Genomic DNA, 56771 nt, shown 5'->3' with positions numbered 1-56771 from the left:
GGAAGACCTGGCCGATGGAGCCCAGCTGGTAGACGAGGAAGATGAAGGACATCGTCAGGCCGGTGAGGGCCGAGTAGCCGAGGAACACCGCCTCGGCGACGCCGCCGGAGAGCCGGCGCGCGAGCCCGCTGAACAGCAGCACGGTGCCGATCTGCGCGGCGAAGATGCCCCAGCGCCACTCGAGCACGAAGCGCAGCATCGAGGCGTTGCTCGCGGTGTACAGGGCGACGAGGCCGGTGAGCGCGAGCCCCATGAACATCTGGCGGTACACGCGGGCCATGAAGGCGCGCTGCGACTCCTGGATGAGGATGCGGTCCACGCTGTCCGCCTGCGCGGCGCCGGGGAACTCGGGGGAGGGGGAGTAGCTCATGGAGGGTTCGGGTCCTTTCGACAGGTACGTGCGGAGGATTCTAACCGGCCCGGGCGCCCCGCGCTCTACAGCGCCTTCCAGGCGGTGAGCAGCTTCTGGGCGACCTCGGCGGTGAGCAGGGGGAGCACGCCGCCGCCGCCCACGATGTTCACGATCTCGGACGAGGAGCCGCGGCACACGCCGCCCCACGCGGGCTGCCGCTCGAGCCCCACCGAGGCGTACGAGGAGTAGTCCACGTACAGGTCCAGGGGGGTGTTGCCCTGCTCGCCGCACAGCAGGTGCGGCTCGGGGTGGGTGTCCACGATCTCCTGCACCACGAAGCCGCCGCCGGCGCGGTCCTCGGCCGCGCGCTCGCACAGCTGGGCCCACGAGAGGTGCTCGCCGTAGGCCGCGCGCACGCGCTCCTCGTACGAGGCCACGCCCACCGAGCGCCCGAGGAACACCGTGCGCCCGCCGTAGTCCCACGCGCGCTTGAGCACGTAGCGCGCCGGGTCCGCGGCCACGTGGGCCACCAGGTCCGCCACGCGCTCGCCGCCGGGCCCTCGCGCAGGGCCGCGCTCGAAGGGGCGGGTCCAGGGCACCGAGCCGCGGATGGCCTCGAGCTCCTCGGGCGAGAGCCCCGCTCCTTCCGCGAGCGCCCCGTCCTCGAGCGCCTTGGAGAGCAGCGCGAAGGTGGTCTTCACCTCCACCTGGGAAGCGGGCGGGTTGAGCAGCACGCAGCGGCGCCCGGGCACCTCGGCGAAGAGCCCCTTCACGTATGCGTTCGGCGTCTCCTCGAGCCGGCGCACGAAGAGGTGGCGGTAGACGAGCTGGTAGGTCTTGCCGCGCGCGCGCACCGCGTCGTCACCCGAGAGCTCGTCGGGGTGCACCACGTCCGCGTCCGCCCCGAACTCGCGGAAGCGCTCGGCGAGGTAGCGCTGCTCGGTGATCTGCGCGTCGTTGCGGCGGCACAGGAGCGCGATCGTCTCCGGGTGCGCGCCGTTGCGCTCGGCGGCGTACCCGTCGATGAGCGCGCGGTAGAGGGCGAGCGCGTTGCTGCCGTTGGCCGCGATGAGCGCGGGCAGGGCGCGCTCGGGGTAGCGGAAGTGGCGCCCCACCACCTCGAGGAAGGTGCGCGCCGCGATGTCCGAGTAGCCCTGCATCGCCGGGATGGTGGCGTTGACCTCGAGCGCGCGCGGGCCGCTTGCGTCTACGAAGAAGTCCACGCGCGTGGTGGCGAGCCGGGTGAGCGCGGGCCAGGTACCCTCCACGAGCCGGCGCTCCAGCGGACTCATCGCGCCTAGCAGCCGCTCGGACAGGGCGCCGCCGAGCATCGCGCGGGTCATCTTCACCGTCGCGGTCGCGAGGTGCCGTGACAGCTCGGCGCGGCGGCGGATCTCCGCGGCCTCGAGGATGACGGGCGTCGCGGTGACGGGGATCGCGCGCGTGCTGCCGTCCTTCTGCGTCACCGCGAGCCCGCGCGCGTGGGCCGTGCGCGCCAGCTCGGGGCCGAAGTGGCGCGCCTGGCGCCGCAGCACATCCATCAGTTCGTTCGCGACACTCTGGCTCACGGTCCGCAGGTCCTCGGGTAACGGAAGAAGGCGCGCCCCGGAGGGGGCCCGGGCCGCGCGCCGCCCGTCTTCTCGCACTCCGGGCGCCCGGGTGCCAGCCCGGATCGGCCAGTCAACGCCGCCCCCCACGCCCTGCTGGCAGGCCCGCCCCGGAGGTGGGAGGGTCCCTCCCAGGGGCGCTCCCACCGTGAGGGCCTCCGGGGGCACGCCATGGCGATGGTCAGCGGTGGGCAGCTCGTCGCGCGGATGCTGAAGGCAGAGGGCGTCCGGCACATCTTCACCCTCTCGGGCCTGCACGTGGCCCCCATCTACGCCGGCTGCGTGGAGGAGGGCATCCAGGTCATCGACACCCGGCACGAGCAGGCGGCCGCGCACGCGGCGGACGCCTACGCGCGCATCACCCGCGGGGTGGGGGTGGCGGTGGTGACGGCCGGGCCCGGCGTCACCGACGCGCTCACCGGGGTGGCCAACGCCCACGCGGCAAGCTCCCCGCTTCTCCTGCTCGGGGGAGCCGCGCCCATCTTCAACCAGAGCCGCGGCTCGCTGCAGGAGATGGAGCAGGTGGACCTCTTCCACCGCATCTCCAAGTGGTCGGACCGCGTGCCCACCCCGGAGCTCGTGCCCGCGTACCTCGCCAAGGCCTTCCGGGTGGCGCTCTCCGGGCGCCCGGGCCCCGTGTTCCTCGAGCTCGCCTGGGACGTGCTCTGCAACGCGGTGGACGAGGAGAGCACGCCCCTGCCGCGCCGCTACCGCACGGACGCGCGCCTGCCGCCGGACCCGCGCAAGGTGGACGAGGCGATGGCGCTGCTCGCCGCGGCCGAGCGCCCCGCCGTCATCGCCGGCTCCTCGGTGTACTGGGACGAGGCCTGGGAGCCGCTGCGCGCCTTCTGCGAGCGCGCCCAGCTGCCCGTGTTCCTCAACGGCGCGGGGCGCGGCTGCATGCCGCCGGACCATCCGCTCTTCTTCCAGCACACGCGCAAGGAGGCGCTGAGCGGCGCGGACCTCGTCTTCGTCATCGGCACGCCCTTCGACTTCCGCCTCAACTACGGCGCCGAGCCCACCTTCGGCGCGGCCTCGCGCATCGTGCAGGTGGACGTGGACCCGGTGGAGGTGGGGCGCAACCGCGCCGTGGACGTGGGCATCGTGGCCGACAGCCGCAGCGCGCTGGAGGCCTTCGCGCGCGCCGCTCCCGCCACCTCGCGCGAGCCCTTCCTCGCCGCCTTGCGCCAGAGCGAGCGCAAGCGTGCGCAGGCGCTCGAGGAGTGGACCCGCAGCGACAGCGTGCCCATCCACCACTACCGGCTCGCGCGCGAGCTCTCGGTCGTCGCGAATGCGGCCGGGCAGGACCCGGTGTTCGTCGCGGACGGCGGCAACTGGGTGGCCATGGCGGCGAAGGTCATCGAGCTCAGGCGCCCGGGGCGCTGGCTGGACCCGGGGCCCCTGGGCTGCCTCGGGGTGGGCGCCCCCTTTGCCATCGCGAGCAAGGTGCTGCACCCGGAGCGCACCTGCTGGGTGGTGCAGGGCGATGGCTCCTTCGGCCTCAACGGCATGGACTTCGACACGGCGCTGCGCTTCATGCTCCCGATGGTCTGCGTGGTGGGCAACGACGCAGCCTGGGGGCAGATCCGCATCCCGCAGGTGGGCATGTTCGGCGAGGAGAAGTCCCCCGGGACCCTGCTCGCACCCACCCGCTACGATCGCGTGGTGGAGGCGCTGGGCGGCCACGGCGAGCACGTGACCGAGCCTGCGCAGATCCGCCCGGCGCTCGAGCGCGCGCTCGCCAGCGGCACCGTGGCCTGCGTCAACGTGGCGCTGGACCCGGAGGCCCCCGTGAAGGCCGGCGCCATGGGCTACGCCGTCTAGGGCGGCCCTGCTTGCGCTCGGGGGGAGGGTCGTCTATAGGCCGCGCCGCACGCGGGGCGCAGGGCCGGACCGCGTGCCCGACGCTGCTGCGGCACGCCGGTATGTCAGTGGCCGTTGTGCCGTTCCGGGCGTCCTGGGAGCGAGCCTGCGTGCCCCTGGACTCTCACGGGGGGTTGGATCTGGGGCAGGTGCGACTCCTGTGCAGCACGGAGCTCCCAGGTCACAATGCCATGCGCATGACATCTCCCCAGCTCTGGGCCGCTCCGTCGGAAACAGCGGCGCCTCGCCCCTCGTTGTGCGCAGTGGAGGCCCGAGGGGCGGCGTGCGGTGTGGGGGGCCCCCTGGCCGACGGGCTTTCCCGTCCTTTCTCGACTGTGCGAGGCTGACCCCATGTTCGGGCCCTATTTCCCACCAGAGCCAGGTCTGTTCCTGGACGGGGCGTGGCCGGGTGCGCCCGCGACGGAGCTCCCGGTCCCCCCGCTGCGCGAGGGCATCGGCACGGCGCACCTCGCGGTGAGCACCGGCAGCGCCGAGGCGCAGCGCTACTTCGACCAGGGGCTGAACCTGCTGCACGCCTCGGAGCTGCCCGAGGCGCGGCGCGCCTTCGCCCACGCCGCGCGGCTGGACCCGCGGCTGGCCATGGCGCACTGGGGCCTCGCGCTCGCGCTGGGGCCGGGCCGCCGCCACGCGGCCGCCAAGGCCGAGGCGCTGAGCCACGCGCGCGCAGCGAGCGAGCACGCGAGCGACCTGGAGCAGCGCTTCATCGTCGCCGCCACCCACCTCGTCGACAAGGGCCCCTACAACGGGCGCAACGGCTTCGTGCGCGAGCTGGAGGCGCTCATCGAGTTCTACCCGGTCCAGGACGCCGAGGCGCGGCTCTTCCTCGCCGGCTTCCTGCTGGACGGCTACGAGCTGGACGGGCGCCCCGGCCTCGGCCAGCCCTACGCCCAGGCGCTGCTGCGCGAGCTGCTGCGCACGCACCCCGAGCACGTGGGCGTGCACCACGCCTGGGTGCATGCGGTGCTGGAGGGCCGCCGTCCGGAGCTCGCGCTCGAGAGCGCACGCAAGCTCGTGCAGCTCGCGCCCGGCTCGGGCCGCGTCCTGCAGTCCGCGGGAAGGCTGCTGCTGCGCGCCGGGGCCCACGCCGAGGCGGCGGAGGCGCTGCGCGCCGCGCTCGCCGCGGACGACGCGCTGCTCGCCCGCGAGGGGCTCTCCCCCCGCGCCGCCCCCGCCGCCTTCGACACCCTGCGCCTGCTGGTGCAGGCCTGCTCGGACGCGGGGGCCTACCGCGAGGCGCAGGCCTGGGGCGCCCGGCTGCGCGCGCGCGTGGAGGCGGCCGGCATGGACGCGGCTGGCTCCGTCTTCGTCGCCGGCACCCTGTCGGCGCTGCACCTGCGCTTCGGCTTCCTCAAGGCCGCGGCGGACGTGCCGCTCGCGGTGGACGACGAGGCGCCGCTCGCCGCCCGCGGCTTCCGCGACGGGCTGCGCGCGTACACCCACGGGCTGCTCGCGCTCGAGGCCGGGCGCAGCGAGGAGGCGCAGCGCTGCCGCGCCACGCTCGAGGCGCTGCACCCCACGCTCTCGGATGCGCCCAAGTCCGAGGAGGGGCTGTGCCCGCGCGACGTGGGCCGCGTGACGGACCTGGCCGGCGTGGAGCTGGAGGCGGCGATCGAGCTGCGCCGCGGCGACCTCGGCCGTGCGGAGGCCTGCGCGGTGCACGCGCTGCGCCGCGAGCGGCGGCTGCGGCGCGCCGAGCCCGCGGCCTTCTCGCGGCCCGCGCTCGAGGTGCTCACGCGCACGGCGCTGCGCGGGGCGCGCTGGGCGAAGGCGCGCGAGACGGCCGAGGCGCTGGTGCAGGAGCGCCCGGGCTGTGGCCACGCGCGCTTCCTCCTCGCGGACGTGCTCGCGCGCTCCGGCGCCGCGGACGAGGCCGCCGAGGCCTTCTCGGCCTTCCTCGCGCTCTGGGCTCATGCGGACGAGCCGCTGCCCGAGCTGCAGCGCGCGCGCGGCTTCCTCGAGGCGCGGGCCTCGGGCCGCGTGGCGGCCCCCGCGGTGACGCCGGCGCCGGTGACGCCGGCGCCGGTGACGCCAGCGCCGGTCACTCCGGCGATGGCACGCCCGCCCGTGCGCCCGTCCGTGGATGGGATGCCCATGAAGGCGGCGGTGACGGGGATGCGGCTCTCCCCGGCGGCGCTGCGGGGCAAGGCCGGGGCGGATGGCACGCCTGCGCCCGCTCCCGCGGACAGCGCGCCCGCGGACGCGCCAACGGACGCCAAGCCGCCCCGGCGCCGTGCCCGCGGCAGCACCCACTGAGCACTCGCGTCCAGGAGCCCCGATGTCCGTGCAGCGACTGCAGGTGGACCAGGCCGCGCTCCTCGTGGTGGACGTGCAGGAGCGGCTGTGCGCCGCGATGGAGCGCGACGCGCTGGACCGGCTCCTCGCCCGCACCGCCGCGGCGGTCGAGGGTGCGCGCGCGCTGGGCCTGCCGGTGCTCGTCACCGAGCAGTACCCCAAGGGCCTGGGGCCCACGCACTCGCTGCTGAAGCTGCGGCTCGGGGCCTTCACGCCGGTGGAGAAGCTGGACTTCAGCGCCGCGGTGCCGGACGTGCTGGGGGCGCTGGGGGCGCGCAAGCAGGTGCTCATCGCCGGGATGGAGACGCACGTGTGCGTCTTCCAGACGGCGCGCGCCCTGGCGGACGCGGGCTACGCGCCCCACCTGCTGGTGGACGCGGTCCTCTCGCGCACCGCGGAGGACCGCCAGGTGGGGCTCGAGCTGTGCCGCGAGGCGGGCGCGCGCCTGAGCACGGTGGAGGCGGCGCTCTTCGACCTGCTCGGTCGCGCCGGCTCCCCCGAGTTCAAGCGCGTGTCGGCCGCCGTGAAGTAGCTAGCGCGGCGCCCCCCTCAGTCCGGTGAGCGCGCGCACGCCCAGCGCGAGCAGCACCAGCGCGCCTGCGAACACCGTCTGCGAGCCACCGACCGGGAACTCGAAGAAGTAGGCGAAGAAGTAGCCGCCCACGCCCGCGAGCGCGCCGGCCAGGGTGGCCACCGCGAAGGTCCAGGGCAGGCGCAGGTCCAGCACCAGCGCCGCCACGGCCGAGAGCGTGGAGAAGGCGAAGACGGGCAGGGCGCCCAGCGCCTTCGCGGACACGCCCACCGTGATGCCGATGGAAATCATCAGCACCGCGTCCAGCATCCGCACGGGAAGGCCCTGCACCGCGGCGCCCGTGCGATCGAAGGACGAGAAGGTGAGGGCGCGAAACCACCACAGGTGCACGAGCAGCGTCACCACCGCCACGCACGCGACCATCACCAGGTCCACCCGGTCCACCACCACGCCGGTGCCGAAGAGGATGTTCTCGATGTCGTGCGCCTCCTGCGAGATGCGGTCGCCCACCAGCACGGCGGCGCCGCCGGCGAGCGCGTACGCGAGCCCCAGCAGGCTCTCGCGGCTGAGCCGCAGCCGCGCGGGGTCCATCATCAAGAGCAGCGTGGCGAGCAGGGAGAGCAGCGCCGCGCCCACCACGGGGTGCACGTGCATCCCCAGGTGGATCTCCGCGAAGAACGCGAGCGCCACGCCGAGGCCCGCGGACTGGGTCACCGCGGCGCTGACGAACACCATGCGCCGCAGCACCACGTAGACGCTGAGGAAGCCGAGCACCGCACCGGCCACCAGCGCGCAGAGGATGGCGTCGTGGAAGAGCTCGTACGCCTCGAGGAAGCGCCCGAGCGTGGGGGCGTCAGTGAGAGCCAGGGCCACGGTGGGTTCCCGAGTTGAGGTGGTTGCAGTAGTCGTCGCCGTACTGGCGGATGAAGGCCTCGTGGCAGAACACGGTGCGCGCGTCGCCCACCAGCACGGTGGGCCCCACGCGGTCCATGAACAGAACGGTGTCGGCGTACTCGCTCGCCACGCGCAGCTGGTGGCTCACCACCACCACCCCGATGCGGTGCCCGCGTGCAAGCCCGCTCAGGCGCTCCATCGTCTCGCGCTCGGCCACCGCGTCCATCGCGGCGGTGGGCTCGTCCAGCAGCACCAGCTCCGCCTCGGTGGCCAGCACGCGCGCGAGCAGGATGCGCTGCTTCTGTCCCTCGGACAGCTCGCGGTAGGGCCGGTGCGCGAAGGCGGTCGCCCCCGCGGTGGCGATCGCGCGCTCGGTGGCGGCGCGGTCCGCGCGCGTGGCGAAGGGGCGCAGGAAGCCCCAGCCGTTGAGGCGGCCCCACAGCACCACCTCCTGCGCGCGCAGGGGCAGCAGGCTGTCGATGGCCGAGGTCTGCGGCACGTACGCGCTGCGCAGGCCCGGCCCCTTCACCACCGCGCCGGACACCGGCGCCTGCATGCCCAGCAGCGTCTTGAACCAGGTGCTCTTGCCGCTGCCGTTGCGGCCCACCACCACCACGAAGGAGCCGCGGTTCACGTGCAGGTCGAACGCGGGCAGCAGCGCCTTGCCGTGGTAGCCCACCACCAGCCGCTCACAGGAGATGAGCGGCGTCTCCTCGAGCGGGGCCTGTGCTTCGGTGCTCAGCATGGGCTAGGTCCCCTTTCCCTGCAGGCCCTGCTCGAGCCGCTTCACCAGCTCCTCGATGCGCTGCACGTAGGTCTGTCCGCTGCGGAAGTCGGTGCCGCCCGGCAACACCACCAGCGGCGCGGGGATCTTCGTGGCGACCAGGCGCGAGGTGTTCGTGGGGTAGTACTCCTCCTGCACCAGCATCCGCGCCTTGCGCGAGCGCGCGAGCCCCAGCACCTCGGCCACGTGCGAGGGGTTGGGCGGGATGCCGGGCTTGGGCTCGAGGAAGGCCACCGTGTCGAAGCCCACCCAGTCCGCGAGGTAGGGGAGGCTCTTGTGGAAGGCGACGATCGGCGCGCCCTTGAGCGGGGCGAGCCGCTGCTCCCAGCCCTTGCGCGCCGCCTCGAGCTCCTGCGTGAAGCGCGCGAGGTTCGCCTGGAAGGCCTGCGCGTTCTTCGGGTCCAGCTGGCTCATGCGCGCCGCGATGCCGCGCGCCACCGGCACGGCCGCGCGCGGATCGTAGAGGTAGTGCGGGTTGCCGCCGGGGTGCACGTCCCCGTGGCTGCGGTCCTGCGGCACCGGCGGCACCTCGAGCAGCTTCACGAACTGCGAGCAGTCCAGGAAGCCCGTGCCACCGCTGAGGATCTTCTCGTTGCGCGCGCCGGTCTGCAGCGCCGGGAGCCAGCCCACCTCCAGCTGCAGCCCCACCGCGAGCAGCAGGTCCGCCTTGTTGAGATCCAACATCAGGCTGGGGCGCGCGTCCACGAAGTGCGGGTCCTGCGTGGAGACCGCGAGGCTCTGCACCGAGACCTTGTCACCGCCCACCGCCTTGGCGAGCGCGGCGAGGTCCGGCACCGTCGCCACCACCTTCAGGTCGGCGCGCGCAGGGAGGGAGAGGAGGCACAGCAGGGAGGCCAGGAAGGCCGGAAGAGAGAGGGACTTCATGAGGAGTCTCCAGGGCAAAGGGGTCAGAAGGTGTGGGCGCCGTGCGCGCCCACCACCACTTCGAAGGCGAGGAAGAGGGAGTAGTCGGGCGAGTCGCGCCAACCGGCGCGGTCGGTCGCGCCCTGCAGGCGCAGGCGCGAGAACTCGGTGGGGTAGTAGGTGACGTTGGTGGAGATGCGCTGACGCAGCTTCGTCCACTCGGGATCCAGCGGGTCCTCGACGACCTGGCCCGCCGCGTTCTTCGCCGCGGTGCCCAGCTCGTAGCGTCCCGCCACCGCCCAGCGCCGGTTGAAGTGCCAGGCCAGCTGCGAGTAGCCGTCGTAGTCGTGCAGCGAGTCGCCGACGAGGTCGCGGTGGCGGTAGAGCAGCTCGGTCTGCCAGGTGACCGTGGTCTGGTTACCCTGGGTCGTCGGGCGGTAGCGCAGGTAGAGATCCGTGCCGTACACCTGCGTGCGCGTGTGCGAGGCCACCGGGTTCGCCTCGGTGGGGTCACCCGCGGGGTTCGGGCCGTTCGCAGCGGAGAGGCCCCAGAGCAGCGAGAGATCGTCGCTCAGGGAGAAGAACTGCTTCACCGCGCCGGTGAACTGGAAGTCGTCGAAGCGCTGCACCGGGTGGTCCGCATCCCCGAGGAAGCTGCGCGCGGAGCCCTCGCCGTGCGCGTCCGTCACCGAGCCCACCACCTCGAGGTACCAGGGCAGGGGGCTGAGCCAGGACGCCTCGATGCCCAGGCCGCGGTTGCCTTCGCCGCCGAAGACGCGGCCGATGGCGAAGGGCTGGTCCACGAACTCCCAGGCGTGCGGGTGCGTCGCGTTGAGCCGACCGAACTTGGTGAGGAACTGGCCTGCGCGCACCTGGAGATTGGCAGGCAGCGCGAGCGTGGTCGCGTACGCCTCCTCGATCTCCACGCCGTCCTGGTGGAAGACGATGTTGGAGTCGAAGCGGAAGTAGGGGTCCACCACGCTGCCGACGGAGAGCTCCAGCTGCTGCAGGTTGAAGCCGCGCTGCGAGGGATCGTGGTCTCCCGTCTGCAGCGGCGCATCGCTGGTGAACGCCGCGCCGGCCACATCGAGGATGAGGCTGATGTCCAGCCCGTGGATGCCCACGCTCGGTGGCGCCTGGGTGCCTGCACTCTCGGGCTGCTGCTGCGACGGCTGCTGCTGCGCCCCTGGCGCGTCGCCGCTCTTGGCGTCCGCGCCGAGCGCCTGGTTGATCTCCGCCTGCTCCTCGGGGCTCAGGGGGGCCGGCTCACCCTGCGGCGGCGGCTCCTGCCCGGGGGGGGTGGCCTCTGCGGGAGGCGCCTGCTGCGGCGCGGGGCTCTGCTCGGGAGGTGACTGCTGGGCCTGGGCCCACGCCGGGACACTGCAGCACAACGCTGCGACCACGCCGGCGCACCGGCACGTCTGACTGAACACGGAAGGAGCTCCTCGGACACCGGACGCCGCCCGCCACGCGGGTGCGCCCGACTCAAGACCACTGCGACTCGACGACGCGCGCTACGCGCGTGCCGGAGGCGAGGCCTTGGGAGCGGTGTCGAGGGCCGAGAGGGGCGGGGCGGGGACGGTGCGCGGCGCAACGCCCGACGAGGAGAGAAGCGAGGGGCCGAGCACCCGCTCCACGCGGGCGCCCAGCACGGCGAGGTGCCGCGCCCCGCAGCCGGGCACGCTGCAGGCCTCGTGCAGGCGCGGCGCGGTGTCCAGCGCGGCCGGCGGGGCCTGGGTGAGCTGTGCCACCGCCTCGGCCGCGGGCGTCCACGCCGCCTGCGCAGGCCCAAAGCGCTGACCCTCCTCGAAGGTCTGGTGCGTGGCGCAGTAGAGGTGGGTGTGGTCCCCGTAGTGCACCCAGGTGGCCACCGGCTCCACGGCCCAGAGCGCCAGCAGCAGCAGCGCTGCGGTACGTCCGAGGCGGGGCAGGAGGGCGCGCATGGGTGGGGTAGGGCGAGTAGACGTAGCGACGGCGCCGGGGGCGTGTCAAGCGAAGGACGTGGCGAGCGTCTGCCCCATTCACCCGGTGCGCGCGCTCGCGCGCAGGGCGCGCTATGCATGGGGCCGTGACCGCCTCCCGCTCCCGCCGCTCCGCTGCGCGCCCCGCGCCTACCCGCCCCGACACTGCCGCCATGGCGCGCGCCGTGGAGGACTTCCTGCGCGCCGCGGGCCTGCCGATGCAGGACCCGAACCTCGCCGAGACCCCCACCCGCGTCGCCCAAGCCTGGGCGAGTGAATTCCTGGACGGCTACGCGCAGACGCCGGAGGAGGCGCTGGGGGAGAGCTTCCCCGCGCCCCCGGGCTCCGCGGGCGAGATGGTGGTGGTGAGCGACCTGCGCTTCCAGTCCATGTGTCCGCACCACCTGCTGCCCTTCGAGGGGCGCGCGCACGTGGCCTACGTGCCGGCCAAGCGCGTGGTGGGCTTCGGGCGCCTCTCCGCGCTCGTGGACTGCTTCGCGCACCGCCTCATCCTGCAGGAGGACCTCGCGCGCGAGGTGGCCGGCTCGCTCGCGCGCGTGCTGGGCAGCCCCTCCACCGCGTGCATCATCGAGGCGAAGCAGGCCTGCCTGCGCATCCGCGGAGACCTGCAGCGCGACGCCACCACCCACGCCGAGGCCTACGAGGGCGCGCTGCGCAAGGACGGCCCGCTGCGGCGCGAGCTGTGGGCGCGGCTCGGAGCGCGGCGGTGAGCAAGGTGGACCCGGCACGGCTCGTCGAGCTGCGGCGCACGCTCGTGGGGGTGCTCTCGCCCGGACAGGTGCGCGACGACGCCGAGGTGCGCCAGGCCTTCGCGAAGGACGAGTCGGACAGCGGTGAGTTCCCGCCGGATCTCGTCGTGTTCCCGGAGACGGCCGACCAGGTCTCGGCGGTGTTTCGCGCCTGTCAGGCGTCGGGCGTGCCCTTCACTCCGGTGGGCGCGCGCAGCGGCAAGAGCGGCGGCTGCCTCGCGCTGCACGGCGGGGTGTCGGTGAGCCTCGAGCGCATGAAGCGCATCCTGCGCATCTCGCCCGAGGATCTCACCGCGGTGGTGGAGCCGGGCGTGGTGACGGGCGACCTGATGAAGGCCGTGGAGGCGCAAGGGCTCTTCTACCCGCCCGACCCCAACTCCTGGGAGTGGTGCACGCTGGGCGGCAACGTGGCCGAGAACGCCGGGGGCCCGCGCGCGCTGAAGTACGGCGTCACGCGCGACTACGTCATCGGGCTGGAGTGGGTGCTGCCGGACGGCGAGCGCGTGCGCGTGGGCCGGCAGACCATCAAGGGCGTGGCGGGCTACGACCTGGTGGGGCTCTTCGTCGGCTCCGAGGGCACGCTGGGGGTGGCCACCGAGATCACCCTGCAGCTCATCCCGCTCCCGCGGCACGTGAAGACGGCGCTCGTGGTGTTCGACTCGGTGCTCGCGGCCGCGCGCGCGGTGTCCGCGGTGCTCGCCGCGGGCATCCTCCCGCGCACGCTGGAGCTCATCGACGAGGTGGCGCTGCGCGCGGTGGACGGGCGCGGCTTCGACTTCCCGAAGGGCGCGGGCTCCTCGCTCATCGTCGAGGTGGACGGCAGCGTGGAGGAGGGGCTCTACGCGGAGCTCGCCCAGCTCGCGGAGCTCTGCGAGGGCCTGGGCGCCCAGCAGGTGCTGGTGGCGCAGGACGAGTCGCAGCGCGAGCGGCTGTGGGGCGCTCGGCGCGCCATCTCGCCCGCGCTGCGCACGCTGGCGCGGGCGAAGGTCTCCGAGGACATCGTGGTGCCGCGCTCGCGCATCCCGGAGTTCATCGAGCGCTACAAGGCCATGGGCGCGGAGCTGGGCCTCACCGTGGCCAGCTACGGCCACGCGGGCGACGGCAACCTGCACGCCAACATCCTCTACGACGGTCCGCACGAGCGCGCGAAGGTGGAGCAGGCGATCGAGCGCATGCTGCGCCTCACCGTGGAGCTGGGGGGCACCATCACCGGCGAGCACGGCGTGGGCTACGCGAAGCGGGGCTACCTCGCGCTCGAGCAGTCCGAGCCGCTGCTGCGCCTGCAGGCTCGGCTCAAGGGCGTGCTGGACCCGAGCGGGCTGCTCAATCCCGGCAAGATCTTTCCGCCTTCCGCGGTTGGATAGGGCTGAAGTCGCAGGGCGCGCCCGGCCTCCCGCAGGCCGGCTCGGCACGGTGCGGCCCCGATCGTCTTGTGACACGGGTAAGGCGGTCGAATGGGGCATTCGAACGGAATGCGAAACCACTCCGCTCGTTAGGCGTCCTAGTCATGGCAGGGCGCGCCGCACCGATATGTCGGACGCGTCCGCTACGACTGAGGAAAGGGAGGACGCGTTTCATGGCATCCACGACAAAGTACGCGGCAGAGGGTCTGTCGCACTACCTGCGTCACCTCGGGGGCCGCCCGCAGCTGACGCGTGAGCAGGAGTACGATCTGGCGCGCCGCGCTCGCAAGGGCGAGGAGGCGGCCCGGCAGATCCTGGCCCAGTCCAACCTGGCCTTCGTGGTCGCGGTGGCGAAGAAGTTCGCCAATCGCGGCGCGCGGTTGGACGACCTCATCCAGGAGGGCAACGTCGGCCTGATGAAGGCCATCGAGCACTTCGATCCGAAGAAGAACGTGCGCTTCGCCACCTACGCCGTGTGGTGGATCCGCGCGTACATCACGCGCTACCTCAAGGACAACCGCAGCCAGGTGCGCGGCGGCGAGGCCGAGCGCGGCAGCATGAGCGACTTCTCGCTCGACGCCTCCATCGACGAGGACGGCGAGACCACGTTCCTCGACCGGCTCGAGGACAACGGCCCCTCGCCCCAGGACACGTACCTGGTGCGCGAGCAGAACACCGAGGTCCAGGAGGCGCTCGCCAAGGTGCGCAAGCGCATCGGCGACCTCGGCTGGGACATCCTCCAAGAGCGTCTCACGCAGGACAAGCCGCGCACGCTCGAGGAGCTGGGCCAGCGCTGGGGCGTCTCGCGCGAGCGCGTGCGCCAGGTGGAGCTGAAGACGAAGCACTTCCTCCAGCGCTACCTGGAGGCCTTCAACCAGGACGAGGAGAGCGGTCTGGAGCTGGCGTCGTCCGACGCCGCTTGAGGGACGCAGCCCGAGCGCTGCGCCCGCGCCTCTCCCCTTCCTCACTCCGTCCTCAGTCCTCTGCGGCACATCCCGGCACCCGGGGTGTGCCGCTTCATTTTTCTGCGCCAGAAGGACTGTTGCTGGCGCCGAATAGCGCGTGCTAGATCCGTCATAGACACCTGATTTCCCTGGCAGTTTGCCGCAGGGAGGGCAGGTTGGGCGCATGGGGACGCCGTCGGACGGGCACGCACCCCTCCGGCAGGCCTTCCTTCGAGCAGGCGGGGATCGAGGAGGAGCGCACATGAGGGCAGAGAGTCAGCTGAGCGCCCAGGCGAACAGCCGCGGGGCGCAGAACGTGGTGGAGCTGCTGCTCGAGCGCGCCGCCAGCGCGAGCACGCCGGGGGCGACCCACAAGGTCGGCGGGCGCTGGGAGGACGTCTCCTGGGCGCGCATCCTCGAGGACGTGAAGGCCGTGTCCGCGGGCCTGGTGCAGCTGGGCGTGAAGCCCGGAGACCGCGTCGCCATCTTCGCGAACACGAGCCTGCAGTGGCTGGTGTGCGACCTCGCGGTGTCCGCGGCGCAGGGCATCACCGTGCCCATCTACGCCTCGAACACCCCGGACGAGGTGCGCTACATCCTCAACGACTCCGGCGCGACCGTGCTCTTCGTGGACAACGACGAGCGCGACGCGAAGCAGGCGGGCCGCATCAGCCGCGTGCGCCAGCGCCTCGGCGAGTGCCCGGCGGTGCAGCGCGTGGTGCTCTTCGAGGGCGCGCTGCAGGGGAGCCAGGAGCTCGCGCTCGCGGACCTGGTGCAGCAGGGCGCCGCCGCGCACGCCGCGAGCCCGGGCGCCTTCGAGCAGCGCGTGGGGTCGGTGAAGTCGGACGACCCCTGCTGCTTCCTCTACACCTCGGGCACCACCGGTGACCCCAAGGGCGTCATCCTCACCCACGGCAACTGGACCTACGAGGCGCAGGGCGCGAAGGCCATCGGCCTGATGACCGCCACCGACTCGGTGATGCTCTTCCTGCCGCTCGCGCACTCCTTCGCGCAGGTGGTGAAGGCGGCGTGGCTCAGCCTCGGCTACCGGCTGATCTTCGCGGAGTCGGTGGACAAGCTGCTCGCGAACCTCGCCGAGACGCGCCCCACGGTGCTGCCCTCGGTGCCGCGCGTCTTCGAGAAGGTCTACAACAAGGTGCTCAGCGACGGCACCAGCCAGGCCGGCCTCAAGGGCAAGCTCGCGCGCTGGGCCTTCCGCCTCTTCGACGAGTACGTGGAGGCGCGCACCCAGGGCCGCGAGTACGCGAACCTGGGCTGGACGCTCGCGCAGAAGCTCGTCTTCCACGGGAAGATCCGCCCCGCGCTCGAGCAGAAGCTGGGCGGCCAGATGCGCGTGTTCGTCTCGGGCGGCGCGCCGCTCTCGCGCAAGATCGCCTACTTCTTCGACCTGCTCGGCTTCAAGGTGCTCGAGGGCTACGGCCTCACCGAGACGGCCGCCGGCACGACGGTGAACCGCATCGACCGCATCAAGATCGGCACCGTGGGCGCGCCCTTCCCGGGCACCGAGATCAAGATCGCCCCGGATGGCGAGATCCTCATCCGCGGCCCCGGCGTGATGAAGGGCTACTACAAGAAGCCGGAGGCCAGCGCCGAGGCGCTCGAGGCGGACGGCTGGTTCCACACCGGTGACATCGGCGAGCTGGATGCGGAGAACTTCCTGCGCATCACGGACCGCAAGAAGGACATCATCGTCACGGCCGGCGGCAAGAACGTGGCGCCGCAGAACCTCGAGAACACGCTCAAGACCTTCCCGCTCGTCTCGCAGGCGATGGTGGTGGGCGACAAGCGCAAGTACCTCGTCGTCCTCATCACCGTGAACGAGGAGGTCGCGCGCAAGCTGCTCGCGGACAAGGGCGTGAGCGTGCCGGCCTCCTACGCCGAGGTGGCCAAGCACCCCGAGGTGCAGGCCGCGGTGCAGGACGTGCTCAACCGCGTCAACGCGGAGCAGCCGCCCTACAACACCCTCAAGCGCTTCGCGGTGATGGAGGCGGACTTCAGCCAGGAGTCCGGCGAGATCACCCCGACCCTGAAGGTGAAGCGCAAGTTCTGCTCGCAGAAGTACGCGAAGACGATCGACGCGCTCTACGACAACGAGCGGGTGGAGTAGGGCGCACAGCACGAAGCCCGGGTCCCGCCGTTGAGCGGGGGCCCGGGCCTCGGGTGCTTCGGGTGCCGCGAGGGCGGACTAGCCCTGGCGCGTCTGCTGCTTCTCGCGCACGTCGCGCTCCACGCCCGCGGCCGTCGTACTGGAGAGGGCGTCCGGCGCGCGCTTCTGCTCGGGCTGCTCGTCCATGCCCTCGCCAAAGCCCCGCTTGAAGTTGCGGATGGCCTGGCCCAGCGACGAGCCGAGCTGCGGCAGGCGGCTGCCTCCGAAGAGGAGCATCAGCACTGCGAAGATCAGCAACATTTCCATCGGTTTCAGGCCCATCACAACATGCTCCTTCGAAGTGCCCGGGAGGGGGCTGCCTGGAAAAGGCGCGGCGAGCATACCGGGGGGACCCCCCGGCCGCCAGCGCGATGCGGCGCGAGGCCGCCTGCATGCCCGGCGCAGGGTCGCGGGCGGACTTATTGGTCCTGGAAGGGGAGGGTGAGGAACAGGGTGGTCCCGCCCGCGTCGCTCCAGGCGCCCACCTCGCCGCCGTGCAGCGCCACCTCGTGGCGCGCGAGCGAGAGGCGCAGCGGGTCCTCCAGCTTCTTCTCCTCGAAGGCGCGCGCCTCGCGCTCGAAGAGGCGCGCGGCGAAGGCCGCCTCCAGGGGCACGCCGTGGCGGCGCACCTCCACGCGCACGCCCGTCACGTCCCGCGCGCAGCGCACCTCGATGCGCTCGCCGGCCTGGGCGCGCGTGAGGTGGTGCGCGATGAAGGCCTCCACCGCGTGCTGCACCCGGCCCCCGTCCAGCGGCAGGTCGGGCAGCTCGGGCACCGGCGCGAGCGAGAGCTCCACCCCGGCCGCCGAGGCCTCCTCCTGCAGGGGCTTGAGCGCCTCGGCGAGCAGGGGAGCGAGCGGCTGCACCTCCCGCTCGAAGCTCAGCCCGCCGAGCTCCGCGCGGCTCGCATCGAAGAAGTTCTGCGCGAAGCCGAGTGCGCGGTCTGCGTTGCGCCGGATGGTCTCCAGCCCCCGCTGCACCCGGGGCTCGTGCGCGTAGCGGGGCCCCAGCAGCAGCCCGGCATAGGAGCGGATGTTCGCGAGCGCCCCGCGCAGGTCGTGCGAGGCGAGCGAGAGGTAGCGCACCCGGGCGAGCCGCCCGGCCTCCTCGGGGGCCGCCGGCAGCACCCAGAGCAGCCGGGAGCCGTCCTCGAGCAGCTCCTCGCCCGCGTACACCGCGCGCGCCGCGCTCACCCAGAGCGAGCCCTCGGAGCGGTGCAGCCCCGCGGCCTCCAGCAGCTGCGCGAGCCCCTGCACCTGCGAGGGGAGGGCGGAGAGGCCCAGCAGCGAGAGCAGGCGAGCGCTCACCGTGCGCGGCACGCCCTGCGGCGAGCACACGGCCACCCCGGGGCCTGCGCCCCCTGCGATGAGGCCGCCTGCGGCCCCGACCCCCTCACTCCACACGCGCGCCTCCTCTGGGGCTCACACCGACCCTTGGGGAAGGTGGGGAGGCCCTGTTGAGTTTGCAACGTGGGCAGAACATCCGGCGCCCGGGCACGATTTCTCACCCGCCAGTCGCCCTTCTCGGGGACAATTCGCATGCTGCACGCGGAGCAACTCTCACCTGGCCGCCTCGACCTCCTCATCGACTCCCTCAATGACACGTCCCAGCACGGTGCTCGTCGTCGACGATGACCCGGACATCCTCGAAGCGCTCTCCGAAATCCTGGAGGCCGAGGGCTTCGAGATCCGTCGCGCTCGCAATGGCAAGGAGGCGCTCGAGCGGCTGGAGCCGGATGCGCCCCAGCTCATCCTCCTGGACCTGATGATGCCGGTGATGGACGGCTGGGAGTTCGCGCAGCGCATGCGCCAGCGCCCGCCCGAGATCGCCCGCATCCCCATCATCGTGCTCAGCGCGGACCGCAACGTGGGCAGCAAGGCCACGGACCTCGGCGCGGTGGGCCACCTCGCCAAGCCCTTCGAGCTCAACGATCTGCTCGAGCTGGTGCGCCGCTCCCTCGAGCCGTCCGCCGTTCCCGCGCAGCGCTGACGCGCACGCGACTGCGTCAGCTGCGCCTTGATCTCCGCAGGGGCGGTGGTTACGGTCCGCCCCGTATTGACTCATCAGTCAACCGCTGCATGGAGGAACGCATGGCCGACCTGACCGCGAAGAGCATCCTCGAGACCGAGATCCCCAACGTCCTGAAGGCCAAGCCGGAGCTGGCCAAGGAGATCAACGCCATCGTCCACTTCAACGTGACGGGCGACCAGGGCGGGCAGTGGACGGTGGACCTCACCAAGCCTTCCGACTGGGTGAGCACCGGCCTCAACGGCGAGCCGAAGATGACGGTCACCGTGAGCGACCAGGACTTCGTGAAGCTGCGCCAGAAGCAGCTCAACCCGCAGATGGCCGCGATGCAGGGCAAGCTCAAGTTCAAGCCCATGGACATGGGCCTCGCGATGAAGCTGGGCAAGCTGCTCGCCTAGGCGAGCCTTCCCCGTCGCACCGCATGCGGCGCGCTCTCCGGCCCCGCCGGGGACCGCGCCGCGTGCGTTTCGTGAGCCCGCCGTCCCCGGAGCCGCCCCCACCATGTCCACCTCGTCGCCGCAGGGCCTGCCGCTGCAGGGGCTCAAGGTCCTGGATCTCACCCGGCTGCTGCCCGGGCCCTACGCCACGCTGGTGCTCGCGGACCTGGGCGCGCAGGTGGACAAGGTGGAGGACCCGCAGGGCGGCGACTACCTGCGCCACTCGCCGCCGCTGCAGGAGTCCGGTGAGAGCGCGCTCTTCTACGGCCTCAACCGCAACAAGCGCTCGCTCGCGCTGGACCTGAAGCGCCCCGAGGGCCGCGCCGTGCTCGAGGAGCTCGCGGGCCGCTACGACATCCTCGTGGAGAGCTTCCGGCCCGGGGTGATGGACAAGCTGGGCCTGGGCGCGGAGGCCCTGTGCGCGCGCCACCCGCGACTCATCTACTGCGCCATCAGCGGCTACGGCGCGAGCGGACCGGACCGGCTGCGCGCAGGGCACGACATCAACTACGCCGCTCGCGCCGGCGTGCTGGGCTACGGCGGCGAGGCGGGTGGGGCGCCCGCCTTCCCCGGCGTGCAGCTGGGGGACATCGGCGGCGGCAGCCTCTTCGCGCTGGTGGGCATCCTCGCAGCGCTGCACGAGCGCGAGCGCACGGGGCGCGGGCGCTTCGTGGACGTGTCCATGACGGACGGTGCGCTCGCCTTCCTCCACATGCACCTGGCCGGGCGGCTCGCGCTGGGCGCCGAGGGCCCGGCGCTGCGCCGCGGCGAGGAGGTGCTCAACGGAGGCTTCGCGGGCTACGGCCTCTACCGCACGCAGGACGGGCGCTACCTCTCCGTCGGCGCGCTCGAGCCCAAGTTCTTCACCGGCCTGCTCGAGACCCTGGGCTGTCCCGAGCTGCTCGCGGACGCGTACTCGGGCGGCGAGGCGGGCCAGCGCGTGAAGGGCGAGCTCGCGCGCCGCTTCGCCCTGCAGCCGCTCGCGCACTGGGTGGAGCGCTTCCGCCCGCTGGATCTCTGCGTGGAGCCCGTGCTCGAGGGCGACGAGGTGCTGCAGGATGCGCAGCTGCGCGCGCGCGGGCTCTTCGTGGAGGCGGAGGACCCGCAGCGCGGCAAGCAGGTCACGCACCTGCTCACCCCCTTGCGCCTGGGGGAGACGCCCCTGCGCCCGCCGCCCGGGCTCGGCCAGCACTCGCGCGAGATCCTGCGCGAGGCCGGAGTGTCCGACGAGCGCCTGCGCGCGCTCGGGCTCTAGCCCGGGGGGCCATTGCGCGGGCCCCGGGCCTGGTGTTGACTTGCGAGTCAACACCCCGAGCCGGAGGTCCGCGCCATGCTGAACCCCTTCACCGAGGAGCACGAGGCGTTTCGCAAGTCGGTGCGCGCCGTCGTGGAGAAGGAGCTCACCCCGTACGCGCTCGAGTGGGATCGCGCGGGCATCTTCCCGCGCGAGGTGTTCAAGAAGTTCGGCGAGCTGGGCTTCCTCGGCATCAACCACGATCCCAAGTACGGCGGCAGCGGGCTGGACTACTGGTACGTGACCGCCTTCTGCGAGGAGCTCAGCCGCAGCCGCAACGCGGGCGTGAACATGGCGCTGCTGGTGCAGAGCCAGATGGCCACGCCCATCATCAACGAGATCGGCTCGGACGAGCAGAAGCGCGAGTTCCTCGCGCCGGCGCTCGCCGGAGAGCGCATCGCGGCGCTGGGCGTGAGCGAGCCGGGCTGCGGCTCGGACGTGGCGAGCCTCAAGACCACCGCGCGCCGCGACGGCGACGACCTGGTCATCAACGGCTCGAAGATGTGGATCACCAACGGCACGCGCGCGGACTTCATCACGCTCGCGGTGCGCACCGGTGAGGCCGGCTACGGCGGCATCTCGCTGGTGACCTTCCCCACGGACGTGAAGGGCTTCTCGGTCTCCAAGAAGCTCGACAAGGTGGGCAACCTCTCCTCCGACACCGCCATCCTCTACTTCGAGGACTGCCGCATCCCGCGCCGCTACATCCTGGGCGAGGAGAACGAGGGCTTCTACCACGTGATGACGAACTTCCAGGGCGAGCGCCTGGTGGGGGCGCTCACCACGGTGGCCGGCATGGACCGCATGGTGGAGGACTCGCTGCGCTACGGCCAGGAGCGCGAGGCCTTCGGGCGCCCCCTGATCAAGTTCCAGGTGTGGCGCCACAAGTTCGTGGAGCACCTCACCGCGATCGAGGCGGCGCGCCGGCTCTGCTACTACGCGGTGGATCTCTTCGACCGCAAGCAGGACGCGGTGAAGGAGATCTCCATGGCGAAGCTCTTCGCCGGAGACCTCGCCCAGCGCGTGGCCTACGACTGCCAGCAGTTCTTCGGCGGCATGGGCTACATCGAGGAGACGCCGGTGGCGCGCGCCTGGCGAGACATCCGCCTCATCACCATCGGCGGCGGCACCTCCGAGGTGATGAAGGAGATCATCTCCAAGCTCTCCGGCTTCTGAAGGGGACGGCCGGCGGGGCGCCTCACTTCTTTCCGAACAGTGCCTCGGCGGCGCTCAGCAGCGCCGAGCGGCTCTCCTTCGCGTGGAGCCCGCCCTCGCCGATCTGGAACAGCTCGCAGAAGTTCGCGCGGTCCTTGTCGCGCGGCACCTCGGCGAGCGGCTCCTTGCACTCCTTGGCCACGCCGGGATCGAAGTGGCGGCAGTTGCGGCAGGAGCGGATCTCCTCGCCGCACTTGGGACACTCGTCGCTGCGGCCGACCTGGTTGCCGACGATGTCCAGCACCTGTCCACAGTGAGCGCATCCGGGCATGCGCCCTGTCTACCCGAAGCGGGGGGCCGCTGTCAGGGCAGGAGGCTGGGCGCGAGCGCGGTGGCGCGCTGCGGGTCGCGCGGCTGCTCGTCGGAGTCCCGGCCGCCGCTGCTGCCGCTGCCGCTGTTCTCGTGCAGCTCGCTCTCGGCGTCGATGAGCTGATCGTCCAGCCGCTTGAGGAGGTAGAGGGCGTAGGTCGCCACGGCCCCGAGCGCGCTCAGGAGCGTGGCGAGCATCTGGCCGCGCTGCCACAGGTTCGCGCGCTCGAGCGTGGCGCGGCGCGCGGCGAAGGTCTTGAGCTGCTGGTCCGCCATCTTCGAGTCGAAGCTCTGGCTGTACTCGGCCGCCTGGGCCTTGCCGCGCACCAGCAGCCAGTCGGCCTCGTCGCGCAGGACCTCGGCCCGGTAGAAGCAAGCGCCGGCGATGCCGGCGGAGGCGACCGAGAAGAGGGCGGCGGCAACGACGCTGCGGGCTTGCATGAGACCTCCGGATGCAGACCTCTGCGGGTGGGACCGTCACACACCCGCGACTGCTCCGCCTTTCCGGAAACAGTAGGCGATGGTAGGGACCAGCCCTGACATGGGCAAGCCCTACCGTCCGAAAGACCACTACTTCCAGAAGGCGAAGCAGGAGGGGTTCCGCGCCCGCTCCGCCTTCAAGATCGACGAGATCGCCAAGCGCTTCGGCATCCTCAAGAAGGGCGCCGCGGTCGTGGACATGGGGGCCGCGCCCGGAGGCTTCCTCCAGGTCATCGCGGACGCGGTGGGCCCCTCGGGGCGCGTCGTCGGCGTGGACCTCGCCGCCATCCGCCCCTTCAGCCAGGCCTACGTCACCACCGCCGTGCTGGACGTGCTCGCGGACGACTTCGACCAGAAGCTCGCCGCGCTCTACGACGGCCCGCTGGACGTGGTCGTCTCGGACCTCGCGCCGAAGACCAGCGGCATCCGCACCACCGACGAGGCGCGCTCCTTGCGGCTCGCCGGCAAGGCGCTGGACGTGGCGCTCGCGCGCGGCAAGCCCGGCTCGCACTTCATCGCCAAGCTCTTCATGGGCGGGGACTTCGAGGAGTTCCGCAACCTCGTGCGCAGCCACTACGAGGACGTGAAGATCGTCCGCCCCGAGGCGACCCGCGGCGCCAGCATGGAGGTCTACATCGTCGGGCTGCGCAAGCGGCCGCCGGCCAAAGCGCCCGCCGAATAGACCGAAAGGCGGGGCCTGCGCGTTTAAGCTCGCACCATGCCCCTCGCCTCGCGTCTGCTGACGCTGCTGCTGCTCGCCCTCTTCGTCCTGCCGCTCGCCGCCGCGGCCCAGGGGCGCCTGCCCTCCTGGAAGCAGATCGACGGCCTCATCGACGAGCAGAAGTTCGAGGAGGCCGCACGCGCCACCGAGGCCCGCCTCGCCGCGGCGCGCAAGGGCCCGGACGAGGCCGAGTGGACGCGGGCGCTCATCCAGACCGTGCAGCTGCGCATCGGGCTGCACGGCTACGAGACCGCCGTGCGCTTCCTGCGCGAGGAGCCCTGGCCCAAGGGCGCCGTGCACCGCGCCGCCCTGCAGCTCTTCTACGCCTCGAGCCTCGTGCAGTACGCGCAGGCGTACGGCTGGGAGATCCAGCAGCGCGAGCGCGTGGCCTCGAGCGGGCCGGTGGACCTGAAGTCCTGGACGCGCGAGCAGCTGGACACCGAAGCGCAGCGCGCCTTCTTCGAGGTGTGGAAGGGGCGCGAGGCGCTGGGCACCGAGCCCGTGACGGTGCTCGAGCGCTACGTGCGGCCCAACACCTATCCGCCCGGCATCCGCGGCACGCTGCGCGATGCCGTGACGTACCTCTGGGTGGCGCAGCTCGCCGACAGCTCCGCCTGGCGCCCCGAGCACGCGAGCGGCGTGCACCGGCTGTCCCTGCCCGCGCTGCTCGAGGGCACGCCGCAGGTGGACCTCGTGGACCCGGCGGTACACCCGCTGCTCAAGCTCGCCTCGCTGCTGGGTGACCTCGAGGCGTGGCACGCCGGTGCCGGGCGCAAGGAGGCGGCGCTGGAGGCTGCGCTCACCCGCGAGGCGCGCCTGCACGACAGCCTCACCGAGCAGGACGACCGCGCCGGCCTGCGCCGCCACCTCGAGGCGCGGCTCCTGAAGGACAAGGCGCTGCCCTGGAGCGCGATGGGACTGGGACAGCTCGCCCAGCAGGAGCGCGAGGCGGACCAGCCCGTGAGGGCGCGGGCCCACGCGCGCGAGGGGCTCGCGGCCTTCCCGAAGAGCGAGGGTGCGAAGCGCTGCGCCGCGCTGGTGCGAGAGCTCGAGGCCCCGGACTTCTCCCTCTCCACCATGGTGGTGGACGGCCAGGGCAAGCGCTCGGTGGAGGTCACGCACCGCAACCTCCCGGCGGTCTTCTTCCGCACCTACGCCTTCGACCTTGAGGCGCGGCTGCGCCAGGCGGACGACTACAACCTGCTGCCCTACGGTGAGGACCTGCAGCGGTTGATGGCCGCGAGCGCCCCTGCGGCGCAGTGGCGCCAGGCGCTGCCCAGCACGCCGGACCTGCGCTCGCACCGCACCTTCGTCGTCCCTCCGAAGCTCGGGCCCGGCATGTACCTGCTGGTGGCCTCCGCCCGCGAGGACTTCCGCGCAGCGCAGAACCCGGTCCTGGGGAGCTTCTTCACCGTGGGCCGCTGGGTGCTGGTGAGCCACGAGGAGCAGGGCGAGCGCATCGCGGTGCGGGTGCTCGAGGGCGAGACGGGCAAGCCCGCTCCCGGCGTGGAGGTGCGCCTGGTGGTTGCGGACTACCAGCGCCACCACCACGAGGCACAGTCGCAGAAGAGCGATGCGCAGGGCGAGCTCACCTTCCTCGCGGATGCCTCGCTGCGAAACCGCGGCCTCTTCCTCGTCGCGGGGCGCGGGCGCGAGGCCGAGCTGGATCCCGGCACGTACACCCTCTACGAGCGGGGCCTCCCAGGCACCACGACCCAGGCGCTCGTGTTCACCGACCGCAGCGTGTACCGGCCCCAGCAGCGGGTGCTCTGGAAGGCGGTGCTCTTCGAGGGCCGCGGCGACCAGGCGCGCTACCGCACCGTGGCGCAGCGCACGCTCACCGTGTCGCTGATGGACCCGAACAACCAGACGGTGGAGACGCGCACGGTCACCACCAATGCCTTCGGCTCGGCGGCAGGTGAGTTCACCGTGCCCACGGGGCGTCTGCTGGGGGCCTGGCGCGTGCAGACCAGCGTGGGCGGCGCCGCGCCCGTGCGCGTGGAGGAGTACAAGCGGCCCACCTTCGAGGTGACGCTCGCCGCGCCCACCGAGCCGCTGCGCCTCAACCGCATCGCGCACTTCCGCGGCGAGGCCCGCTACTACTTCGGGCTGCCCGTGGCGAGCGGCGCGGTGCGCTGGCGCGTCACGCGCGTGCCGGTGCTGCCGTGGTGGGGTTACTACCGCTCGGACAAGGTCGGCGGGACGGGGGAGGTGGTCGCCACGGGCAGCGCCTCGCTCGGGGCGGACGGCTCCTTCCCGGTGGACTTCACGCCCGAGGCGGACGTGCGCCAGGCAAGCGCGAAGGACGTCACCTACCGTTACCGCCTGGATGCGGACGTGACCGACGAGGGCGGCGAGACGCGCTCCGCCGAGCGCATCTTCCGCCTCGGCTTCGTGGCGGTGGAGGCGCGCGTGGACAGCGACGTGGCCTTCCTTCGCGAGGGAGAGCGCGGGCAGCTGCGCCTCCTGCGCTCGGACCTGGATGGCTCTCCGCGCCCGGGCGCGGGGCACTGGACCCTCTCTCGACTCACGGCACCTGCGACGCCGCTGCTCCCTGCGGAGGAGCCCGTCGAGCCTCCCCCGGTGGTCCCGGGCGGTGAGCCGCGCGCGACGACGCCTGGGGACTCGCTGCGCCCGCGCTGGACGACGGACTACGATCCGATCGCCACGCTGCGCCGCTGGGCGGCCGGGAAGGAGCTCGCGCACGGAGACGTGACGCACGACGCGCAGGGCGTTGCCACGCTGGAGCTGCCCACGCTGCCGAGCGGCGCGTACCGGCTCACCTACGAGACGAAGGATGCCTTCGGCGCGCGCTTCACGGTGAGCCGCGAGTACCTCGTCGCGGGCAAGGACGCGGGCGTGGGGCTCCCCGCGCTGATGCAGCTCGAGCGCACCGCTCTGAAGGTCGGAGATCGCGCCCGCGTGCTCGCGCTCTCGGGCTTCGAGGGACAGCCCCTGTTCCTCGAGGTGATGCAGGCAGGGCGCGTCGTGGAGCGGCGCACCGTGCTCGGCAAGGCGGGCCAGCCCCTGGTGGAGCTGCCCGTCACCGAGGCCCTGCGCGGCGGCTTCACCGTGAGCGTCACCGCCGTGCGTGACTACCAGGCGATGCGCTTCAGCGAGACGGTGCTCGTGCCCTACGACGACAAGGAGCTGAAGGTGGAGTTCGCCACCTTCCGCGACAAGCTGCGCCCGGGGAGCAAGGAGACCTGGCGGGTGACGGTGCGCGGGCCCGACGGCGCGAAGGTGGGCGCCGGCGCGGCCGAGCTGCTCGCGTACATGTACGATCAGTCGCTGGACCTCTTCGCCCAGCACTCGCCGCCGTCGCCGCTCGCGTACTACCCGCAGCGCGGCCAGGGCTCGGACACGCGCGTGTCCCTGGGCCAGGCCAATGCGATGTGGATCCGGGGGCCGGAGTCCTCGCCCGAGGGCTGGTCGATGCCCGAGGGAGACACCCTGCGCTTCTTCGAGAACTACGGCATCGGGGGCCCGGGACGTCGCGCCTACGGGAGGGTCATGGCGGAACCGATGATGGCCGGCGCACCGCCCCCTCCACCGCCGTCACCGGCGAAGGTCGCGCGCTCCACGTCCGCAGAGAACGCGATGGAGGACAAGTCCCAGCTGAAGCAGGCGTCGGTGCAGGAGGCCCTCGCGCCCGCTCCGGCGCCCGAGCTGCGCAGCAACTTCGCGGAGACGGCGTTCTGGGTGCCGCAGCTGCTCACCGACAAGGACGGCTCGGCCACGCTCGAGTTCACGGTGCCGGACTCGGTCACGGCCTGGAGTGTCTGGGTGCACGCGCTCACGCGTGACTTCCAGGGGGGCTCCGTCAATCGCAAGGCGCAGAGCGTGAAGGAGCTGATGGTGCGCCCCTACCTCCCTCGCTTCCTGCGCGAGGGAGACCAGGCGGTGCTCGAGGTGGTCGTCAACAACGCGGGCAGCAGCGCCATGAGCGGCACGCTGCAGCTGGAGGTGCTGGACCCGGAGCGCAACGTGAGCGTCGCGCAGGACTTCGGCCTGCGCGCCCTCACGCAGCCCTTCACCGTCGCGGCGGGGAAGGGGACGTCCCTGCGCTTCCCGCTCACCGCGCCGCGCCGGGTGGGCACGGTGGCCTTCAAGGTGACGGCCACCGCGGGCGCCTTCAGCGACGGAGAGCTCCGCCCGCTGCCGGTGCTGCCCGGGCGCATGCACCTGCAGCAGAGCCGCTTCGTCACCCTGCGCAACGCGGACCGCAAGGAGATGCGCTTCGCGGATCTCGAGCGCACGGATGATCCCACCCGCATCGACGAGCAGCTCGTGGTGACGGTGGACGCGCAGCTCTTCTACTCGGTGTTGCAGGCGCTGCCCTACCTCGTGAACTACCCGTACGAGTGCACGGAGCAGACCCTCAACCGCTTCGTCTCCACCGGCATCGTCACCAGCCTCTTCGACCACTACCCGGCCGTGGCGCGGATGGCGAAGGAGCTGAGCACGCGCGACACGCGCCTCGAGACCTGGGACGCCGCGGACCCGAACCGCAAGATGGCGCTCGAGGAGACGCCGTGGCTGCAGGAGGCGCAGGGCGGCCGTGACCCGGGCGCGCCTCTGGTGAAGGTGCTGGACCCGCGCGTCGCGAAGGCCGAGCGCGACAGCGCGCTCGCGAAGCTGCAGAAGGCCCAGACCTCCAGCGGCGGCTTCCCGTGGTGGGCGGGCGGGCCTCCGTCCCCGTACATGACGCTCTACATCGTGCACGGGCTCGCGCGCGCCGCGGAGCACGGCGTGCAGGTGCCCCGCGACGTCACCCAGCGCGCCTGGGCCTACCTCGCGCGCCACTACCGCGAGCAGTACGCCGGCAAGCTCGCGAAGCAGGACACGGGTTGGGAGTTCGTCACCTTCCTCAACTACGTGGCCTCGACCTACCCGGACCCGTCCTACACGGGCGATGCGCTCACGGCGAAGGAGCGCGAGCAGATGCTCGCCTTCAGCTTCAAGCACTGGAAGCAGCACTCGCCCTACCTCAAGGGCTACCTCGCGCTCACGCTCCACCGCGCGGGCCGCACGAAGGACGCGCAGCTCGTCTGGGACAGCGTGATGGACTCGGCGAAGACCACCGAGGAGCTGGGGACCTTCTGGGCGCCCGAGGACCGCGGCTGGCTCTGGTACAACGACACCACCGAGACGCACGCCATCGCGCTGCAGACGCTGAGCGAGCTGCGTCCGAAGGACCCGCGCCGCGACGGGCTCGTGCAGTGGCTCCTGCTCGACAAGAAGCTCAACCACTGGAAGAGCACCCGCGCCACCGCCGAGGTCATCTACGCGCTGGTGAAGTACCTCGAGAAGGAGGGGGCGCTCGGCATCCGCGAGGAGGCGCGCGTGAGCGTGGCCGGCCAGACGACCCAGTTCGTCTTCGAGCCGGACCAGTACACCGGCAAGAAGAACCAGGTGGTGGTGCCCGCCGAGCGGCTGAAGCCCGGCATGGACAGCCGGGTGGTGGTGGAGAAGGGGACGAAGGGGCTCGCCTTCGCCTCGGCCACCTGGAGCTTCAGCACCGAGCGCCTGCCGGAGGAGGCGCGCGGCGACTTCTTCCAGGTGACGCGCCGCTACTTCAAGCGCGAGCGCTCGGGCACGGAGGCCGTGCTGCGTCCGCTCGAGGAGGGGGCCCGGCTCGAGCCTGGAGACGAGGTGGAGGTGCAGCTGTCGCTGCGCGCGAAGCACGCCGCCGAGTACGTGCACCTGCGCGACCCGCGCGCCGCGGGCCTCGAGCCTGAGACTGCGGTGTCCCGCCACAAGTGGGACCTGGGCATCGTCTGGTACGAGGAGACGCGCGACTCGGGGACGAACTTCTTCTTCGAGTGGCTTCCGGCCGGCGAGTACACCTTCAAGTACCGGCTGCGGGCGAACATGGCGGGCACCTTCAAGGTGGGCCCCGCCACGGTGCAGTCCATGTACGCGCCGGAGTTCAACGCCTACTCGGCGGGTGCCACGCTGGGCGTCGGCACGCGCCCCTGAGGATGCTTACCCTCCCGGGACGGGCACGCGGGCGAGCGCGCTGCGTCCCGAGGAGGTGCGTCATGGCGTGCGAGGGCTGCGAGGTGAAGCCGGAGGAGCGGGAGGCCGAGGGACTCGCGGGCATCCGGATGAGCCACGTGCGCGAGCTGGCCGCGCACCCCGAGACGATGGCCACGCTCTACTGGTGCCCCACCTGCGGGGAGCTCTGGGAGCTGGGCGCCTTCGACAAGACCTCGGCGCCCATCGAGCGGCAGCGCGCCGAGGCCGAGTACGTGGGCGTCCTCATCCCCGTCCACGCGTAGGCAGCGTCCTCCCTCTCCGCCTGGGAGAGGGTCGGGGTGAGGGTGCGGGGCGAAGCTGCGTCACTCCCCGCACGTCGCCCGCGCGTCCGTGGGGTACAGCGTCGCGATCCCGTAGGTCCCGTTGCGCGTTCCGCAGAACACCTGCCACGCCCCGCCGCCGAGGTCCGGCGCGCTGTACACGCCGCCCTCGCGTCCACTTCGGTCGCAGCAGCGCACGAAGGCGCGCGTCCCGATGGCCACCACCTGTACGGGATCCGACTGCTGCGGAAAACCGCCGACCGGCTTCGTCGCGCAGGACCACGGCGCCACGGCGTGGAAGCGGATGAGGTAGCTGCCGCGCTGCACCGGTGCGCCGCCCCTCACCGGACCGTCGAAGCACAGCTTCCCCTCGGACTCGAGCTGCGCGTAGCGGGGCAGGTAGTGCAGCCCGCCGATCTGCTCGCGGCCCCAGTCGTCCCCGCAGAACACGTGCGTGAACGCGTTGCGCGGGCCAGTGCCCACCCAGAGCGAGGTGAGCCACTGCACGTTCGCCTCGCGGTTACCCGGGCGGCCCGCGGCGGAGAGGGCGCGCTGCAGGCGCGGGTCGTCGTAGTGGGCGGCGAAGAAGCGGCGCGCGTCCTCGGCGCTGACCGAGGCGTCCGGCCGGGCGGGGCACAGGCCCAGAATCTCCCGGTCCGCCGCCGAGAGCGCAGGAGGCTGCGAGAACAGGTGCCGGCTGCAGGAGGTGGCACAGCCGTGGGCGTTGCCAACCGTTGTCACGGCACGAGGCGCGGAGGCCGACGGGGGCGCTCCTGCCGTCGGCGCGCGCGCGGGAGGCGCCTGCTGCGGTGACGAGGCTGCTGACGGGCTCGAGCGAGCCTCGTCCGCGGGCGGGGCCGCCGACGTGGCAGCACTGGCGCACAACACCCAGCCTGCGCTTCCCCCGGGCCCCTGCAGCTTGCACCAGGCGCCGCCGGGGCCGCCGCGCTTGAGCAGTGGGTACGTGTGGCCGGGCGCTACCGCGAAGGCCTCGCGCTTCGAGCCGGGCTCGGTGACGGCCGTGCCAGCAGCGGAGGCGCGGTAGGTGGACCCCTGCGCGAGGGCGAGCAGGGGCAGCAGCATGACGAGAGCGAGGGTGCGCATCGCGGCGCACTGTAGCGTGCGCACGGGCTCACGGTGGCGAGCCCGGCACCCTCGACGCCGACTACGCGATGCGGACGCGGGCGGCCTTGAGCTTTCCCACCTGCACCAGGTACTCGCCGGGGCCCAGCTCCGCCTTCGGGTCGGAGACCTTCTCTCCGTTCACCCGCACGCCGCCCTGGGCCATCAGCTTGCGCGCCTCGGTGACGCTCGCCGTGAGCTTGGCCTCGGTCGCGACCTTCGCCACGCCCATGGCCGCAGCGCCCGCGAGCGGCACCTCCACCAGCGGCAGGTCCTCGACCACGAGCTTCTTCTCCGCGAAGCGCTTCTCGAAGTCCTCGGCCGCCTTACGGCCCGCCTCGGCGCCCTGGAAGCGGCTCGCGATCTCCTGCGCGAAGGCCACCTTCGCGGCCTTGGGGTGCGCCTTGCCGCTCGCCACGTCGCTCTTGAGCTGCTGCACCTCTGCGAGCGAGCGGCCCGACAGCAGCTCGTAGTAGCGCCACATCAGGTCGTCCGTGATGCTCATCAGCTTGCCGAAGATCTGCTCGGCCGGCTCGTCGACGCCCACGTAGTTGTCGAGGCTCTTGGACATCTTGTTCCCCTCGATCTTCCCGTCGACCGCCTTCGCGTCGAGGCCCTCGAGGATGGGCCCGGTCATGACGATCTGCGGCTCCATCTCGCTCTCCTTCATCAGCGTCCTGCCCACGAGCAGGTTGAAGAGCTGATCCGTTCCGCCCAGCTCCACGTCCGCCTTGAGCGCCACCGAGTCGTAGCCCTGCAGCAGCGGGTAGAGGAACTCGTGGATCGCGATGGTGCGCCCGTCGCGGAAGCGCTTCTTGAAGTCGTCGCGCTCGAGCATGCGCGCCACCGAGTAGCGCGCGGCGAGGCGGATGGTGCCCTCGGTGCCGAGCTTGTCGAGCCACTCGGAGTTGAAGCGCACCTGCGTCACCGCCGGGTCGAGCACCTTGAAGACCTGCTTCTTGTAGGTCTCCGCGTTCGCCGCCACCTCGTCGCGGGTGAGGGGAGGGCGGGTCGCGTTCTTGCCGGTGGGGTCACCGATGAGCCCGGTGAAGTCGCCGATCAGGAACACCACCGTGTGGCCGAACTCCTGGAAGCGCCGCATGCGCGTGAGCAGCAGCGAGTGCCCCAGGTGCAGGTCGGGCCGCGTCGGATCGAAGCCCGCCTTGATGACCAGCGGCTTGCCTGAGTCGTAGGAGCGCTTGAGCTTCTTCTGCAGCTCCTCGGCGACCTGCAGGTCCACCGTGCCGCGGGTCACTTCCTGGAACTGCTCCTCGGGGGTCGCTCTGCGCAGCGCGTCTGAAGCCATGGGCGCGTTTTAGCGCACTGGCCGAGCGCGTCTAGGTGCCCGGCAGGTGCTCGCGCACCCGCTCGATGCTGCGCGCGCGGCCGCTGGCGTCGTCGATGTCGATGACCACGCCCTGCAGGTAGACCAGGTTCTTGGCCACCTCGTACGGGGTGTGGCGCAGCGTGACGAAGCGCTCCACGGAGAGCTCCTTGCGTACGCCGATCACCGAGTCGAGCGGGCCGCACATGCCCACGTCCGTGATGAAGGCGGTGCCGCCCGGGAGGATGCGCTCGTCCGCCGTCTGCACGTGGGTGTGGGTGCCCACCACCGCGCTCACCTTGCCGTCGAGGTGCGCGCCCATCGCATTCTTCTCGCTCGTGGCCTCGCAGTGCATGTCCACGAGGATGCAGTTCGTCTGCTTCTTGAGCTCCTCGACGAGCTGCAGCGCGAGCGGGAAGGGGTTGTCCAGGGGCTTCATGAAGACGCGCCCCTCGAGGTTGATCACCCCGAGCTTGCGGCCTCCCGGCGTCTGGATGACGGTGTGGCCCTTGCCCGGCGCGCCCTTGGGGTAGTTCGCGGGGCGCAGGAGCAGGTCCGGGTTCTCCTGGATCCAGGGCAGGATCTGCTTCTTGGTCCAGAAGTGGTTGCCGCTGGTGAGGAGGTTCACCTCACTCTGCAGCAGGTGCTCCGCCGTCTCGCCGGAGATGCCGGCACCCCCCTCGCTGTTCTCCGCGTTCGCGATGACCAGATCGATGGAGTGCCGGCCGATGAGCTTGGGCAACAGGGTGCGCACCGCCGTCAGACCCGGCTTGCCCACCACATCGCCCATGAAGAGGACTTTCACGCGTCGCCGAACTCCCAGTCGCGGCACAGCCCGCGAAGGGACTCAGACTCGGTCACCACCAGGTCCATGTCCACGTCATCCTGGTTGGTGGGCAGCACGTTGACTACCTGGTCCGAGAAGGCCAGGCCCACGCGCCGGCTGCGGGCGCTCGCGGCGCGCAGGGTGGCGTCGTAGTAGCCGCCCCCGCGCCCCAGGCGCTTGCCGTCGCGCGTGAAGCCGAGCCCCGGCACCACGAAGAGATCGATCTGGTCCACCGGCACCAGCTCGCTCGCGCTGTTGGGCTCGCGCACGCCCAGGCGGCCCGGCTCCAGCTCGCTCTCGGACGTGATCGCCCGGAACGAGAGGATGCGGCCGTGGACGTGCGAGAGCGGGTAGCAGACCACCTTCTCGTCGGCGAGCGCCGCGATCAGGATGTCCCGCGTGGGCACTTCACCCCGGATGGGCGCGTAGAGCGCCACGGTCCGGGCCTTCTGGTAGTACGGTGACGCCAAAAAACGAGACTGAACCTTCAACCCTCGCCCGTCGATGACGTCTGGCGTCATCGCCTTGCGCCGCGCGGTCAGCTCCTCGCGCAACGTCACCTTCCGGGCCGCCCCCTGATCCACCGCCGTCTCGCTCACGCCCTTGCCGCTCCGAAGAAAAAGTCCCCCGCCGTATGGCCGTGTGCCAAGCGTCCATTGAACCCAGTAGAAACCAGGTGGGACCCGAGAATGGCTCCGTAGGCTTCCCTCTCCCCGTGAGGGGGAGGGCTTGCACATGGAACCCGAAACGGACCCCGTAGTGGACGTATCGGTTCGAATTTCTGCTGGGCATCACGCGCCCCGCAGGGGACAGCCTTTTAACAACCCGTTCTACTCTAAACTCCTGAAGTCACAGGCAAAACGTCAAGCTGCCTGCTGAAATGATAAGGACGCCTCTGCCGCCGGTCAAGGCGTCGTGCGTGCGTTTACAGGGGGAGGAGGCACCTCTATGCTGTCGGATAGTTTGCACATCTCGCCGCCGGTGCAGCCCTTTCCGATGCGCCTCCCCTGCCTCCCGTTGCTCGCACTGCTCGTCCTGGGCGCTGCGCCCGTGGGCTCGGCGGCGCCCGTGCCCGGCTCCCCCGCGCCCGAGGGCCTGTACCGGGCGGACCCGCTCGGCCCCCTGCTCCTGAGCCGCGAGGGAGACCGGGTGAGCGGCCACGCCGCGGGCGGAGGCGCCTGCGGTTTCGAGGAGAAACGCCGGGTGCTGGAGGGCCAATTCCAGGGCCAGGTGCTGGTGGGCTCGGTGCTCCTGTGCCAGACGGGCGCGGCGTGCGCGCCGGAGCGCAGCTACCCGCTGCTCGCCTTCTACAACCCTGCGGATCACACGCTCTCGGGCCACGTGCGGCTGGAGCCCGGGTGCCGCTCGGCGGCGCTCGGGGAGGGCGGCGCGCTGGTGCTGGTGGCCGCGGGCCCCGGCGCCCGGCCGGGCAGCGCGAGCGCGGCGGAGCCCGTGCGCGGGACGAGCAACCCCGAGGCTGCGAAGGCCGCCTTCGAGAAGGGCCAGCGCCTGCTCGCCGCGCGCGACTACGTGGGCGCCGCGCAGCAGCTGCAGGTCGGCATCTCCTACGACGAGCGCAACTGGGCGGCCTACCAGCTGCTCGGGGTGGCGGAGTTCTTCCGCGGCCGCGTGCCCGCGGCGCTCGCGGCCTACGAGCACTCCGCGGAGCTCAACCCCCGCGAGCCCACCACCTTCTTCAACCTCGCCTGCGCGCACAGCCGGCTCAAGGATCGCGCGAGCGCCCTGCGCGACCTGGGGCGCGCGGTGGAGCTGGGCTTCGCCCTGCCGGACGAGATGCGCCAGGACGCGGACCTGAACCGCCTGCTGGGCAACGATCCGGAGTTCAAGGCGCTGGTGAAGCGCGCGGACGAGCAGCAGCGCGCCGAGGCGCGGCGAGGGCGCGCGAGGCCGTGACCGCGCCGCCGCCCTCGCGCCAGAGCCTTCGGCTCTTCGGCAACTACGAGCTGCTCTCGGCGCTCGGCCGCGGGGGCATGGCCGAGGTGTTCCGCGCGCGCGTGCTCTCCGGCCCCCGCGAGGGCTGGACCGTGGCGCTCAAGCGCCTGCACCCCGCGCTCACCGGAGACGCGGACACCGTGGTGCGCTTCCTCAGCGAGGCGGACCTCACCCAGGCGCTCGCGCACCCGAACATCGTGCGGGTGCTCGAGGTGGGCGCGCTCGCGGGCCAGTACTTCATCGTGATGGAGCTGGTGGACGGGCGCGACCTCGCCCAGGTGCTGCGCCGCTGCAAGTCGCGCGGCATCCCGCTGCCGGTGGACTTTGGCGTGTACCTGGCGAAGGTGCTGCTGGGGGCGCTCTCCTTCGCGCACGGGGCGCGCGGCTCGGCCGGGCAGCCGCTGGGCATCGTGCACTGCGACGTGTCCCCCTCCAACGTGTTCATCTCGCGGCTCGGCGAGGTGAAGCTGGGGGACTTCGGCGTGGCGCGCGTGCGCGTGGGCGGCGCGCACTCGGGCGCGGAGACGCTGGGCAAGCCCTACTACCTCTCGCCCGAGGCGCTGGAGGGCGAGGTCTCGGCGCCGCTGGATCTGTGGGCCGCCACGGTGGTGCTCTACGAGCTGCTCACGCTCGAGCGCCCCTTCACCGGCCCCACGCCGGAGGCCGTGTTCCAGGCGATCCGCAGCCGCAGCTACCGCCCGCTGCGCGCGCTGCGCCCCGAGCTCCCCGAGGCGCTGGAGGCCGTGGTGGCGCGCGGCTTCGCCGAGCGCGTGGAGGACCGCTTCGCCTCCGCCGCCGAGTACGCCGAGGCGCTCGCGCCCCACTACGACGAGCGCGTGGGCACGCCGCTCGCCATCGCGGCCCTCGTGCGCGGGCTCTTCGGCGCCTCCGACGAGGGCTGAGCGAGCGATGTCCGAGCGCGCAGGGGCGCTCGCCGTGCGGCCTCCCGGACAGCAGCCGCCCGGACGAGCGGTGTCTCTGTGGCCTGCGCCGGGCACTGCGCGCGGCCACCTGCCGTGCCGAGCTTTCTCCGTGCGCGCCGCGAGAGGGCGCGAGGACTCGAGAGACACGGAGGAGCACACCATGGGCGACAACACCAAGGTCCCGGACGGCGAGCACGGGCTGCGCCAGGATCAGGACGAGAGCGGCGAGCAGCGCCAGGGCCGGCAGGCCCAGGACGAGGAGGGCGCGCACCGCAAGGAGACGTTCACGAAGGAGCCGCTCGAGGGCGAGCCGGGCTACGGCGAGCCGCCTCCCGAGGTGCGCAAGGACAAGCTGCCCGATCAGGGCTGGTAGCCGCTCAGGCCGCGCGCGCCGCGGGCACGTGGGCCACGAGCGCGGCCACCACCCGCGCGACCTCGGCCTCGCTCGCCTCGGGGCCGAGGGAGAAGCGCAGGCTCGCGCGGGCCTCGGCCTCGCTCAGCCCCTGCGCGCGCAGCACGTGCGACGCGGAGAGGGAGCCCGAGGCGCAGGCGGCTCCCGCGGACGCGCTGATGCCCTCCAGGTCGAGCGCGATGAGCAGCGCCTCACCGTCCGCCCCCTCGAAGTGCAGGTTGCTCGTGTTGGCCACGCGGGGCGCGCCGCCCCCGTTGACGCGTACCCCCGGCAGGCGCGCGAGGAGCTCGGCCTCGAAGGCGTCGCGCAGGGCGCCCACGCGCGCGGCGTGCGCGGGCTGAGCCGCCTGGGCGAGCTCCAGCGCGAGCGCGAGCGCCTCGAGGAGGGCCAGCGCCTGGGTGCCGCCGCGCCGTCCGCCCTCCTGGTGTCCCGGGGTGAGCGGCTGCAGCGCGAGGCCGCCGCGCACGACGAGCGCGCCGGCCCCCGCGGGCCCGCCGAACTTGTGCGCCGAGAGCGAGAGCAGGTCCGCGTCCACCTCGCGAAAGCTCAAGGGCAGCTTGCCTGCGGCCTGCACGGCGTCCGTGTGGAAGGGGATGCCGCGCGCGCGGCAGGCCTGGGCGAGCGCACGCACCGGCTGCACCACGCCCGTCTCGTTGTTCGCCCACATCAGCGAGCACAGGGCCGCGGCATCCGGGCCCTCGCCGAGCGCCGCCACGAGCTGCGCGAGAGGCACCTGGCCGTCAGGCCCCGGCGCCACCTTCAACAGCTCGGCGCCGTGGGGCTCGAGCTGCGCGAGCGCCGCGAGCAGCGCGGGGTGCTCGATGCTCGAGGTGACGATGCGCCGGCGCGCGGGCTCCTTCCGCGTGCGCTCGAGGAAGGCTCCCTTGAGCGCGAGCGCGGCGGCCTCGGAGCCCGAGGCGGTGAAGCACACCTCCTTCGGCTCGCAGCCCAGCACGCGGGCCACCCGGGCGCGCGCCGCATCGAGCCTCGCGCGGGCGGCGCGCCCCTCGCGGTGCGTGCTCGAGGGGTTCGCGGCGGGGGCGCCCGCAGAGAGCGCCTGCGCGAGCTGCGCGGCCACCTCGGGGCGCAGGGGGGTGGACGCGTTGTGATCCCAGTAGATCACGTGTCCTGCGCGGACAGCAGGGCCACCGGGCGCTCCTCGGAGACGCCGAAGGCCTCGAGGAACTGCGCCACGAGCTCGCGCTTGAAGGCCTTGCGCTTCGCGGCGTTGCCCGAGAGCGGCAGGCGCGCACCCGCCATGCTCCCGTGGCCGCCCGAGGAGCCGCCCTTGTTGTCGCAGATCTCGCGGATGAGGCGGCCCGCGTTCATGCGGCGGTCCTTCACGCGCAGGGAGACGAAGAGCTGGTTGCGGAAGGTCCCGTACGCGAGGCTCCACTTCATCCCCTCGAGGAACATCATCCGCTCGGCGACCTCGGCGACCATGTCCGGCGAGTAGACCTCCTCGAGGTTCGTCACGATCGCGGTGCCGTGCACCTTCGCCCGCTCGAAGGCCGTGTGGTAGAGCTGGAAGTAGCGCGCGGGGAGCACCGGGTGCTCGATCTGCCCCAGCAGCTGCTTGTCGCAGCGCGGGAACAGCCACAGGTAGCTGTCCACGTCCGTCTGGGTCGTCTCGCGGCCCAGGTCCCGGGTGTCCGCCTTGATGCCGTAGAAGAGCGCGGTGGCCACCTCCACCGAGGGCTCCTGCCGCGCCGCGCGCAGGTACTCCACCAGCATGGTCGAGGTGGCGCCGAAGTCGCCGCCCACGTCCGCGAAGGGGCAGAGCAGGCTCTCGTCGCGCAAGGGGTGGTGGTCCACGACGATGTCCGTGCGGATTCGCGAGGGCAGCGAGTGGTTGCCCACGGGCGGCTGCGTGTCCACGAGGCCGAAGAGATCGTAGTCGTCGAAGTTCAGCTGGCTGATGTGCGTGACGGGCAGGCGCAGCACCTTCACGAAGGCGATGTTCTCCGCGCGCCCGATGATGCCCCCGTAGCCGACCTCCGCCTCCACGCCCGCGCAGCTCTCCAGCACGTGGCCCAGCGCCACCGCGGCCGCGATGGAGTCCGGGTCCGGGTTGTCGTGGGTGACGATGAGCGCGCGCTTGTGACCCTTGGCCACCCGCAGCAGGCGCTCGAGCTTGTCGCGCGCCGGCAGGTGCGCGAGCCTCGGCGGGGGCTCCGATCCGTCCTCCGGGAGCGGCGCGGGGACGGGGGCCGGAGGCTTACGGCCGGGGGCTGTGGGGGAGACAGGCATGGCGGGCGAGGGACGCTTTTACGTCTGGACCAGCGAGTGGAGAAGCTGAAGAGCGTCTGAATAACGCTCCGGAACCGGCGTTTCCAGGACCCCGACGGTGTCCCGGAAGCGGGGATCGTTGACGAGGCAGCGAAAGGCCGTCAGCCCGAGTGCTCCCCGGCCGATCTCCTCGTGGCGGTCCACGCGGCAGCCGAGGCCCTTCTTGCAGTCGTTCAGGTGGAAGCAGGCGACGCGCTCGAGCCCCACCAGCCGGTCGCACGCGTCCATCACCTGCGCATAGCCGCGCTCGGTGGCCAGATCGTAGCCGGCCGCGTAGAGGTGGCAGGTGTCCAGGCACAGAGAGACGCGGGACTCGGCCTTCACCTGATTCAAGATCTCCGCGAGGTGCTCGAAGCGCCAGCCCAGGCAATTCCCCTGGCCGGCCGTCACCTCGAGGCAGAGGCGGGCGCGAAAGCCGGGCGTGCGGGCGTGGACCTCGTCGATCCCCTCGGCGATGAGCCTCAGCCCGCGCTTCTCGTCCGGGTGGCCGCCCGGGTGCAGCACGAGCAGGCTCACCCCCAGGCGCTCGCAGCGGGTGAGCTCCTCGGTGACGCACGCGAGGGAGCGCTCGCGGTGGCCGGCGTCCTCGGTGGCGAGGTTCACCAGGTAGCTGCCGTGGGCGACGGAGGGGAGCCCCGTGCGCGCGGCCTCGCGCCGGAAGGCCGCGGCCTCCGCGTCCGCGAGGGGCGGGGCGCTCCAGCCGCGCGCGTTCTTGGTGAAGATCTGCAGGCTCTTCGCGCCGTGGGCCTCGGCGCGGGCAAAGGCCTGGCTCACGCCGCCGGCGATGGACTCGTGGGCTCCGAGGATCACGGCGGCGGGGTGGGGGACTAGTTGATCGCCTTGTAGCGGCGGTTGAGGTCGCGGAAGTACTTGAGCCCGTTGTCGAGCGAGTTCTCGATCGCGTCCATCAGCAGCGTGCGGAAGGCGCCCACGGGCGCGCGGAAGCTCTCGTAGTACTTCTGCCGGTCGATGGAGTGGATGACCGCCGGCATGTACCCGTGGCGCAGCAGGATGAGGTTCGAGCACATGCGCGCGACCTTCCCGCTGTGCTCGGTGAAGGGGAAGATCTGCAGGAACTGGTGCTGCACCGTGGCCGCCTGCTTCAGCGGGTGGAACTCGCGGAACTCCGCGCTCGCGGTGTAGTCCACCAGCTTCTCGAGCAGGGCGGGGATCTTCGCCGGCTGCGCGATGTCGTGGAAGTAGGTGCGGTGCAGGGGCATGTCCTTGCGGTAGCCGCCCTTCTCGCGCTCCTTCGCCAGCTCCTTCTCGGTGCGCTCGCGCCGCTCCGCCGCCGCACGCGCCGCCTGTGCCTCGGGCGTGTTGCCCGCGAACAGGTCGTGCATGCGCTTGATCGTGGTCAGCGTGATCTGCGCCTGCTTCTTGCCGCCCGTGGCCTCCTCGCGGATGTAGTCGCAGACGGCCTTGTGGTTGCGGATCTCCAGCACCACCGGGACCATGGACGCTTCCGCCGCGCCGCGCTGCGGGTGCAGCGCCACCTGCAGCTCCTGCGGCGTGTAGACGACGCCCTCCAGCGCCGCGTCGTGGTAGATCCACGACATCTCGAAGCGCTCGAGGAACTCCTTCGACTTCGACTTGTAGATGTCGAGGTACTCGCGAAGGGAGTCGTTCTTCTCGTCGATCTCTTGGTAGCGTTCCTTCACGGACGTACGGCTCCTTCGCGCGCGGGCCCCGGGGAAATGCCCCTTCCCCGGACCGCGGGTGGAAACGACGCCGTGATTGTAGAAATTCCGCGCGCTTAGGACAATTAAAACGCCCGGCGCCCTCTACGGGCCGTGCGCCCGCCCTCCGGCTAGACGTAGGTCAGCCACTCGGCGTACCGGGGTTCCTGCCCGCGCACCGCCCGGAAGTACGTCTCCTGGACGAGCTGCGTGATGGGCCCCGGCTTGCCCGTGCCCACCTGCCGGTTGTCGATCTCGCGCACCGGGGTGATCTCCGCGGCCGTGCCGGTGAAGAAGATCTCGTTCGTCACGTAGAGCGCGTCGCGGGTGAAGGTCACCTCCTGCACGGTGTGGCCCGCGTCCTGGAGGATGCGGATGACCGAGTCGCGGGTGATGCCGTCCAGGATGGGGCAGGAGAGGGGCGGGGTCTTGATCACGCCCTTCTTGTTCACCTGGAAGATGTTCTCGCCCGAGGCCTCGGCCACGAAGCCGTTCGCGTCCAGGAGGATGGCCTCGTCGTAGCCGGCGAGCACCGCCTCGCGCTTGGCCATGATGGAGTTCACGTACTGGCCGGTGATCTTCCCGCGCACCATGTTCACGTTCACGTGCAGGCGGGTGAAGGAGCTGATCTTCGCGCGGATGCCCTCGCGGATGCCCTTGTCGCCCAGGTACGCGCCCCAGTCCCACGCCGTCACCGCCACGCGGGTGGGGTTCACCGCGCCCAGGCCCATGGCCCCGTCCCCCATGAAGGCGATGGGGCGCAGGTAGGCGCCGTTGGCGAAGAGGTCCTTCTGCTTGCGCAGCAGCTCGAGGCAGGCCTCCTCCAGCTGCGCCTCGGTGAAGGGCATCTTCAGCATGCAGATGTGCGCCGAGTCGAAGAGCCGGCGGATGTGCTCCTTCAGCCGGAAGATCGCGAGCCGCCCGTCCTGCGTCCGGTAGGCGCGGATCCCCTCGAACACGCCCAGGCCGTAGTGGAGCGCGTGCGTCATCACGTGCACGTGCCCCTCGTCCCACTTCATCAGCTTGCCATCGAGCCAGATCTGGTCGGCGCGCACGCCCTGCGAGGAGGTCGAGGAGGACATGAGGGTGGGTCCTTGGGAAAGGTTTGAACGCAAAGTACCCGGCGCGCCGGGTAAGTCAACGCCAGATGCGCACCCTGCCGGCGAAGGGCAACGCGTCGCAAGGGTCGCGCCCCGGCCGGTGTCAGCCCTGCGCGATCTGAGACAGACTGCCGCGCGCCTTCTCGATGTCGCCCTCGTGCTTGAGCACCACGTTGAGCGTGGCGGCGACGAGGTCCGCGCTCAGCACGTCCGCGTTGAGCAGCGCGAGGCTCTGCGCCCAGTCCAGGGTCTCGCTGATGGAGGGGGCCTTCTTCAGCTCCAGTGCGCGGATGGCCGCCACCGCCTCCACCACCTGCTCGGCGAGCGCCTGCGCCACGTGGGGCAGGCGCGAGCGCACGATGCGCAGCTCGCGCTCGCGGTCCGGGAAGTCGATGTGCAGGTGCAGGCAGCGGCGCTTGAGGGCGTCCGAGAGCTCGCGCGCGTTGTTCGAGGTGAGCAGCACCCGCGGCACGTGGCGCGCCTTGAAGGTCCCCAGCTCCGGCAGGGTGACGGCGTTGTCCGAGAGCACCTCGAGGAGGAAGGCCTCGAACTCGGGGTCCGCCTTGTCGATCTCGTCCACCAGCAGGAGCGCGGGGCGCTCGGAGAGCAGGGCGCGCAGGATGGGGCGGGGCAGCAGGAAGCGCTCGGAGAAGAACACCGCGTCGCTGCCGGCGAGCCGGTCCGCCGCCTCCGAGAGCGAGCCGGTGCCCTGCACCATCTCGCCGATCTTGTCCTTGAGCAGCTGGGTGTACAGCAGCTGCTTCGCGTACTCCCACTCGTAGAGCGCCTTGGCCTCGTCGAGGCCCTCGTAGCACTGCAGCCGGATGAGCTCGCGGCCCAGCCCCTGCGCCAGCGCCTTCGCGAGCTCCGTCTTGCCCACCCCGGCCGGCCCCTCCACCAGGATGGGCTTGTCCATCCGGTCCGCGAGGAAGGCGGCGGTGGCGATCTCCGGTGAGGGCAGGTAGCCGACCTGCTCGAGCCGCTGGGCGGCCTCCTCCACGCTGCGAAGGGTGATGATGTCGGGGCTGGTAGGGCTCACGGCGGGGGACCTTACCTGGAAAGGTTTCCGGGCCACTGTGGCAAAAATGCCAGGGTTTTCTCCCTCCGACGCGACAGGCCGCCCGCAGCGCGCGACCGGCGGCCGGCCAAGTGCCCGGAAGCACGGTGGGAAATTTTTTTCGCAACGTGGGCACGCAGGGTGCATCTACCCCGCCGAGAATTGGACGCCGGGGGCGCGTGGTCATGTTGCTGTGGATGCGGATGCTGCTGTCGATGGTCGTGGTGCTGGTGCCGGGCGGCTTCCCGCTCCTGCTCGTCTACGTGACGGGCCGGGTGGTGTACGCGCGCTGGCAGAAGGCCCACGCCCGCGCCAATGGCTCGAGCGTCACCCTGCACGACCTCTTCGGCGACCTGCACCTCAAGGACCTGGTGCGCGAGGCCCGGGCCGCGCTGTAGCCAGCGGGCCCGAGGCCGGCGCGCGGCGCCAGGCCTACTTGTCCAGCTCGTCGACCAGCGCCGTCCAGTCCGCCTCCTCCGGCGGGGGCACGGGGGCGCTCGCCGCGGGGGCGGCCGCGGGACGCGCCGGGGCCGCAGGGCGCGCAGGGGCGGCCGCCGCAGGCGCCGGGCGCGCCGCAGGGGCAGGGCGGGGGGCGGCCACGGCCGTGACGGCCGCATCCGCGAGCGCCACGCCGGCCACCGGGCGGGCCGCGGGGGCGGCCGCGCCGGCCGCCGGGGCCTTCGCCTTGTAGCGGGCAAGCTCCAGCTCCACCACCTTGAGGGCCTTGCTCTTCTCCTGCACGGACTGCTGCAGGCGGGCCACCTCCTGGGCCTTGATCGCCTCGCGCCGCTCGAGCTCCGCCTTCTGCTTCGCGAGCAGGTCCTCGATCTCCTTGTGCTGCCGGGCCTCGAGGTCCTTGCGCTCGCGCTGGGCCGCCGCGAGCTTCACCTGCGCCTCGTTCGCGCGGGTCTCGGTGCTCGCGAGCTTCGCCGCGGACTCCTTCTCCACGCGCACCTTGGCGCCGTGCGCGTTCTCGACCGCGAGCTCCAGCTCCTGGATCTTCTTCGCGCGCACACCCAGCTGGCCCTGCGCGTCGCGCAGCTTCGCGTCCGCGTCCGCGGCGCGCGCCTGGGCCTCCTGCGTCACCTGGACGATGCGGGCCTCGGCGCGGGCGAGCTTCGCCGCGAGCTCGTCCGCCTGGCGCTTCGCCTCCGCGCGCTCGGCGGCCTGCGCCTGCTGGGCCTCCTGCAGCCGCGCCTGCGACTGCTGGAGCTGGGCGCCCAGCCCGTCGCGCTCGTTGAGCAGCTTCGCCTGGGCGACGCCCGCCACCCGCAGCTGCTCGTCGCGCTCGGCGAGCTCCTTGCGCACGCCGTCGCGCTCGCCGGCCAGCGCCGCGAGCTGGGCGTTGAGCTGCTCCGTCTGGCGCCGGCCCTCCTCGGCCTGCGCGCGCAGGCGCGCCTCCGCCTGCTTGAGCTGCTCGGCGCGCGCCGCGAGCTCGCGCGCGTGCGCCTCGCCCAGCCGCTGCTTCTCCTGCGAGAGCACGGTGAGCCGGCTGCGCGCGTCCTCCAGCTCCTGGCCGGCCTTGGCCAGGTCGTTGTGCAGCAGCTCCTCGCGCCGCTGGGAGTCCGCGGTCAGCGCCTGCAGCCGCTCCTCGAGCCCCGCGCGCGCATCCTCGGTCGCCGCGAGCTGGCTGCCCAGCTGGGTGACCTCGGCGACGCGCGCGCCCAGCTCCTGGTTCGTCGCGAAGAGCTGCTCGGCCAGGTCGTTGCCCTGGTCCTGCGCCTGGGTGAGCTGCTCCTGCAGCGCCTGCTGCTGCGCGGCGCTGTCCTCGACCAGCTGCTGGTGCGCGCTGCGCTCCGCCTCGTACTGGCCCTGCAGCTCCGCGAGCTCGGTGCGCACCTGCGCGAGCTGCGCGTTGAGCTCCGCGTCCAGCGCGGCCCGCGCCTCCTCGCTCGCGCGCAGCGCCTCGGCGCCGCGCTCCAGCTCCTCGCGCGCCCCGTGCAGCTCCGCCTCGAGGTCCGTGCGCTCCTGCACCGTGCGCGCGAGCGTGCCCTGCGTCTCGGCGAGCTCCGCCGTGAGCGCCTCGCGCTGGGCCTGCGTCCCGGACAGCTGCTCGCGGGTCTGCTCGAGCTGGGTCTGCGTCTCGAAGAGGCTCTCCTGGGTCTGGGCCAGGGTCTGCGCCGTGGCCTCCAGCTCGCCGCGGGTGCTGGAGAGGGCCTCCTGCGTCTCGGAGAGGGTCGCCTCGGTGGAGGCGAGCGTCTGCCCCGTGGCCTCGAGGTTGCCGCGCGTGTCCGCGAGCTGCGCCTCGGTCTCGGCGAGCCGGGCCTCGAGCGCCTCGAGGCTCGCCTCGCGCGCGGACACCGTCTCCTCGAGCGACATCACCCGGGCCTGCAGCTCCTCGCCCGCGCGCTGGCTCGCCTCGAGCTGGCCGCTGAGGTCCTGCTCCAGCGCGTCCTTCGCCTCGGTGAGCGCCTCGAGCTCGCCGCGCAGCTCCGCCTCGAGCGTGTCCTTCGCCGTGGAGAGCGCCTGCAGCTCGCCGCGCAGCGCCTCCTCGAGCGCGTCCTTCGCGTCCGAGAGGGCCTGCAGCTGCCCGCGCAGCTCGAGCTCCAGTGCGTCCTTGGCGGTGGAGAGCACCTGCAGCTCGCCGCGCAGGGTGTGCTCGAGCGTGTCCTTCGCCTCGGAGAGCGCGCGCAGCTCGCCGGTGAGCTCCTCCTCGCGGTCGGCGAGGTGGGCGCGGCCGGACTCCACCTCGCCCTCCAGCTCACCGATGCGCTCGAGGTGCTGCTGGATGGCGGCGTTGAGCTCCGCCTCCGCGCGCTCGCCGCGGGCGATGGTCTCCGAGAGCTCCGCCTCGAGCCCCGCGACCTTCGCGTCCCGCTCGGCGAGGCGGCCGGTCAGCTCCTCCTCCAGCGCGTCCTTCTCGGCGCGCACCTGGTCGCGCTCGCCGGTGGCCGTGGCCAGCGCCTGCTCCAGCTCGGCGACCTGCGCGTCCGTGCGCTCCTGGAAGGCGGCCCGCTCGGCGCGTGCCTCGCGCAGCGCCTCCTCGGTCTGGCGCCCGTGCTCCTCGGCCCCCTGGGCGCGCTGCTCGAGCGCGTGCACGGTGCGCTCGCGCTCGGCGCGCGCCGCCTCCAGGGTGTCCTGCAGGGCCTGCTGCTCGCCGGCCAGCTCCGCGTAGCGCGCGTCGCGCTCGGCCAGCGTCTGCGCGAGCGTCTGCTCCAGGTTCTGGCCGCGCTCGGTCAGCTGGGCGACCTCGCCCTCGCGCCCGCGCAGCGCGTCCTGCAGCGACTGCTCCTTGACCTCGAACTCCAGCGTGAGCACCGAGGTGTGCTTCTCGGCCGCCTCGAGCTGGCGGCGCAGCTCCTCGAGCTCCCCGGCGCGGCGCGCGAGCTCGTCCTCGCGGTTGCTCGCCTCGCGGCGCAGGACGTTGATGTCCTTCTCCTTGGCCGCCACCACCTCGATGAGGTCCTTCTCGGTGGCGAACTTCTGGAGGATGAGATCGTCGACCGTGGCACCGTGCTCGCGCTCCTTCAGGAGCATGGTGTTCTGCGCCTCGTTGAAGCGGCGCAGCAGGTCGTCCACCTGCATCTTCAGGCCCTGCAGCTCCACGTCCTTCTCGTGGAGGCGGTCCTCGACCGAGAGCAGCTCCCGCTCGCGCACGCTCCAGATCTCGGAGAGCCGGGCCAGCTGGGCCTCGCGCGTCTTGAGCTCGTCGCGCAGGATCTGGATCTTGCCCTCGGGCGTGCCCATCTGCTCGCGGCGCGGGGGCGTGCGGCGCACCTGGCGGCTCTCGGCGAGCAGCTCCGCCTTGCGGTCCGCGATCGACTGGAAGGCCCGGTCGAGGAAGGCGCGGTCCTCGTCGTTGATCGCGCTGCGGCGCTCGCGGCGCGGCAGGCGCGGGGGGCCGCCGGCTGCCTGCGTGCGGATGGGGGGCGGCTGCGGGGCGGCCTCGCGCGGTGCCTCGCCCGCGAGCGCCGAGTCCATCGAGGCATCCATCGAGGCCTCGAGCGCGTCGCGCTCGGGGGAGGCGGGCGCAGGCGGGGCCACGATGCCCGCGCTCATCTGCGCGAGCTCGCCCATCTCGAAGGGGATGAGGAGGTAGCCGTCCGCCGCGGCCGGCGTCTGGCGGTGCTGGTTCAGCCCCTCCACGCCCGTGGCCGAGGAGAGCAGCAGCACGCGCAGGTTCTGGCCGAACTTGCCCTTCTTGATCTGGCCGCAGAGCGTGAAGCCGGACTGGTCCGGCAGCTCGGCGCGCACCACCACCAGGTCCGGCCGCCGCTTCTCCAGCTCGCGCTGCGCATCGGCCGCCGTGGGAGCCATGGCCGTCTGGTAGCCCGCGCTCCGCAGCACGCTCGCCATGCTCAGGGCGAACTCGTTCTGGCTTTCGACGATGAGGACGCGACGCTCCATGGCGCTCTTGGGACCCACTGAGAGAGAGGAGTGAAACCGCCGCAGCCTACCGGGCGTGCGCGATGGATGGAAAGCATCGTGCGCGCGCTCGGTTGCCTGCCATCACTGTGCGCCGGAAGACCTTTCGGTCAGCGCTCAGCGCGGCTTGGTCCGTGGCAGGGAGGGCGCCGGTGTGCGCGGCGCTGCGCGCGCGGGATCCGTCTCCTCCTCGCGGCCCGGGAAGTTCGTGGGCGGGGTGTGGCGCGTGAAGCGCGCACCCTCTGGCGGGCAGTAGCCGTGCGCGGCCTGCGCGAACCAGGGGGAGAGGGTGGGCTCGTCGAGCGCGTCCGCCTCGAGGATCTCCTCGGCCTCCTCGACGTCCTCCGTCAGCTCTTCGGCCGGCTCCAACCCATGGGTGGACCCCTTCGCGGGCGCCGAGACGGCCGCTCTGGAAATCTCTGCTCTCTGCGGCGCGGGCGTCGCTGGAGGGCGCGCGGCGGGGGGCGCAGGGATCGCGGGAATCCCCACGCGCGAGGGCACGCGCGGCGGCAGCGGAGGCGGGGCGGCGATGCGCGGAGCCACGGGGCGCGCGGGATCCGTCGGCTGCTCGGCGGCGCTGAGGGCCCGCACCGTCGACGCGGGATCCGTCTCGCGCTCGTGCATGGGCGGGTGTGGCGCGGAGGCGCGCAGCCCGGGGGGGCGCGGGCGCGCGGCGGCGGGCGAGAGCAGCCCGTCGTAGAGCGCGAGCAGCTCGGCGCCCACGCGCGCGCTGTCCAGCGTCCGGGCCGCGAACGCACGCGCTTCGGCGCCGAGCCGCCGGCGCAGCGATGGGGAGCGGGCGAGGGTGACGAGGTGGGCCGCGAGCGCGCGCGCATCGCCGGGTGGGTGCAGCAGCGCGGCGCCCTCCGGAAGCTGTGCGCGCGTGAGCGGCAGGTCCGAGGCGATCACCGGCTTGCCCGCCGCGAGGTAGTCGCTCAGCTTCGCGAGCGCACCGCCCTGCACCCGGTTGCGCTCCACGTCCTCGAGCGGCGCGACGCCCACGTCGGCGCGAGCGAGCACCGCGGGCAGCTGCTCCGGCGAGACGGGGCCCACCCACTCGACACGCTCCTGCAGCCCGAGCTCGGCCGTCAGCACCTCGAGTGAGGGGGCGTAGACCGGATGCCGCGGTCCCACGAGCCGCAGGTGCACGGGCGCCTGGGTCGAGGCGAGCGCCACGGCGTTGAGCAGGCAGGTGAGCCCCTGCCAGGCGACCTGGCTGCCCAGGTACAGGATCTCCAGCGGCGCGGAGAGGGGCGCCTCCACGGAAGTGGCAGGGGAGGGGAGGACCGGCACCGGCGCCCGCAGCACCCGCACCGCCGTCTCGTCGACTCCCAGGCCGAGGACGTAGCGGCGCGTGAGCTCGGAGCCCACGATGACCCGGTCCACGCGGCGCAGGCAGTGCAGCTCCTGGTCGCGCAGTCCCGAGACGAGCCGGGCATCGACCTCGACGCCGGGGTGCCGGGCGGGGAGCTCCAGCGAGGGAAAGCCCTGGGCCTCGTAGACGAGGCGGGCGCCGTGCTCGCCCCGGAGCTCGCACAGCGCGTGGCCGGCCGCGGGCTCGAAGAAGTGGGCGATTGCGTACTCCTCGCTCTCCAGCTGACGGCGCACCGCGCGCTCGTAGGTCTGCAGCCGCGAGGTGAGGTCTCCCGTGCCCACCGGGACGCGCAGCACGCGAGCGCCGTGCAGCTTCTCGATGTGCGCGTGATCGGGCGTCTTCGCGCACAGCACCACGACGCTGTAGCGCTCCTGCAGCGCGCGCAGGTACTCGCCCACCCGGCGGGAGGCCCCCGTCGGTCCCGGGACGACCTCGTAGCTGCAGAGCAGCACTCTGGGCAGATCGCTCACGCGTGCCGAGGATACCCGGGCGCTGCACCGGGTGTCATCGCCGGGCGTCATCGCCGGGGAATCGGTGCCTCGGCCGGCGCACTGCGAGGGCCCGGTCGAGCGACGAACAGAAGGGGATTCACGCGTTGACCGCCCGCAAGCGCGGGCTTAAACGCGAGCCACGTCTATGCAAGATCTCAAGAGCGTCACCGTGGCCTACTTGCGGGAGCTGGCCCGCAAGCACCTGGGCCCCGGACACAGCAAGCTCAAGACGAAGGCGGAGCTCGTCGCGGCGCTCGTGACCGCCGTCCCCGCGGTGGCGAAGGTGGCGGGCCTCGTCGCCGGCGGGCGCTCGGCCGCAAAGACTGCGGCCAAGGTGGCCGCGAAGACGGCGACGACGAAGCCCGCGCAGAAGGCGGCGAAGACGGCTGCGCCGAAGCCCGCGCCGAAGACGGCAACGACGAAGTCCGCGCAGAAGACGGACGCGAAGCCGGCAGCGCCGAGGGCGGCCGCCAAGACGGCCACGCCTGCGCCTGCCGCGAAGGAGGTCGTGAAGGGGCCTCCTGCTGCGCCGGCCGAGGCCGCGGCCCGGAAGACGGCCGCATCCGGGCGCGCAGCCGAGGACGCCCCCGAGAAGCCCGCGGCGAAGAAGGCACCGGCCCGGAAGGCCGTGGCTGCGGAGGCCCCGGCGCCGCGCCCCGCGCCTGAAGCTGTGCCCATGGACGCACCCGCGGTCGAGGTCCCCGCAGCGGAGTCGCAGGCGGCCCGGACCGCGCCTGGCCCGAAGGCAGCGGCGCGCACGCCTGCGGCAGCCGAGGACACTGCCGCCAGCAAGCCCGCGCAGAAGAAGGCGCCTGCTCGCAAGACGGCCGCGAAGCGGGCGGCCCCCGCGGCCGCACCGTCGGCCACCGAGGAGGCCGCAGCGGCTGGCGCGCCACCGGAGCCCTTCCGGGACGGCCCGGTACCAGCCCCGGCCACCACGGCGCGCGCCGAGGTCGTGAGCTTCCCGGCGCGCCCCCGTTCGCGACCTGAACCTGCGGCGCAGCAAGCGTCATCGGTTGGACCTCCGGCAGCCGAGGGGCCTGTCGCCACGAGCATTCCGGAGGAGGCGACCCCACCATCGGCCGAGTCCGCCGCGCCCGCATCGCCGGCGCCCATCCGCCCACCCTCTGCCCACGAGCCCGCCCTGCACGGCGAAACCGAGGAACTGTCTGCAATGGAGCAGCACGAGGCCGAACCCCTCGTCGAGGGCTTCTTCGTCGCGCGCGTCGCCGGGGAAGAGGAGGCGCGCCGCCACCACCTCACCCACCCGCCTGCTCACGAGGTGTCCGCGCCGCACCCCTCCAGCCAGGGCATGGGCGAGCTGCCCTCCGAGTATGCGGACGACGCCGCCATCGCCCTCCCGCGTGATCCGCGTACCCTCTTCGTCTTCTGGGACATCTCCCAGGCCGCCCGGGAGCGCGCCCTGAACGGGGTGAGCGAGCCGCGCGCCGTGCTGCGCGTCTTCGAGGGCGAGCGCATGGTGCGCGAGCAGGACTTCGCGCTCGAGTCGCGCAGCTTCTACCTGCACGGCCTCACGCCCGGCCGCGCCTACCGGGTGGAGCTGCACTTCGTCGGGCGCGACGGGCGCTCGCGGCGCATCGGCCACTCCACCAACCGCGTGCAGCTGCCGCCCGAGGGCCCCTCCGCGGATCACTCCGTGCGCTTCATGCGCGTGCCCGCGGCGGGCGTGCCGCGGCTCGGCGCGCTCGAGCCGCAGCCGGCCGCGCTCCCGCCGGCCGCCACCGTGCGCGAGTACATCACCTGGCGCCGCGTGCCCCTGCCGGGCAGCGGCGGCTTCGAGGACCTGGTCGAGGTGCGCCGCGAGAGCGAGCTGCCTCCTCCGGGGCCCGCCGCCGAGCAGCCTTCCTCCCCCACGTATCTGGAGGCCCCGCCGCGCAGCGAGGGCAGCTCCGATCAGACGTCCTGGTCTCCCTCGCCCTCCGGGCGGGGACGCTAGAGGAGCGCGCCATGAGCCAGGGATCGCTCGCGATCGTTCTGCACGCCCACCTGCCCTTCGTCCGCCATCCGGAGCACGAGGACTTCCTCGAGGAGGACTGGCTCTTCGAGGCCATCTCGGAGACCTACCTGCCGCTGCTGCGCGTCTTCGACCAGCTCGTCGAGGACCGGGTGCCGTTCCGCCTCACGCTGACGCTCACCCCCACGCTCGTCACCATGTTGCGCGACGAGCTGCTCGTGGCGCGCTACGCGCGGCGGCTCGATCAGCTGTGCGAGCTGGGCGCGCGCGAGGTGCACCGCACCCGCGACGACGCCACCTTCGGGCCGGTGGCGCGCTTCTACCGAGACCACTTCGAGGCGCTGCGCCAGGCCTTCAACGGGCGCTACGGGCGCGACCTGGTGGGGGCCTTCCGCCGGCTGCAGGATGCAGGGTTCCTCGAGATCATCACCTGCTGCGCCACCCACGGCTTCCTGCCGCTGATGCAGCCGGTGCCCGAGGCGGTGCGCGCGCAGATCACCGTCGCCGCGAACCACTACCGCCAGAACTTCGGGCGCGACCCGCGCGGCATCTGGCTCGCCGAGTGCGGCTACTACCCGGGCGTGGAGCGCTTCCTCGCCGCCGAGCGCATCCGCTTCTTCTTCACGGACACCCACGGGGTCACGGACGCGACCCCGCGCCCGCTCTTCGGCCCCTACGCCCCCATCTACACCGAGGCCGGCGTGGCCGCGTACGCGCGCGACCCGGAGAGCAGCCAGCAGGTGTGGAGCTCGGAGACGGGCTACCCGGGCGACCCCGTGTACCGCGAGTTCTACCGGGACATCGGCTGGGACCTCGACCTGGACTACGTGCGCCCCTTCATCCAGCCCACCGGGGACCGCAAGAACACCGGCTTCAAGTACTTCCGCATCACCGGCAAGACGGCGGAGAAGGCCCCCTACGATCCCGAGGCCGCGCGCGAGCGGGCCCGGGTGCACGCGGGCAACTTCCTCTTCAACCGCCAGAAGCAGGTGGAGCACCTCGCCTCGCGCATGGGCGCGCGCCGCCCCGTGGTGGTGGCCCCCTACGACGCCGAGCTCTACGGGCACTGGTGGTTCGAGGGGCCGCACTTCATCGACGCCCTCATCCGCCAGGCGGCCCAGCTGAAGGACTCGCTGCAGCTGGTCACCCCGACGGACGACCTCGAGCAGTTCCCGGAGAACCAGGTGGCCACGCCACCCATGTCCTCCTGGGGCGAGCGCGGGTACGCGAACATGTGGCTGGACCCGGCGAACGACTGGCTCTACCGCCACCTGCTGCAGTGCGCGAAGCGCATGGTGGAGCTCGCCCGCGACTTCCCCGAGGCCAACACCCTGCAGCGGCGCGCGCTGAACCAGGCCGCGCGCGAGCTGCTGCTCGCGCAGGCGAGCGACTGGGCCTTCATCCTCAAGACCGGCACCATGGTGGACTACGCGCTGCGCCGCACGAAGGAGCACGTGCTGCGCTTCCAGAAACTGCACGAGCAGCTGCGCGCGGGGCCGGGCGGCATCGACGAGGGCTCGCTCGCGCAGCTGGAGAGCCGCGACAACGTGTTCCCGGAGATCGACTACCGGGTGTACCGCCCGGGCTAGGCGGACGGTCTCGCAGGCCCTCCACGCACGGCAGGGAACACGCCGACCGCTCCGGTGTTTGCCTCCCCGCCGCAGGGCGCTTTGCCTTGCGGGGCCGACAATCCGCTTTAGGTTCGGAATACCATGACCCGTCCCAGCCGCCCCGTCCGCCGCCTCCTCACTGCCGCGCTGCTCCTGGCGGTGCCCACCGCGCTGGCGCAGCCTCCTGCCGCCGCGTCCAACCGTCCGGCTGCTCCGCCGCCCGTGTCCAACCCCGCGCAGGCGCTGCCCTCGCTCGCGCCGCTCGTGGACTCGGTGAAGGCCGCGGTGGTGAACGTGGACGTGCAGGCGAAGGTGGGCCGGCGCGGCATGCGCGGCGGCGCTCCGGGCGAGGGCGGCGACGACTTCATGGAGCGCTTCTTCGGCGAGCAGGGCCGCGGCGGGCGCGAGCCGGTGCGCCAGGGGGCGGGCTCCGGCTTCATCATCGACCCGAGCGGCCTGGTGGTGACGAACAACCACGTGGTGGAGAACGCCGTCTCCATCCGGGTGCGCCTCGATGACGGGCGCAGCTTCGACGCGGACGTGGTGGGGCGCGATCAGCCCACGGACGTGGCGGTCATCCGGCTCAAGGGCAAGCCGGGCGGGCTGCCCTCGGTGCGGCTGGGCAACTCGGACGCGATGAAGGTGGGCGACTGGGCGGTGGCCATCGGCAATCCCTTCGGCCTCGCCTCCAGCGTCAGCCTCGGCATCATCTCGGCGCGCGCGCGCAGCATCGGGGCGAGCAACTACGACGACTTCCTGCAGACGGACGCCGCCATCAACCCGGGCAACTCGGGCGGACCGCTCTTCAACATGCGCGGCGAGGTCATCGGGATGAACACCGCCATCGTGGGCGGCGGCAGCGGCATCGGCTTCGCCGTGCCCAGCAACCTCATCCAGGCGCTGCTGCCGCAGCTGGAGAAGAGCGGCTCGGTGACCCGCGGCTTCCTCGGCGTGGGCGTGCAGGACCTCACGGCGGAGCTGGGCAAGGCGCTCGGCGTGCCGGCCTCGGAGGGCGCGGTGGTGACCCAGGTGACTCCGAACAGCCCGGGCCAGCGCGCGGGCCTCAAGGCGGACGACGTCATCGTCGCGGTGGACGGCCAGAAGGTGGAGTCCGCCTCGGCGCTGATCCGCAACGTGGCCCTCAAGCAGCCCAACACTCAGGTCACGCTCAGCACGCTGCGCGGCGGGAGCCGGCAGGACGTGAAGGTGACGCTCGCCAAGCGTCCGCCCGAGGAGGGGCAGGAGGAAGAGGGCGGGCCGGACGAGCCCAGCTCGGACGAGAGCTCCAAGCAGCGCGTGGGCCTGAGCGTGCGCGACCTGGATGCGCGCACCGCGCAGAGCGCCGGCTTCGCGAACCCGCAGGCGGGCGGTGCGCTCATCACGGACGTGGTGCCCACCTCTCCGGCCGAGCGCGCCGAGCTGGTGCCGGGCATGGTGGTGGTGGAGGCGAACCGCAAGCCGGTGAAGAGCGCACAGGACCTGCTCAAGGTGATCCGCGCGGCCCCCAAGGGCTCCACGCTGCTGCTGCGCATCGAGGGGCCTCGCAACACGCGCCAGCTGCGCGCCCTGCAGGTCCCCTGAGGCCCGGCGGCCGATGAGCGTGCACCTCGTCGCCCTGGGCGACAGCACGGCCGTGGGGGTGGGCGCCGCGCGCGGCGGCGGCTACCCGGAGCACCTCGCGTCGCGGCTGCGGCGCGAGGGGCTCAGCGTAGGCCTCACGAACCTCGGCGTGAGCGGCGCGCGCACCGCGGACGTGGTGCAGGGGCAGCTCAAGCGCGCCGTCGCCGCGCAGCCCACGCTCGTCACCCTGGGCATCGGGGTGAACGACCTGTGGCGGGGCACCAGCGTAGAGGCCTTCGCCGAGGACCTCGAGCGCATCGCGCGGCGGATGAAGCAGACGGGCGCGCCCGTGGTGGTGAGCAACCTGCCGGACCTCGCGCTCGCGCCCGTGGCGCAGCTGGTGCCCAGCAGCCTCTACGAGGGGCGCATCGAGCCCTTCAACGCGGCGATCGCCTCCGTGACGCGCGGCCACGGCCTGCACCTGGTGGACCTGTACGGGGCGAGCCGCGCGTACATCCCGCGCCACCCCGAGTTCTTCTCCGGGGACGGCTTCCACCCCTCCGAGGCGGGGTACGCGCAGTGGGCGGAGTTCCTCTACCCCACGGTGCGCGGCCTCATCCGCTAGCCCTTCCGGACGGGAGCCCGGCTCAGGTCGTCGAGCCGGAGCTGCCCTGCGGCGGGCGGCCTGCGCCCCCGCTCGAGGCGACCGCGGCGGGCAGCTCCGGGCGGCTCACGGCCCGCGGGGAGGGCAGGGCGGCCGGCAGCTCCGAGCGGCTGGTGGTGCGCGGGCCGCGCGCGCGCCCCGGGTGCAGCTCCATGCCCGTCGCGTACGCGGTCACCAGGTTGCGCCCCTCGCGCTTGCTCGCGTACAGCGCCGCGTCCGCGCAGTCCACCAGGCGGTCCTGCTCGGTCGCGTCCACGGGCCAGTTCGCCACGCCGATGGACACCGTGACCTTGCCGGAGGGCTGGCTCGCGCCGTTCGGGAAGACGTGGGTCTCCACGGCCCGGCGCAGCTTCTCGCCCACCTCGCGCGCCTCGGCCTTCGTCACCTGGGGCAGCAGCAGCATGAACTCCTCGCCGCCGTAGCGCGCGAGCGTGTCCACCTGGCGCACCGCGCCGCGCAGGAGGCTACACACCCGGCGCAGCGTGTCGTCGCCGGCGCGGTGGCCCGCCGCGTCGTTGAGCAGCTTGAAGTGATCGATGTCGATCATCAAGATGGACACCTGCGTCCCGAAGCGGCTCGCGCGCGCCAGCTCCATCTCCAGGCGCGCGAAGAGGTGGCGGCGGTTGGGCACGCCGGTGAGCGGGTCGGTGATGGTGAGGGCGACCGTCTCCTCGTGCAGGCGCGCGTTCTTCACCGCCATGGCGGCCTGGTCCGCCACCGCCGTGAGCAGATCGATCTCCGAGCTGGAGAAGGTTCCCGGGTCGCGGCGGTGGAAGTTGAGCACGCCCAGCAGCTCGCTCGCGTGCACCAGGGGCACGCAGAGCAGGGCGCCCCCCTCCTCGGCGATGAGCCCCGCGCGCGCGAAGCCACTGTCCTCCTCGCGCAGGTCCGGCAGGTACAGCGCCCGGTGCGCCTGGGCCGCGCGGCCGCAGGCGCCCTGGCCCACCGAGAAGCACACGCCCTCGACCTCGGCCTTCGAGGGGTAGGCGTCCTTCACCTCGAGCTCGCCGGCGCCGCCGGTGAGCATGATGGAGAAGGTGGAGATGCGCAGGCGCTCGGAGACCAGCCCGGTGATGCGGCTGAGCAGCTCGGGCAGCTCCAGGGTCGCGTTGAGCGAGCGCGCCACGTCGAAGAGCAGGGCGAGCTCGACGAGGCGGTCCTGCAATTCGTCCTTGAAGGCGAGCATGCCGCGCGCCGCGGCGAGGTCCCGCCGCGTGTCGATCTCCTCCGCCTTCATCGCCGTGAGGCGCGCGAGCATGCGGTTGAAGGAGGCGCCCAGCTGCGCGAGCTCGTCCACGCCGGAGACGTGCGCGCGCACCAGGAGGTCGCCCTCCTCGGCGCGCAGCATGGCGGCGTTGAGCCGGCGCAGCGGCCGGCGCAGGAAGAGGTGCAGGGACACGGTGGTGGCCGCGAGCAGCCCGCAGCTGAAGACCAGCGCCACCCGGAGCACGTCTCGCACCGGCACCAGGGTCTCGCCCCACAGCCAGCCCGCGGACGCCAGCGCCAGGACCGTGCCGGGCACGGCCGTGCCCCAGAGGAGCTTCTTGCCGACGGTGTCCAGGCGCAGCAGCGTCACGGATGCGGAGCTCCCCCCCAGGTATCGGTCCCACCGACCCCGGAAGCTTCGATTCTCGGGGGAGGGGGCTGACAGTGTCAAACCTCGCCGTACACCTCAGCACCCCGGGCGCGCTTCGCCCTTGTCCTCTCCCGCGGCTCGGGCACTGTGGGGCCCTGCCCGGGCGGTCCCGGGCGCCTCCGGGAGCCCCATGTCCAGCACCCGTCCCCAGAGCCCCGCGCCGCACCCCGGCCCGAGCGGGCCCCCTGCGTCCAGCCTCGTGCGCTCCGCGCTGCTGCCCGTGCCCCACGGCTTCAGCACCCGCCTCGGCGGCGTCTCACAGGGGGCCTTCGAGAGCCTCAACCTGGGGCTCGCGGTGGGGGACGAGCGCGCCCACGTGGAGGAGAACTACCGGCGCCTCGCCGCCCTCGCCGGGGCGCCGCTCGCCGCGCTGCACCGGGTCTCCCAGGTGCACGGGGACCGGGTGATCCGGGTGCACGCCCCCTCCGGGGCGCCCACGGCCACACCGCCGCCGACGGAGGGCGAGGCGGACGGGCTGTGGACCGACACGCCGGGGCAGTGGGTGGGCGTCTCGACTGCGGACTGCGTGCCCATCCTGCTGGTGGACCCCGAGGGGCGCCGGGTGGCCGCGGTGCACTCGGGCTGGCGCGGCACCGAGGCGAACATCGTGGGCCGGGCGGTGGAGGCGCTCGCGGCGCAGGGCAGCGCGCCCTCGCGGCTGCTCGCGGCGGTGGGCCCCTGCATCCAGGCCTGCTGCTACGAGGTCTCCCCGGAGCTCGGCGAGCGCTTCCGGGCGCGCTTCGGCCCCGGGGTGGTGGACGTGGACGGGGCAGGGCGGCGGGTGCGGCTGGATCTCTCGCGCGCGGTGCGCCAGAGCCTGCGGGACGCCGGGCTCGGGGAGGGGCAGGTGGACGTGCTGCCGGACTGCACGGCGTGCGATGCCCACCGCTTCTTCTCCCACCGCCGGGACGCCGGCCGCAGCGGGCGCCACCTGAGCTTCGCCGTGCACGCCTTCGGGTAGGAGCGAAGCGCACGCGCAGCCCCCCGCGCGTGCCCCCGTCCCGGGCGGGCCGATTTCTTGACGCTCCGAGAGCCCGGTCCGTATCCTCCCGGCATCTCTCGATCCGGAGCGCCCCCCATCCGCCGTCTGCTCGCCATCGCCCCGCTGTGGGTGTTGACCGCGTGCGCGACCAACGCCGCCAGCCGCAGCGAGCTCCAGCAGCTGCAGGC

General features: G+C 72.6%; 48 protein-coding genes and 1 other RNA gene (2 of these 49 only partly in view). 24 read left to right on the top strand and 25 right to left on the bottom strand.

Annotation, left to right across the window (positions count from 1 at the left end; all coding sequences use genetic code 11):
• Positions 1-370: the 5' portion of a Bax inhibitor-1/YccA family protein gene (locus FGE12_RS02720; protein WP_228530504.1), read on the bottom strand. It extends 347 nt beyond the left edge of the window; 370 of the gene's 717 nt are visible here — the first part of the coding sequence; it begins with the start codon at positions 368-370; the stop codon falls past the left edge of the window.
• A gap of 65 nt (positions 371-435) precedes the next feature.
• Positions 436-1893 carry a hypothetical protein gene (locus FGE12_RS02715; protein ID WP_153864856.1) on the bottom strand — a complete coding sequence of 486 codons (1458 nt, stop codon included), beginning with the start codon at positions 1891-1893 and terminating at the stop codon, positions 436-438.
• Positions 1894-2130: 237 nt separating this feature from the next.
• Between FGE12_RS02715 and FGE12_RS02710 the strand changes: the two genes are divergently transcribed.
• The 3 genes from FGE12_RS02710 to FGE12_RS02700 all read left to right on the top strand — a co-directional run bounded on the left by FGE12_RS02710 (position 2131) and on the right by FGE12_RS02700 (position 6667).
• Entirely contained in the window at positions 2131-3783 is a 1653-nt protein-coding gene (locus tag FGE12_RS02710) for a thiamine pyrophosphate-binding protein (RefSeq protein WP_153864592.1), read from the top strand.
• A 390-nt stretch (positions 3784-4173) separates the two neighbouring features.
• Entirely contained in the window at positions 4174-6096 is a 1923-nt protein-coding gene (locus FGE12_RS02705; protein WP_153864591.1) for a hypothetical protein, read from the top strand.
• A 22-nt stretch (positions 6097-6118) separates the two neighbouring features.
• Entirely contained in the window at positions 6119-6667 is a 549-nt protein-coding gene (locus FGE12_RS02700; RefSeq protein WP_153864590.1) for an isochorismatase family protein, read from the top strand.
• On the opposite strand, the gene FGE12_RS02695 is transcribed toward FGE12_RS02700, so the two are convergent.
• From FGE12_RS02695 to FGE12_RS02675, 5 genes are all read right to left on the bottom strand, one after another.
• A complete protein-coding gene (locus FGE12_RS02695; RefSeq protein ID WP_194797500.1) occupies positions 6668-7540 on the bottom strand; it encodes a metal ABC transporter permease in 873 nt (290 codons plus the stop codon).
• The gene (locus FGE12_RS02690; RefSeq protein ID WP_153864589.1) at positions 7521-8306 is read right to left on the bottom strand and encodes a metal ABC transporter ATP-binding protein; all 786 of its coding nucleotides are present in this window, start codon (positions 8304-8306) and stop codon (positions 7521-7523) included. The genes FGE12_RS02695 and FGE12_RS02690 overlap by 20 nt, the downstream gene beginning before the upstream one ends.
• A 3-nt stretch (positions 8307-8309) precedes the next feature.
• Positions 8310-9230 carry a metal ABC transporter substrate-binding protein gene (locus FGE12_RS02685; RefSeq protein WP_153864588.1) on the bottom strand — a complete coding sequence of 307 codons (921 nt, stop codon included), beginning with the start codon at positions 9228-9230 and terminating at the stop codon, positions 8310-8312.
• Positions 9231-9253: 23 nt separating this feature from the next.
• Positions 9254-10612, bottom strand: a complete 1359-nt coding sequence (locus FGE12_RS02680; RefSeq protein WP_370458863.1) for a zinc-regulated TonB-dependent outer membrane receptor — start codon at positions 10610-10612, stop codon at positions 9254-9256.
• 111 nt (positions 10613-10723) lie between these two features.
• A complete protein-coding gene (locus tag FGE12_RS02675; protein WP_153864587.1) occupies positions 10724-11152 on the bottom strand; it encodes a hypothetical protein in 429 nt (142 codons plus the stop codon).
• Between the two features lie 191 nt (positions 11153-11343).
• Here FGE12_RS02675 and folE point away from each other — a divergent pair, with 191 nt between their 5' ends.
• The 4 genes from folE (at position 11344) to FGE12_RS02655 (ending at position 16415) form a co-directional block, all read left to right on the top strand.
• Positions 11344-11901, top strand: a complete 558-nt coding sequence (gene folE, locus FGE12_RS02670) for a GTP cyclohydrolase I (protein ID WP_255449798.1) — start codon at positions 11344-11346, stop codon at positions 11899-11901.
• Complete coding sequence (locus FGE12_RS02665) at positions 11898-13304, top strand: FAD-binding oxidoreductase (RefSeq protein ID WP_370458862.1); 1407 nt, start codon at positions 11898-11900, stop codon at positions 13302-13304. The genes folE and FGE12_RS02665 overlap by 4 nt, the downstream gene beginning before the upstream one ends.
• 212 nt (positions 13305-13516) lie before the next feature.
• Positions 13517-14266: an RNA polymerase sigma factor RpoD/SigA gene (locus FGE12_RS02660; RefSeq protein ID WP_153864585.1), complete on the top strand. Its 750-nt coding sequence runs from the start codon at positions 13517-13519 to the stop codon at positions 14264-14266.
• A gap of 283 nt (positions 14267-14549) precedes the next feature.
• The gene (locus FGE12_RS02655; RefSeq protein ID WP_153864584.1) at positions 14550-16415 is read left to right on the top strand and encodes a long-chain fatty acid--CoA ligase; all 1866 of its coding nucleotides are present in this window, start codon (positions 14550-14552) and stop codon (positions 16413-16415) included.
• 78 nt (positions 16416-16493) lie between these two features.
• On the opposite strand, the gene FGE12_RS02650 is transcribed toward FGE12_RS02655, so the two are convergent.
• Positions 16494-16715: a twin-arginine translocase TatA/TatE family subunit gene (locus FGE12_RS02650; RefSeq protein WP_228530503.1), complete on the bottom strand. Its 222-nt coding sequence runs from the start codon at positions 16713-16715 to the stop codon at positions 16494-16496.
• 158 nt (positions 16716-16873) lie between these two features.
• Positions 16874-17857, bottom strand: a complete 984-nt coding sequence (locus tag FGE12_RS02645) for a sensor histidine kinase KdpD (RefSeq protein ID WP_194797497.1) — start codon at positions 17855-17857, stop codon at positions 16874-16876.
• Between the two features lie 193 nt (positions 17858-18050).
• Here FGE12_RS02645 and FGE12_RS02640 point away from each other — a divergent pair, with 193 nt between their 5' ends.
• From FGE12_RS02640 to FGE12_RS02625, 4 genes are all read left to right on the top strand, one after another.
• Positions 18051-18443 carry a response regulator gene (locus FGE12_RS02640; protein WP_153864582.1) on the top strand — a complete coding sequence of 131 codons (393 nt, stop codon included), beginning with the start codon at positions 18051-18053 and terminating at the stop codon, positions 18441-18443.
• A 110-nt stretch (positions 18444-18553) separates the two neighbouring features.
• A complete protein-coding gene (locus FGE12_RS02635; RefSeq protein ID WP_153864852.1) occupies positions 18554-18880 on the top strand; it encodes an SCP2 sterol-binding domain-containing protein in 327 nt (108 codons plus the stop codon).
• A 103-nt stretch (positions 18881-18983) separates the two neighbouring features.
• Positions 18984-20174 (top strand): CaiB/BaiF CoA-transferase family protein, encoded by a 1191-nt coding sequence (locus FGE12_RS02630; RefSeq protein WP_153864581.1) that lies wholly within the window; start codon positions 18984-18986, stop codon positions 20172-20174.
• Between the two features lie 75 nt (positions 20175-20249).
• Entirely contained in the window at positions 20250-21389 is a 1140-nt protein-coding gene (locus FGE12_RS02625) for an acyl-CoA dehydrogenase family protein (protein ID WP_153864580.1), read from the top strand.
• Positions 21390-21411: 22 nt separating this feature from the next.
• Here the strand turns inward: FGE12_RS02625 and FGE12_RS02620 are convergent, their stop codons facing one another.
• Both FGE12_RS02620 and FGE12_RS02615 read right to left on the bottom strand, forming a co-directional pair.
• Complete coding sequence (locus tag FGE12_RS02620; protein WP_153864579.1) at positions 21412-21699, bottom strand: hypothetical protein; 288 nt, start codon at positions 21697-21699, stop codon at positions 21412-21414.
• A 32-nt stretch (positions 21700-21731) separates the two neighbouring features.
• The gene (locus FGE12_RS02615; RefSeq protein ID WP_153864578.1) at positions 21732-22178 is read right to left on the bottom strand and encodes a hypothetical protein; all 447 of its coding nucleotides are present in this window, start codon (positions 22176-22178) and stop codon (positions 21732-21734) included.
• Between the two features lie 79 nt (positions 22179-22257).
• Between FGE12_RS02615 and FGE12_RS02610 the strand changes: the two genes are divergently transcribed.
• The 3 genes from FGE12_RS02610 to FGE12_RS02600 all read left to right on the top strand — a co-directional run bounded on the left by FGE12_RS02610 (position 22258) and on the right by FGE12_RS02600 (position 29222).
• The gene (locus FGE12_RS02610) at positions 22258-22899 is read left to right on the top strand and encodes an RlmE family RNA methyltransferase (RefSeq protein ID WP_153864577.1); all 642 of its coding nucleotides are present in this window, start codon (positions 22258-22260) and stop codon (positions 22897-22899) included.
• A 36-nt stretch (positions 22900-22935) separates the two neighbouring features.
• Entirely contained in the window at positions 22936-28920 is a 5985-nt protein-coding gene (locus FGE12_RS02605; RefSeq protein ID WP_153864576.1) for an alpha-2-macroglobulin, read from the top strand.
• Positions 28921-28982: 62 nt separating this feature from the next.
• Complete coding sequence (locus tag FGE12_RS02600; RefSeq protein WP_153864575.1) at positions 28983-29222, top strand: hypothetical protein; 240 nt, start codon at positions 28983-28985, stop codon at positions 29220-29222.
• 60 nt (positions 29223-29282) lie between these two features.
• Here the strand turns inward: FGE12_RS02600 and FGE12_RS02595 are convergent, their stop codons facing one another.
• The 5 genes from FGE12_RS02595 to ssrS form a co-directional block, all read right to left on the bottom strand.
• Entirely contained in the window at positions 29283-30344 is a 1062-nt protein-coding gene (locus FGE12_RS02595; protein ID WP_153864574.1) for an EndoU domain-containing protein, read from the bottom strand.
• A gap of 61 nt (positions 30345-30405) precedes the next feature.
• Positions 30406-31668, bottom strand: a complete 1263-nt coding sequence (gene tyrS, locus FGE12_RS02590) for a tyrosine--tRNA ligase (RefSeq protein ID WP_153864573.1) — start codon at positions 31666-31668, stop codon at positions 30406-30408.
• Between the two features lie 31 nt (positions 31669-31699).
• Positions 31700-32491, bottom strand: coding sequence for a TIGR00282 family metallophosphoesterase (locus tag FGE12_RS02585; protein ID WP_370458861.1), 792 nt, complete (start codon positions 32489-32491; stop codon positions 31700-31702).
• Complete coding sequence (locus FGE12_RS02580; RefSeq protein WP_194797496.1) at positions 32488-33111, bottom strand: 5-formyltetrahydrofolate cyclo-ligase; 624 nt, start codon at positions 33109-33111, stop codon at positions 32488-32490. The genes FGE12_RS02585 and FGE12_RS02580 overlap by 4 nt, the downstream gene beginning before the upstream one ends.
• Before the next feature lie 21 nt (positions 33112-33132).
• A non-coding RNA gene (ssrS, locus tag FGE12_RS02575) (6S RNA) lies at positions 33133-33324 on the bottom strand.
• 184 nt (positions 33325-33508) lie between these two features.
• On the opposite strand from ssrS, the gene FGE12_RS02570 reads away from it, so the two are divergent.
• The 3 genes from FGE12_RS02570 to FGE12_RS02560 all read left to right on the top strand — a co-directional run bounded on the left by FGE12_RS02570 (position 33509) and on the right by FGE12_RS02560 (position 35761).
• On the top strand, positions 33509-34426 hold the full coding sequence (locus FGE12_RS02570; protein WP_153864572.1) for a M48 family metallopeptidase: 918 nt from the start codon (positions 33509-33511) through the stop codon (positions 34424-34426).
• The gene (locus FGE12_RS02565) at positions 34423-35367 is read left to right on the top strand and encodes a serine/threonine-protein kinase (RefSeq protein WP_194797495.1); all 945 of its coding nucleotides are present in this window, start codon (positions 34423-34425) and stop codon (positions 35365-35367) included. The genes FGE12_RS02570 and FGE12_RS02565 overlap by 4 nt, the downstream gene beginning before the upstream one ends.
• Before the next feature lie 181 nt (positions 35368-35548).
• Positions 35549-35761 carry a hypothetical protein gene (locus FGE12_RS02560; protein WP_153864571.1) on the top strand — a complete coding sequence of 71 codons (213 nt, stop codon included), beginning with the start codon at positions 35549-35551 and terminating at the stop codon, positions 35759-35761.
• Positions 35762-35765: 4 nt separating this feature from the next.
• Here the strand turns inward: FGE12_RS02560 and FGE12_RS02555 are convergent, their stop codons facing one another.
• The 6 genes from FGE12_RS02555 to FGE12_RS02530 all read right to left on the bottom strand — a co-directional run bounded on the left by FGE12_RS02555 (position 35766) and on the right by FGE12_RS02530 (position 41907).
• Positions 35766-36923: an aminotransferase class V-fold PLP-dependent enzyme gene (locus tag FGE12_RS02555; protein ID WP_194797494.1), complete on the bottom strand. Its 1158-nt coding sequence runs from the start codon at positions 36921-36923 to the stop codon at positions 35766-35768.
• The gene (locus FGE12_RS02550; RefSeq protein ID WP_153864570.1) at positions 36920-38050 is read right to left on the bottom strand and encodes a bifunctional oligoribonuclease/PAP phosphatase NrnA; all 1131 of its coding nucleotides are present in this window, start codon (positions 38048-38050) and stop codon (positions 36920-36922) included. Before FGE12_RS02550 ends, FGE12_RS02555 begins: the two co-directional genes overlap by 4 nt.
• 18 nt (positions 38051-38068) lie before the next feature.
• A complete protein-coding gene (locus FGE12_RS02545) occupies positions 38069-38899 on the bottom strand; it encodes a deoxyribonuclease IV (protein ID WP_194797493.1) in 831 nt (276 codons plus the stop codon).
• Between the two features lie 17 nt (positions 38900-38916).
• Complete coding sequence (locus FGE12_RS30835; protein WP_194797492.1) at positions 38917-39750, bottom strand: Fic family protein; 834 nt, start codon at positions 39748-39750, stop codon at positions 38917-38919.
• 149 nt (positions 39751-39899) lie between these two features.
• Positions 39900-40850 (bottom strand): branched-chain amino acid transaminase, encoded by a 951-nt coding sequence (locus tag FGE12_RS02535; RefSeq protein WP_153864569.1) that lies wholly within the window; start codon positions 40848-40850, stop codon positions 39900-39902.
• A 121-nt stretch (positions 40851-40971) separates the two neighbouring features.
• Entirely contained in the window at positions 40972-41907 is a 936-nt protein-coding gene (locus FGE12_RS02530) for an AAA family ATPase (RefSeq protein ID WP_370458860.1), read from the bottom strand.
• Positions 41908-42122: 215 nt separating this feature from the next.
• Between FGE12_RS02530 and FGE12_RS02525 the strand changes: the two genes are divergently transcribed.
• Positions 42123-42323 carry a hypothetical protein gene (locus tag FGE12_RS02525; RefSeq protein WP_228530502.1) on the top strand — a complete coding sequence of 67 codons (201 nt, stop codon included), beginning with the start codon at positions 42123-42125 and terminating at the stop codon, positions 42321-42323.
• A 34-nt stretch (positions 42324-42357) separates the two neighbouring features.
• On the opposite strand, the gene FGE12_RS02520 is transcribed toward FGE12_RS02525, so the two are convergent.
• Together FGE12_RS02520 and FGE12_RS02515 are read right to left on the bottom strand one after the other, a co-directional pair.
• Complete coding sequence (locus FGE12_RS02520) at positions 42358-46272, bottom strand: response regulator (protein WP_153864567.1); 3915 nt, start codon at positions 46270-46272, stop codon at positions 42358-42360.
• Positions 46273-46407: 135 nt separating this feature from the next.
• Positions 46408-48117, bottom strand: a complete 1710-nt coding sequence (locus FGE12_RS02515; RefSeq protein ID WP_370458859.1) for a glycosyltransferase family 4 protein — start codon at positions 48115-48117, stop codon at positions 46408-46410.
• 208 nt (positions 48118-48325) lie between these two features.
• On the opposite strand from FGE12_RS02515, the gene FGE12_RS02510 reads away from it, so the two are divergent.
• From FGE12_RS02510 to FGE12_RS02495, 4 genes are all read left to right on the top strand, one after another.
• On the top strand, positions 48326-50113 hold the full coding sequence (locus FGE12_RS02510) for a DUF4912 domain-containing protein (RefSeq protein ID WP_194797491.1): 1788 nt from the start codon (positions 48326-48328) through the stop codon (positions 50111-50113).
• Between the two features lie 11 nt (positions 50114-50124).
• A complete protein-coding gene (locus tag FGE12_RS02505) occupies positions 50125-51720 on the top strand; it encodes a glycoside hydrolase family 57 protein (RefSeq protein ID WP_153864564.1) in 1596 nt (531 codons plus the stop codon).
• A 123-nt stretch (positions 51721-51843) separates the two neighbouring features.
• Positions 51844-53322, top strand: a complete 1479-nt coding sequence (locus FGE12_RS02500; RefSeq protein WP_153864563.1) for a Do family serine endopeptidase — start codon at positions 51844-51846, stop codon at positions 53320-53322.
• A gap of 13 nt (positions 53323-53335) precedes the next feature.
• Positions 53336-53926, top strand: a complete 591-nt coding sequence (locus tag FGE12_RS02495) for an SGNH/GDSL hydrolase family protein (RefSeq protein WP_153864562.1) — start codon at positions 53336-53338, stop codon at positions 53924-53926.
• A 22-nt stretch (positions 53927-53948) separates the two neighbouring features.
• On the opposite strand, the gene FGE12_RS02490 is transcribed toward FGE12_RS02495, so the two are convergent.
• On the bottom strand, positions 53949-55541 hold the full coding sequence (locus FGE12_RS02490) for a diguanylate cyclase (protein WP_370458858.1): 1593 nt from the start codon (positions 55539-55541) through the stop codon (positions 53949-53951).
• Between the two features lie 190 nt (positions 55542-55731).
• Between FGE12_RS02490 and pgeF the strand changes: the two genes are divergently transcribed.
• Positions 55732-56562, top strand: a complete 831-nt coding sequence (pgeF, locus tag FGE12_RS02485; RefSeq protein WP_153864560.1) for a peptidoglycan editing factor PgeF — start codon at positions 55732-55734, stop codon at positions 56560-56562.
• Positions 56563-56712: 150 nt separating this feature from the next.
• A protein-coding gene (locus FGE12_RS02480; RefSeq protein ID WP_370458857.1) for a tetratricopeptide repeat protein crosses the window boundary here: on the top strand, positions 56713-56771 show its 5' portion. 754 nt of this gene lie beyond the right edge of the window; the window shows 59 of its 813 coding nt (coding positions 1-59); its start codon is at positions 56713-56715; its stop codon lies beyond the right edge, outside the window.

This window comes from Aggregicoccus sp. 17bor-14 (genome assembly GCF_009659535.1).
Lineage (GTDB): Bacteria > Myxococcota > Myxococcia > Myxococcales > Myxococcaceae > Aggregicoccus.
This window is presented reverse-complemented; position numbering and strand designations above follow the sequence as displayed.

Excerpts from the sequence above, each read along its gene's own strand:
- FGE12_RS02715 (WP_153864856.1), bottom strand. The coding sequence starts at position 1,893 with ATGGATGTGCTGCGGCGCCAGGCGCGCCACTTCGGCCCCGAGCTGGCG.
- FGE12_RS02710 (WP_153864592.1), top strand. The coding sequence starts at position 2,131 with ATGGCGATGGTCAGCGGTGGGCAGCTCGTCGCGCGGATGCTGAAGGCA.
- FGE12_RS02705 (WP_153864591.1), top strand. The coding sequence starts at position 4,174 with ATGTTCGGGCCCTATTTCCCACCAGAGCCAGGTCTGTTCCTGGACGGG.
- FGE12_RS02700 (WP_153864590.1), top strand. The coding sequence starts at position 6,119 with ATGTCCGTGCAGCGACTGCAGGTGGACCAGGCCGCGCTCCTCGTGGTG.
- FGE12_RS02690 (WP_153864589.1), bottom strand. The coding sequence starts at position 8,306 with ATGCTGAGCACCGAAGCACAGGCCCCGCTCGAGGAGACGCCGCTCATC.
- FGE12_RS02685 (WP_153864588.1), bottom strand. The coding sequence starts at position 9,230 with ATGAAGTCCCTCTCTCTTCCGGCCTTCCTGGCCTCCCTGCTGTGCCTC.
- FGE12_RS02675 (WP_153864587.1), bottom strand. The coding sequence starts at position 11,152 with ATGCGCGCCCTCCTGCCCCGCCTCGGACGTACCGCAGCGCTGCTGCTG.
- folE (WP_255449798.1), top strand. The coding sequence starts at position 11,344 with ATGGCGCGCGCCGTGGAGGACTTCCTGCGCGCCGCGGGCCTGCCGATG.
- FGE12_RS02660 (WP_153864585.1), top strand. The coding sequence starts at position 13,517 with ATGGCATCCACGACAAAGTACGCGGCAGAGGGTCTGTCGCACTACCTG.
- FGE12_RS02655 (WP_153864584.1), top strand. The coding sequence starts at position 14,550 with ATGAGGGCAGAGAGTCAGCTGAGCGCCCAGGCGAACAGCCGCGGGGCG.
- FGE12_RS02650 (WP_228530503.1), bottom strand. The coding sequence starts at position 16,715 with ATGTTGCTGATCTTCGCAGTGCTGATGCTCCTCTTCGGAGGCAGCCGC.
- FGE12_RS02640 (WP_153864582.1), top strand. The coding sequence starts at position 18,051 with ATGACACGTCCCAGCACGGTGCTCGTCGTCGACGATGACCCGGACATC.
- FGE12_RS02630 (WP_153864581.1), top strand. The coding sequence starts at position 18,984 with ATGTCCACCTCGTCGCCGCAGGGCCTGCCGCTGCAGGGGCTCAAGGTC.
- FGE12_RS02625 (WP_153864580.1), top strand. The coding sequence starts at position 20,250 with ATGCTGAACCCCTTCACCGAGGAGCACGAGGCGTTTCGCAAGTCGGTG.
- FGE12_RS02620 (WP_153864579.1), bottom strand. The coding sequence starts at position 21,699 with ATGCCCGGATGCGCTCACTGTGGACAGGTGCTGGACATCGTCGGCAAC.
- FGE12_RS02615 (WP_153864578.1), bottom strand. The coding sequence starts at position 22,178 with ATGCAAGCCCGCAGCGTCGTTGCCGCCGCCCTCTTCTCGGTCGCCTCC.
- FGE12_RS02610 (WP_153864577.1), top strand. The coding sequence starts at position 22,258 with ATGGTAGGGACCAGCCCTGACATGGGCAAGCCCTACCGTCCGAAAGAC.
- FGE12_RS02605 (WP_153864576.1), top strand. The coding sequence starts at position 22,936 with ATGCCCCTCGCCTCGCGTCTGCTGACGCTGCTGCTGCTCGCCCTCTTC.
- FGE12_RS02600 (WP_153864575.1), top strand. The coding sequence starts at position 28,983 with ATGGCGTGCGAGGGCTGCGAGGTGAAGCCGGAGGAGCGGGAGGCCGAG.
- FGE12_RS02595 (WP_153864574.1), bottom strand. The coding sequence starts at position 30,344 with ATGCGCACCCTCGCTCTCGTCATGCTGCTGCCCCTGCTCGCCCTCGCG.
- tyrS (WP_153864573.1), bottom strand. The coding sequence starts at position 31,668 with ATGGCTTCAGACGCGCTGCGCAGAGCGACCCCCGAGGAGCAGTTCCAG.
- FGE12_RS02570 (WP_153864572.1), top strand. The coding sequence starts at position 33,509 with ATGCGCCTCCCCTGCCTCCCGTTGCTCGCACTGCTCGTCCTGGGCGCT.
- FGE12_RS02560 (WP_153864571.1), top strand. The coding sequence starts at position 35,549 with ATGGGCGACAACACCAAGGTCCCGGACGGCGAGCACGGGCTGCGCCAG.
- FGE12_RS02550 (WP_153864570.1), bottom strand. The coding sequence starts at position 38,050 with ATGCCTGTCTCCCCCACAGCCCCCGGCCGTAAGCCTCCGGCCCCCGTC.
- FGE12_RS02535 (WP_153864569.1), bottom strand. The coding sequence starts at position 40,850 with ATGTCCTCCTCGACCTCCTCGCAGGGCGTGCGCGCCGACCAGATCTGG.
- FGE12_RS02525 (WP_228530502.1), top strand. The coding sequence starts at position 42,123 with ATGCGGATGCTGCTGTCGATGGTCGTGGTGCTGGTGCCGGGCGGCTTC.
- FGE12_RS02520 (WP_153864567.1), bottom strand. The coding sequence starts at position 46,272 with ATGGAGCGTCGCGTCCTCATCGTCGAAAGCCAGAACGAGTTCGCCCTG.
- FGE12_RS02505 (WP_153864564.1), top strand. The coding sequence starts at position 50,125 with ATGAGCCAGGGATCGCTCGCGATCGTTCTGCACGCCCACCTGCCCTTC.
- FGE12_RS02500 (WP_153864563.1), top strand. The coding sequence starts at position 51,844 with ATGACCCGTCCCAGCCGCCCCGTCCGCCGCCTCCTCACTGCCGCGCTG.
- FGE12_RS02495 (WP_153864562.1), top strand. The coding sequence starts at position 53,336 with ATGAGCGTGCACCTCGTCGCCCTGGGCGACAGCACGGCCGTGGGGGTG.
- pgeF (WP_153864560.1), top strand. The coding sequence starts at position 55,732 with ATGTCCAGCACCCGTCCCCAGAGCCCCGCGCCGCACCCCGGCCCGAGC.